General features: G+C 44.3%; 43 protein-coding genes and 2 pseudogenes (1 of these 45 running past the window's edge). 21 read left to right on the top strand and 24 right to left on the bottom strand.

Annotation, left to right across the window (positions count from 1 at the left end):
• Positions 1 to 115: 115 nt before the first annotated feature.
• The 3 genes from AB4154_RS14190 to AB4154_RS14200 all read left to right on the top strand — a co-directional run bounded on the left by AB4154_RS14190 (position 116) and on the right by AB4154_RS14200 (position 4,198).
• Positions 116 to 1,987, top strand: coding sequence for a PhnD/SsuA/transferrin family substrate-binding protein (locus AB4154_RS14190; RefSeq protein ID WP_372123341.1), 1,872 nt, complete (start codon positions 116 to 118; stop codon positions 1,985 to 1,987).
• A gap of 11 nt (positions 1,988 to 1,998) precedes the next feature.
• Complete coding sequence (locus tag AB4154_RS14195; RefSeq protein WP_048609831.1) at positions 1,999 to 2,601, top strand: response regulator transcription factor; 603 nt, start codon at positions 1,999 to 2,001, stop codon at positions 2,599 to 2,601.
• A gap of 352 nt (positions 2,602 to 2,953) precedes the next feature.
• Positions 2,954 to 4,198, top strand: coding sequence for a tetratricopeptide repeat protein (locus AB4154_RS14200; protein WP_017066614.1), 1,245 nt, complete (start codon positions 2,954 to 2,956; stop codon positions 4,196 to 4,198).
• Positions 4,199 to 4,435: 237 nt separating this feature from the next.
• Here the strand turns inward: AB4154_RS14200 and sstT are convergent, their stop codons facing one another.
• Positions 4,436 to 5,650 carry a serine/threonine transporter SstT gene (gene sstT, locus AB4154_RS14205; protein ID WP_017068938.1) on the bottom strand — a complete coding sequence of 405 codons (1,215 nt, stop codon included), beginning with the start codon at positions 5,648 to 5,650 and terminating at the stop codon, positions 4,436 to 4,438.
• Positions 5,651 to 6,285: 635 nt separating this feature from the next.
• Between sstT and AB4154_RS14210 the strand changes: the two genes are divergently transcribed.
• The 3 genes and pseudogenes from AB4154_RS14210 (at position 6,286) to AB4154_RS14220 (ending at position 8,680) form a co-directional block, all read left to right on the top strand.
• Complete coding sequence (locus AB4154_RS14210; protein WP_372123343.1) at positions 6,286 to 6,606, top strand: MFS transporter; 321 nt, start codon at positions 6,286 to 6,288, stop codon at positions 6,604 to 6,606.
• A complete protein-coding gene (locus tag AB4154_RS14215) occupies positions 6,607 to 7,830 on the top strand; it encodes an HlyD family secretion protein (RefSeq protein ID WP_372123344.1) in 1,224 nt (407 codons plus the stop codon).
• Between the two features lie 155 nt (positions 7,831 to 7,985).
• Positions 7,986 to 8,680: pseudogene (locus AB4154_RS14220) on the top strand (OmpA family protein).
• 56 nt (positions 8,681 to 8,736) lie between these two features.
• On the opposite strand, the gene AB4154_RS14225 reads toward AB4154_RS14220, so the two are convergent.
• Positions 8,737 to 9,744, bottom strand: a complete 1,008-nt coding sequence (locus AB4154_RS14225; RefSeq protein WP_017072401.1) for an AraC family transcriptional regulator — start codon at positions 9,742 to 9,744, stop codon at positions 8,737 to 8,739.
• 284 nt (positions 9,745 to 10,028) lie between these two features.
• Here AB4154_RS14225 and AB4154_RS14230 point away from each other — a divergent pair, with 284 nt between their 5' ends.
• Both AB4154_RS14230 and AB4154_RS14235 read left to right on the top strand, forming a co-directional pair.
• Entirely contained in the window at positions 10,029 to 10,997 is a 969-nt protein-coding gene (locus AB4154_RS14230) for an alpha/beta fold hydrolase (protein ID WP_017072402.1), read from the top strand.
• 148 nt (positions 10,998 to 11,145) lie between these two features.
• Complete coding sequence (locus AB4154_RS14235; protein ID WP_017072403.1) at positions 11,146 to 11,337, top strand: hypothetical protein; 192 nt, start codon at positions 11,146 to 11,148, stop codon at positions 11,335 to 11,337.
• A gap of 330 nt (positions 11,338 to 11,667) precedes the next feature.
• Here the strand turns inward: AB4154_RS14235 and AB4154_RS14240 are convergent, their stop codons facing one another.
• The 7 genes from AB4154_RS14240 to malT all read right to left on the bottom strand — a co-directional run bounded on the left by AB4154_RS14240 (position 11,668) and on the right by malT (position 20,130).
• Positions 11,668 to 12,201, bottom strand: a complete 534-nt coding sequence (locus tag AB4154_RS14240) for a DUF4136 domain-containing protein (protein ID WP_136973656.1) — start codon at positions 12,199 to 12,201, stop codon at positions 11,668 to 11,670.
• A 387-nt stretch (positions 12,202 to 12,588) separates the two neighbouring features.
• Entirely contained in the window at positions 12,589 to 13,653 is a 1,065-nt protein-coding gene (rsgA, locus tag AB4154_RS14245) for a ribosome small subunit-dependent GTPase A (protein WP_017072405.1), read from the bottom strand.
• A 507-nt stretch (positions 13,654 to 14,160) separates the two neighbouring features.
• Positions 14,161 to 14,619 (bottom strand): copper chaperone PCu(A)C, encoded by a 459-nt coding sequence (locus AB4154_RS14250; RefSeq protein WP_017068936.1) that lies wholly within the window; start codon positions 14,617 to 14,619, stop codon positions 14,161 to 14,163.
• 83 nt (positions 14,620 to 14,702) lie between these two features.
• Positions 14,703 to 15,299, bottom strand: a complete 597-nt coding sequence (locus AB4154_RS14255; RefSeq protein WP_004732104.1) for an SCO family protein — start codon at positions 15,297 to 15,299, stop codon at positions 14,703 to 14,705.
• Entirely contained in the window at positions 15,296 to 15,736 is a 441-nt protein-coding gene (locus AB4154_RS14260; protein ID WP_372123346.1) for a hypothetical protein, read from the bottom strand. The genes AB4154_RS14255 and AB4154_RS14260 overlap by 4 nt, the downstream gene beginning before the upstream one ends.
• 203 nt (positions 15,737 to 15,939) lie before the next feature.
• The gene (locus tag AB4154_RS14265) at positions 15,940 to 16,860 is read right to left on the bottom strand and encodes a DUF368 domain-containing protein (RefSeq protein WP_017064236.1); all 921 of its coding nucleotides are present in this window, start codon (positions 16,858 to 16,860) and stop codon (positions 15,940 to 15,942) included.
• A gap of 561 nt (positions 16,861 to 17,421) precedes the next feature.
• Complete coding sequence (gene malT, locus AB4154_RS14270) at positions 17,422 to 20,130, bottom strand: HTH-type transcriptional regulator MalT (protein WP_017061867.1); 2,709 nt, start codon at positions 20,128 to 20,130, stop codon at positions 17,422 to 17,424.
• A gap of 567 nt (positions 20,131 to 20,697) precedes the next feature.
• Here malT and AB4154_RS14275 point away from each other — a divergent pair.
• From AB4154_RS14275 to glgB, 3 genes are all read left to right on the top strand, one after another.
• On the top strand, positions 20,698 to 23,151 hold the full coding sequence (locus AB4154_RS14275; protein ID WP_136973658.1) for a glycogen/starch/alpha-glucan phosphorylase: 2,454 nt from the start codon (positions 20,698 to 20,700) through the stop codon (positions 23,149 to 23,151).
• 185 nt (positions 23,152 to 23,336) lie between these two features.
• A complete protein-coding gene (gene malQ / locus AB4154_RS14280; RefSeq protein WP_017067441.1) occupies positions 23,337 to 25,517 on the top strand; it encodes a 4-alpha-glucanotransferase in 2,181 nt (726 codons plus the stop codon).
• Between the two features lie 174 nt (positions 25,518 to 25,691).
• Positions 25,692 to 27,872: a 1,4-alpha-glucan branching protein GlgB gene (gene glgB, locus AB4154_RS14285; RefSeq protein WP_017064240.1), complete on the top strand. Its 2,181-nt coding sequence runs from the start codon at positions 25,692 to 25,694 to the stop codon at positions 27,870 to 27,872.
• 98 nt (positions 27,873 to 27,970) lie between these two features.
• Here glgB and AB4154_RS14290 read toward each other — a convergent pair whose 3' ends face one another.
• The 6 genes from AB4154_RS14290 to AB4154_RS14315 form a co-directional block, all read right to left on the bottom strand.
• Complete coding sequence (locus tag AB4154_RS14290; RefSeq protein WP_136973659.1) at positions 27,971 to 28,435, bottom strand: TetR/AcrR family transcriptional regulator; 465 nt, start codon at positions 28,433 to 28,435, stop codon at positions 27,971 to 27,973.
• Positions 28,436 to 28,658: 223 nt separating this feature from the next.
• A complete protein-coding gene (locus AB4154_RS14295; protein WP_017064241.1) occupies positions 28,659 to 29,498 on the bottom strand; it encodes an energy-coupling factor transporter transmembrane protein EcfT in 840 nt (279 codons plus the stop codon).
• Entirely contained in the window at positions 29,495 to 31,189 is a 1,695-nt protein-coding gene (locus AB4154_RS14300) for an ABC transporter ATP-binding protein (protein ID WP_017064242.1), read from the bottom strand. The genes AB4154_RS14295 and AB4154_RS14300 overlap by 4 nt, the downstream gene beginning before the upstream one ends.
• 6 nt (positions 31,190 to 31,195) lie before the next feature.
• Positions 31,196 to 31,744 carry an ECF-type riboflavin transporter substrate-binding protein gene (locus tag AB4154_RS14305; protein WP_017066579.1) on the bottom strand — a complete coding sequence of 183 codons (549 nt, stop codon included), beginning with the start codon at positions 31,742 to 31,744 and terminating at the stop codon, positions 31,196 to 31,198.
• A 302-nt stretch (positions 31,745 to 32,046) separates the two neighbouring features.
• Positions 32,047 to 33,177, bottom strand: coding sequence for an HlyD family secretion protein (locus AB4154_RS14310; protein WP_017061874.1), 1,131 nt, complete (start codon positions 33,175 to 33,177; stop codon positions 32,047 to 32,049).
• Positions 33,177 to 33,572, bottom strand: a complete 396-nt coding sequence (locus AB4154_RS14315) for a DUF3302 domain-containing protein (RefSeq protein WP_017061875.1) — start codon at positions 33,570 to 33,572, stop codon at positions 33,177 to 33,179. The genes AB4154_RS14310 and AB4154_RS14315 overlap by 1 nt, the downstream gene beginning before the upstream one ends.
• Positions 33,573 to 33,822: 250 nt before the next feature.
• Here AB4154_RS14315 and AB4154_RS14320 point away from each other — a divergent pair, with 250 nt between their 5' ends.
• Complete coding sequence (locus AB4154_RS14320; protein WP_372123348.1) at positions 33,823 to 34,725, top strand: DMT family transporter; 903 nt, start codon at positions 33,823 to 33,825, stop codon at positions 34,723 to 34,725.
• A gap of 32 nt (positions 34,726 to 34,757) precedes the next feature.
• Here AB4154_RS14320 and AB4154_RS14325 read toward each other — a convergent pair whose 3' ends face one another.
• From AB4154_RS14325 to deoD, 4 genes are all read right to left on the bottom strand, one after another.
• Entirely contained in the window at positions 34,758 to 36,338 is a 1,581-nt protein-coding gene (locus AB4154_RS14325) for a GGDEF domain-containing protein (RefSeq protein WP_017072413.1), read from the bottom strand.
• On the bottom strand, positions 36,338 to 37,807 hold the full coding sequence (locus AB4154_RS14330; protein ID WP_372123351.1) for a hypothetical protein: 1,470 nt from the start codon (positions 37,805 to 37,807) through the stop codon (positions 36,338 to 36,340). The genes AB4154_RS14325 and AB4154_RS14330 overlap by 1 nt, the downstream gene beginning before the upstream one ends.
• A gap of 186 nt (positions 37,808 to 37,993) precedes the next feature.
• The gene (locus AB4154_RS14335) at positions 37,994 to 39,463 is read right to left on the bottom strand and encodes a lactate dehydrogenase (protein WP_017061879.1); all 1,470 of its coding nucleotides are present in this window, start codon (positions 39,461 to 39,463) and stop codon (positions 37,994 to 37,996) included.
• Positions 39,464 to 39,545: 82 nt separating this feature from the next.
• On the bottom strand, positions 39,546 to 40,256 hold the full coding sequence (gene deoD, locus AB4154_RS14340; protein WP_017061880.1) for a purine-nucleoside phosphorylase: 711 nt from the start codon (positions 40,254 to 40,256) through the stop codon (positions 39,546 to 39,548).
• 346 nt (positions 40,257 to 40,602) lie between these two features.
• Between deoD and AB4154_RS14345 the strand changes: the two genes are divergently transcribed.
• Positions 40,603 to 41,577: a L,D-transpeptidase family protein gene (locus AB4154_RS14345; RefSeq protein WP_137001438.1), complete on the top strand. Its 975-nt coding sequence runs from the start codon at positions 40,603 to 40,605 to the stop codon at positions 41,575 to 41,577.
• Positions 41,578 to 41,734: 157 nt separating this feature from the next.
• Here the strand turns inward: AB4154_RS14345 and AB4154_RS14350 are convergent, their stop codons facing one another.
• Positions 41,735 to 42,001: an Lpp/OprI family alanine-zipper lipoprotein gene (locus AB4154_RS14350; RefSeq protein WP_017061882.1), complete on the bottom strand. Its 267-nt coding sequence runs from the start codon at positions 41,999 to 42,001 to the stop codon at positions 41,735 to 41,737.
• A gap of 361 nt (positions 42,002 to 42,362) precedes the next feature.
• Here AB4154_RS14350 and AB4154_RS14355 point away from each other — a divergent pair, with 361 nt between their 5' ends.
• Positions 42,363 to 43,694, top strand: a complete 1,332-nt coding sequence (locus AB4154_RS14355; protein WP_017061883.1) for a DEAD/DEAH box helicase — start codon at positions 42,363 to 42,365, stop codon at positions 43,692 to 43,694.
• Positions 43,695 to 43,809: 115 nt separating this feature from the next.
• On the opposite strand, the gene AB4154_RS14360 is transcribed toward AB4154_RS14355, so the two are convergent.
• The gene (locus tag AB4154_RS14360; protein WP_372123356.1) at positions 43,810 to 45,057 is read right to left on the bottom strand and encodes an SGNH/GDSL hydrolase family protein; all 1,248 of its coding nucleotides are present in this window, start codon (positions 45,055 to 45,057) and stop codon (positions 43,810 to 43,812) included.
• 478 nt (positions 45,058 to 45,535) lie between these two features.
• Here AB4154_RS14360 and AB4154_RS14365 point away from each other — a divergent pair, with 478 nt between their 5' ends.
• Together AB4154_RS14365 and AB4154_RS14370 are read left to right on the top strand one after the other, a co-directional pair.
• A complete protein-coding gene (locus AB4154_RS14365) occupies positions 45,536 to 46,477 on the top strand; it encodes a lipase family alpha/beta hydrolase (RefSeq protein WP_372123353.1) in 942 nt (313 codons plus the stop codon).
• Positions 46,478 to 46,515: 38 nt separating this feature from the next.
• Positions 46,516 to 47,403 carry a lipase secretion chaperone gene (locus tag AB4154_RS14370; RefSeq protein ID WP_065583797.1) on the top strand — a complete coding sequence of 296 codons (888 nt, stop codon included), beginning with the start codon at positions 46,516 to 46,518 and terminating at the stop codon, positions 47,401 to 47,403.
• Positions 47,404 to 47,510: 107 nt separating this feature from the next.
• Here the strand turns inward: AB4154_RS14370 and AB4154_RS14375 are convergent, their stop codons facing one another.
• The gene (locus tag AB4154_RS14375) at positions 47,511 to 49,154 is read right to left on the bottom strand and encodes a methyl-accepting chemotaxis protein (protein ID WP_017064253.1); all 1,644 of its coding nucleotides are present in this window, start codon (positions 49,152 to 49,154) and stop codon (positions 47,511 to 47,513) included.
• A 480-nt stretch (positions 49,155 to 49,634) separates the two neighbouring features.
• Here AB4154_RS14375 and AB4154_RS14380 point away from each other — a divergent pair, with 480 nt between their 5' ends.
• From AB4154_RS14380 to AB4154_RS14400, 5 genes are all read left to right on the top strand, one after another.
• On the top strand, positions 49,635 to 50,456 hold the full coding sequence (locus tag AB4154_RS14380) for a phosphate ABC transporter substrate-binding protein (RefSeq protein ID WP_017064254.1): 822 nt from the start codon (positions 49,635 to 49,637) through the stop codon (positions 50,454 to 50,456).
• A 111-nt stretch (positions 50,457 to 50,567) separates the two neighbouring features.
• A complete protein-coding gene (gene pstC / locus AB4154_RS14385) occupies positions 50,568 to 51,497 on the top strand; it encodes a phosphate ABC transporter permease subunit PstC (RefSeq protein ID WP_017064255.1) in 930 nt (309 codons plus the stop codon).
• Between the two features lie 15 nt (positions 51,498 to 51,512).
• Positions 51,513 to 52,376: a phosphate ABC transporter permease PstA gene (gene pstA / locus AB4154_RS14390; protein WP_017064256.1), complete on the top strand. Its 864-nt coding sequence runs from the start codon at positions 51,513 to 51,515 to the stop codon at positions 52,374 to 52,376.
• A gap of 90 nt (positions 52,377 to 52,466) precedes the next feature.
• Positions 52,467 to 53,216 carry a phosphate ABC transporter ATP-binding protein PstB gene (pstB, locus tag AB4154_RS14395; RefSeq protein ID WP_004737715.1) on the top strand — a complete coding sequence of 250 codons (750 nt, stop codon included), beginning with the start codon at positions 52,467 to 52,469 and terminating at the stop codon, positions 53,214 to 53,216.
• A gap of 336 nt (positions 53,217 to 53,552) precedes the next feature.
• A complete protein-coding gene (locus AB4154_RS14400) occupies positions 53,553 to 55,697 on the top strand; it encodes a GGDEF domain-containing protein (protein WP_372123354.1) in 2,145 nt (714 codons plus the stop codon).
• Positions 55,698 to 55,766: 69 nt separating this feature from the next.
• Here AB4154_RS14400 and AB4154_RS14405 read toward each other — a convergent pair whose 3' ends face one another.
• Complete coding sequence (locus tag AB4154_RS14405; protein ID WP_372074478.1) at positions 55,767 to 57,446, bottom strand: BatD family protein; 1,680 nt, start codon at positions 57,444 to 57,446, stop codon at positions 55,767 to 55,769.
• A 2-nt stretch (positions 57,447 to 57,448) separates the two neighbouring features.
• Positions 57,449 to 57,671 (bottom strand): annotated as a pseudogene (locus AB4154_RS14410) (hypothetical protein); its annotated part runs 240 nt beyond the window's last position; the annotation flags it as partial.

A 57,671-nucleotide genomic window follows, 5' to 3' on the forward strand; every position in this document is an offset into this window, starting at 1 on the left:
CGCGATGAACCTTATTTAAGGCGCTCAAGCATGAGCTAAGCGCGAAACACGCCGCTGACATAAAATGAATCGAGAATAAATTGAATAAACAGTCCGTTTGGAGAAAGAGATTTCAGTGACAGTCAGAAACCTAATGACAATCGTTGGCCTTTGTTGGTTGAGCCTAACCGCAGGCGCGTGTTTGGCGGCTCAATCGGAGCAAGAGATTGCAACGACAAGCACTGTTGAGTCTGAGCAAATCATAGAAGTTGGCGTGTTGGCGACTCGAGGTAAGCTTTCCGCTCAGCAGCGTTGGCAGCCGACAATGGATTGGCTGTCTGAGCGCATTCCCGGAAAACACTTTGTTCTCAAGCCTTTCAACTTGGAAGAGATGGCCGAAGCGGTAAAAGATGTCACTGTTGATTTTGTTATCACCAACCCCGGTCAGGCGGTTCGATTAGGACGTCAATACGCGCTCTCTTGGATGGCGACCATGACCAGTCACAATTACGACGATCAAGGTGTGAGCAGCACGCGCAGTATCGGTTCTGCATTAGTGGTCAGAAGAATGTCACCGTATATCTCGTTTGAGCAACTTAGTGGAAAGCCGATTGCTGCTGTCTCTGAAAATGCGTTTGGCGGTTACTTGACTATGCGTTACCAAGTAATGCAACAAGGGCTCAACCCTAATCACTTTTTCTCTAATACTCAGTTCTTGGGTTTCCCTATTGATGCCAGTTTGTACCAACTGCGAGAAGGACACATTGAGGCGGCAGTCGTCCCTGCTTGTTTGGTTGAAAACATGATCAGTGAAGGTTTGCTGGTGGCTGGGCAATATCGAATCATCGGTAATCAAGCGCCTGAAGGCTTCCGATGCCAAGTGTCTACACCTCTGTATTCTAATTGGTCGTTTGCCAAAACAGAACGAGCCTCTTCGGCACTGGCTAAACAAATGAGTCAGGTGCTGTTTTCGATGCCAAAGAGCAGTGCACCAGCCATTGCAGCGAATGCATCGGGCTGGACTTCACCGACAAGCTTGCTGTCGATCGACAAGCTATATCAACAACTCGACATGCATCCACTGCAACAACCTTGGTGGAAAGAAGCGTTAATCTGGCTCAAGTACAATCAACAGTGGGCATGGGCGTTCTTTATTCTCGTGGTGTCTCTGAATGCTTACCACTTCTGGCTAGAATACAAATTCAGTCGCAGCAAAAAGCAACTAGAAGCGACGCTGTACAAGCTGAAAAGTAAGAGTGAACAGCTAGAGCACTCACAACGTATCGCGGTAGTTGGTGAACTGGGAAGTAGCTTGGCACACGAGATTAATCAGCCTTTGGCAGCTATTCGGAATTATAGCGAAGGTGGTTTACTGCGGATTTCGAAGAACAAACCGCTGACTGACATAGAGCCTGTATTTGAGAAGATCCAGTCGCAAGTGGACCGTGCTGATGCGATCATCCAGCGCTTAAGAAACATGATCAAAAAACGCTCATCAGATAAATCTCAAACTGATATAGAAGCTCTTCTTACAGATACCATCGAGCTACTGCAATTTCGATTACAGAAACACAAGATAACCATTGAACGTTATGTCGTGGGTAAACCTATCACGCTACATGTTGACCCCGTCGGATTGCAGCAGGTGGTTGTAAATTTGATCAACAATGCGACTGATGCGTGTAATGCTCAGATGCATCGCGAACAAAGCGCTACGTCTGATATTGGTAACAAAAACAACGAACCATCGACAATTAAAGTGATTACCGAGTATCAACCGGATAAAATAATGTTGTCGATTATCGATAACGGCACCGGTTTAGATTTCACTGAACAAGAAGTGACTCAAGCCTTTGTGAGCAGCAAAGAAAATGGCTTGGGGCTTGGGCTCGCGATTTGCCAAGATGTTATTGAAGATCACAGTGGTCAAATGACGATCACGTCACTCACCCCACATGGATGTCATGTTGCGGTGACACTGCCTTTCTCTCTTTCAAATGATTCATAAGGAATCTTGTTATGTCTGAACTTCATCAAAGGCTTCCTGTCTATGTGGTTGATGACGATGAGTCGATGCGCGATTCGTTGGTGTTCTTATTAGAAGAGCATGATTTCACTGTGTCAGCTTTTGAAGATGGCCCCAGTTTTTTAGACTCAGTGGACTTGAGTGCGCCGGGTTGTGTGGTTTTAGACAGCCGAATGCCAGAGATGAGAGGGCAGCAAGTTCATGAGTTGATGGTAAAAGCGCAGAGCCCACTGTCGGTGATTTACCTGACGGGGCACGGTGATGTGCCAATGGCGGTTGAAGCCTTACAAGCCGGCGCGGTGAATTTCTTTCAAAAGCCAGTTAAAGGCAATGAGTTAGCTGAGGCGATCAAGCAAGGTTTGGACGCTTCAGAAAAGCACTTACACATGAATGTGTATCGCCAAGCGTACGCGTCGTTAACCGAGCGTGAGATAGACATCCTCAAACAAATTATCGACGGTAAGCGTAACCAGAAAATAGCCGATGAATTGTGCATTGCCATGAGAACAGTGGAAGTACACCGAGCAAGCTTGATGAAGAAATTCTCAGCGAAGACGGTTGCCGAGTTGGCTTACATATACGGTCAATTGACCTAGGTATAGAGCTATTCCTGTAAGAGAGTTGTACGGCAGTTGCACGAAATTGTTGATGGGAAAAACATCAATTTCGTCACCAAGCTTTAGGACTTTCCTGATGAAAGGCAGCCTTCATAATTTATCTATATTGAAGCAAGATCACATCGTCTATGGACTGCATACGGATTGAACCTCCTAGGCTTCTTATCGCAATGTAATCCTGAGATACTGAACTAAGTTCATTTTAAGGCGGAACGTGCCAGTAACTGCACTTTTCCCTGTAATTCGAAACATAACATTCACTATGGGTAGAACACACTCTCAACGTCGAGTCTTGTATCTGCCGAGTTAGGTTAAATATTTTATGAGTACAATGGGAATCGCAATTGGTGCGACGGCTCTTTCGTTAATACTTGTCGCCGTGTGGCTGATCTCTTTATCGCTAAGAAAGCAGCGCTTGGAACAAGAACGTAAGGCTCGTGCTGTCGCTTACCGAAAAGCGATTGAAAAAGCGCGCATACAAGAGCAAAAAGAGCGTCACTTCAAAGCCGAAACCGGTCATGTACCGTCGATTCTGTATTTGGCAAAAGAAGCTGAACGTAACAATATAAAGGAAGCTCTGTATTGGTACGACAAAGCGGCGCAACTCGATAATATCAATGGCATGTACGGCATTGTGCGCCTAAGCATGAAGCGTAAAGAAGACCTCATTTTAAGAGAGAAAGCCAACTTTTGGCAGCTAGCAATCTCTGCTTTAGACAATGACGTATCGGCGAAATTCGAGATGGGCAAAGCGCTCGTCTTTGGTCGTGGAACCGATAAGAACATCCCTAAGGGTTATACCTATATTGAAGAGTCTGCGGCTGGTGGTAATACTGAAGCGATGCTGTTCATTGGTGACTGGTGTCTAGATAAAGAAAACCCAGACTACTCTGCCGAAAGCTCTGTCGAGTGGTACCAAAAGGCCGCGGAAAAGAATAGCTTAGACGGCAAGATCAAACTTGGTATGAGTTATTTGAACGGTGTGGGTGTTGAGCCTAACCATGGCGAGGCTGTTTACTGGTTTGAGACGGCCGCAGAAAAGAACAGTGCAGAAGCGATGTTTAGAGCAGGTGAAGCTTGGATTGACCATGGTGAACACGGTAATGCCATTGCTTATATCTGGCTATTTCTATCGGCTCATTTTGGTTACTCAGAAGCCAAGCATTTGAGGGATAAAGTAGGCGGTGAACTCGGTGTGGATGCCGTCGTGGGCTTACAAGCTCTGACTAAACCGATAATGACCAAGCTGACACAAGAAGCAATCACTAAGCACTCAATCATTAAGGCGCTCAACAAGCTCTACAAACGCAATGTCCCTGTCCCTAAGAAGGTTAAAGAAGCGTCCGATGAAGAAGGTGAGGAGTTAAATGTCGATGGTAGTCATTTAGAGACCAAAGCGTCGAGTGAGCAAGGTTCTAACGTCGATTACAGCCAGCAGGCGACGCCAAACCATGATAGCGGTGCTGCGAATCAAGGGTCATCCAGCGATCAAGCAACGCATAACAAAGAAGCAAGCCCTAACTCTCTAGATTTCAGTCAGGCAGCCGTGGATCCAAGCTGGAAAAGCAACCACTAAAACGTGTTGGTTAGCTTTGATGAGTTAGACAAGAATGACTGAAGCTGTGAAGCTATAAATCTATAAAGCTATAAATCTATAAATCTATAAATCTATAAATCTTCTAACCGTAATCTAGAAAACCAAGACAACAAAAAAGGGAAGCGAATGCTTCCCTTTTTATTTGTGTGCTATTTGCTTTTAGAGCTTAGAGCTTAGAGCTTAGAGCTTAGAGCTAAAGCCTAATACCAAGAGCTGTTAAGCTTTGTTTTGCTCAGCTTTACATACAGCCGCAGTGAACACTACGTCAGTTGAGCTGTTAAGCGCTGTTTCAGCAGAATCTTGAATCACACCAATGATGAAACCAACCGCTACAACCTGCATCGCTACATCGTTTGAGATACCGAATAGGCCACAAGCTAGAGGAATCAGTAGCAGTGAACCACCGGCAACGCCTGATGCGCCACATGCTGAAATTGCAGCAACAAGGCTTAGTAGAATCGCAGTGAAGATATCAATCTCAATACCCATTGTGTGTACAGCTGCAAGCGTTAACACAGTAATGGTGATTGCAGCACCTGCCATGTTGATGGTTGCGCCTAGAGGGATTGATACAGAGTAAGTGTCTTCATCTAGCTCTAGCTTCTTACAAAGGTTCATGTTCACTGGGATGTTTGCAGCGCTTGAACGAGTGAAGAATGCCGTTACACCAGACTCACGAATACATTGCAGTACAAGTGGGTATGGGTTCTGTTTTGTCTTTACAAAGACAAGCAGTGGGTTAACGACAAGAGCAATGATAAGCATTGAGCTTAGTAGAACCGCTAGCAGTTGACCGTAGCTTGCTAGTGCATCGAAGCCCGTTGTTGCGAATGTAGCCGAAACAAGACCGAAGATACCGAATGGCGCAAGACGAATAATGAAGCGAACAATGTGTGAAACACTGTGGCTAAGGTCTTCGAAAACCGCTTTGGTTGTTGCAGATGCGTGGTGCAGTGCAAGACCAAGACCGATTGCCCAAGCAAGAATACCGATGTAGTTCGCGTTCATTAGTGCGCTAACTGGGTTATCTACAAGCTTGAATAGAAGCGTATGAAGAACTTCTGCAATACCTTGAGGAGGGTTAGCACCTTCAGCGCCAGCAACCAGTGTCAAAGTGGTTGGGAACATGAAGCTCAGTACTACAGCAGTCAGTGCTGCAGAGAACGTACCAATCAGGTAAAGCACAATGATTGGACGCATATGAGTATGCTGACCTTTCTTTTGGTTTGCGATAGAAGCTGCAACAAGAATGAATACTAAAATTGGGGCAACAGCTTTCAGAGCACCAACAAACAGACTACCTAATAGGCCTGCATCTTGAGCTGCTGAAGGAGAAACCATGGCGAGAACGACACCGAAAACAATACCAGCAAGGATCTGTAGAACGAGATTTCCACGAGCGATGCGGGCGAGCATGTTGTGATTTTGCATAAAATACCTGCAATTGTTAATTTATTATAGTGATGTATTTTTTATAAAGTTGTACCAAATCCAACTATACACTAGTGGAATGGGCGGTCATATTAGCGGGATCTAAGAGGGTGTCTAGGAATAGTTTACTTTTAGGGTGATTGTTTGCGCTGCGTGGTGTTTTTAGAGCTAAATGTTAAATTTTTGTGCTTTTGTTGAGGTATAAGTCTGCTGAATAATGTTCCATTGGCTTAATGTTCTAGTATTTATGGTGTGTAAACCATTACTGATAAAAACATTGTGTTCGGAAATAGCTGCCTAAACTTGTATAGGTAAAAAAGCCACTTCAACAGACATCATAGACATCACCTACTTTGCTTAATCTACGTTGGTGCATGACTTGCCATGTTTTGTCGTTATCTAATCTTTCTATCGGCATTCCCACCTACTTAAGCAGCGTTAGCTGTGAATCTCATCAGCTCTCCTTAATAGCGTCAGGCTACTGAACTTAATACCTTGCTACTTTGATATATCGCACACCTTATCTGGTGATTTATATCATCATGTTATTTGATATGACGTAATTTATCTAAAATTGCCGTTGTAAGTGGGTGGCATATATCCTGTGTTGGTCTTAATTTACAAGAGTATGAGCAATGAGTTTAATCAGTATCCCTTATGTAGAAACCTCTGCAGATACCGTTTTACATATAGCAGCCGCTATCGTGCTGATCAGCGCCATAGCGGCTGGCCTGTTCGGTTTTTGGAAGCTTCACGAGATCCCTATTCAAAAGGCTCATAAGACTGACCACCATCAGATAGGGTTGATTACCGCGCTCACTTGGATTGGCTTCATTTGGCACTGGGTGTGGGTGCTCGCCATTATCATTGCGTTTGTAGATTTTGAAAAAGCCATTATCCGACTGCGTGATTTATGGAATTCTCCGGCTCAAGTTAATCAATCAGAGGATGTCTAAATGTTAGAAGGTTTAGCGGTTTGGTGTTTGTTCATCTATTTATTAAGACTTGTTGGCATGCCTTGGAACACAGGGACTAAAGCATTCGCTTATCTAGGAGGCAGTGGTTGGTTGTTATTTGTGTGGGTAGGATTAATTAACTATACACCAATGGATTTGTTGGGAGGCTCTGTGGTGCAGTCTCCTCACATTCAGCTTCGCCCAACCTCAACCAATGTCTCGGGCAAGGTCGACCAGATTTATATCACCCCGAACCAACGCATTGAGAAAGGGCAGTTAATCTATGAGATTGAAAACGAGCCTTATCAAATTGCTTATGAACAAGCGAAGATTTCGCGCGACTCGGCAAACGTAGCGGTTAGCACTGCGGCTGAAGAAGTAAAAATCGCTGAATCCAGCTATCAGGCAGCGTTACATGATTTTGAAATGACACAAAGTGAGCTTTCAGCTGCTCAGTCAAATAGAGACTTACAGAAAAGAACGTTGAAGCGTTATCTTGAACAAAACCGAGTCGTGCGTAATACGATCACTGAAAGCATGATTGATAACCAGCAAACGGTCGCCGATTCTGCTGTGTACACTGTGGCCAAGCTTGAGTCACAGCTGAGCAAAAAGAAATCTGATGTAGAGAAAGCCAAGCTACAAATAACCAAAGCGGAACTCTCGGTTGAATCCCGTCAGTCAGACTTTAACGAAACAATTCAGAAGGTGAATAAAGCAAAATGGGATCTTGATAGCACCAAGATTTATGCACCCGCTGATGGCTTTGTGACTAACTTTATTCTTCGTGAAGGTCAGCTTGTTTCTAGAGTTCCACGATTGCAGATGTACACCAACGAGAAATACGTATTGATGAGAGTGAATCATCAAGCGATTAGAAATGTTAAACCGGGTCAATTGGCTGAATTTACAACGCCAGTTTATCCAGGGAAAGTATTCACGGCAGAGGTTGAAGGTATTATTGAAGCAACCGGCGAAGCGCAAAGTAACTTGCTTGGCTTTGACCAGAATGTTCGCTCTACGACAGGCAAGAACCTACAAAACAAACATCACTTTGTTAGGTTGAAAGTCTTTGAACCTGAAGGCTATAGCGTACCAGTCGGCTCGGTTGGTTTAGCTTGGATTAGCGGAGAAAAGCCAACAGAGCTTATGGCGTTTCTTGATGTAATACGTGGAATAATTTTACGTATGAAGTCGCAGCTCTACTACTTCTACTCTTTCTAGGTCTAGAACCAGAGTTAATTCGGTTATTTAATTCCGAATTATTCAAAATAAGATTATTAATGAAATTACGGGCCACAGTCGTGGTCTGTAATTTTAATATGTTTGCTATTCAGTGAATATTTAATCGAAAGTCTAAATTTAACTGGAATATATTTATGCTATTCATATCTTCTGAAATAAAAAGATGCATTAAACCTATTATCTCTCTGTTGCTATTAACGAGCTTGGTGGGCTGTCAGGCGACTCAACGTCAGGACGCAACGACTGGTGAGATGGAAACGAATTCCACAACAAAAGGGACTGCGATTGGTTCTTTGTCTGGTGCTGCGATTGGTCTCCTGTCTGGAGATAATTCAAAAGAACGGAAAAGAGAGCGTTAATTGGGGCAACGGCTGGCGGTCTCATCGGTGGAGGAGTCGGCTACTCACTGGATAAACAAGAGGAAGCTTTGCGTCAGGAGTTGCTAGATTCAGGCGTTCAAGTAAAGCGTGTTGGTGAAAATGAGTTAGTGTTGGTGATGGAAAACGGCATCGGTTTTCGCTCTGGTGAATACCTACTTGAAGCGACGGTATACAATTCATTGAATGGTGTTGCGAGAATATTGGTCGAGTACCCAGATTCGTATTTGCAGATCAAAGGCTATACCGACAGTACTGGCAATGATGCTTCTAATCAGCAGTTGTCTGAGAAACGTGCTGATTCAGTAAAAGCTTACTTAGTGAATCAAAAAGTGAAAGGTGGACGAATCAGTACCAGCGGCCTTGGTGAACGTTACCCTATTTGTGACAATGCAACCGAAGACGGAAGAGCCTGCAATCGCCGTGTCGAGATCAGTATCCAAGCCATCTAGCGAGGTGATGCAACCTTTCTCATCCGCAAGTAGAGACACTCTGCGGATGTTTTATTTTATTCCAATGATTTGAGATATTGCTTGGGTGTCATGCCTCGATGCTTCTTAAACATATGCGTAAAGCTATCGAGATGGTTATACCCTAAACTGCTTGCAACTTCTTCGACTGGTATTGATTGGCTTAGCATTTTGACCGCTTTGTTGCTTAAGACAAAACCACACATTTCGGTAAAGTTGTGGCCATATTTATGGAATCTACGTTGAAACTGCTGAATTGATAGGCCCAACAGGTTCGATACTCTTTCGAGTGTCGGTAAACCAAAATGACATGAGTAGTTGATGGCTTCATAAACTAACTTAGTGTCATCGCTAGGATCGGGCATGTCTAAACATCGGTCCAAATCCTCAAAATTCAGCGAAAAGGTTTGCTTGGTATCTTGATTATCAGCCAGGTTTGCCAAGCGTAAGCTGGAATGAAACCAGATCTCTGTTTGATGATGATTCCACGCGACATCACAGCCAAAATAATCTTGATATAGTTTCTCATCCGCACGCTCTCCTGAAAGTAGTACGCGCATCGGAGCAAAGTCTGCCCCAAGGTATTTTTTCAATATTTTTGACATCAAAACAGCGACTCTAATACTGTCATGAACGTCTAAGTGTTCTGCATCATACTGATTGTTGTAAGTCCACTTGATGATAGACCCCGCAGGTGCAGCAACCCAAAAAGCACCGGATTGAATACACCCCATGCCGTAATTTACCTTTCTTATCGTCGACATTAAGTCATGACCAGAGAACATCCATTGGCCTAATCCGCCCAAGTCTTCGACCCGGAAATGGCGCACAGCCTCGAGCATAAAGTTTGGATTTTTTGTATAGCATTCGAGTTCTTCATAAAGCTGAAATACCTCAGAAATGGGCAACAGGTTCATTGTGTGATTAAACGCGGATTGGGGAATTGTCTGTGGGGAGATTGGATCTGAATAATATTGATTACATACGTTGTAATACAAATTCATCAGGCTATTTACCCTTATAAAGTAAGTTGTGTTGATAGTCATTGATCCATCCAAACCTCTGTGAATTAGGTCATAAACATAGCATAAATGACGTAATTTAACGAGTTTTAACAGACCCCAACGATGTTAGTTAACATCAAATATATCGGTAAAGTAGTGGCGATAATATTAGTAATAATGGTGTTAACTACAATTATTGATAGCTGTAAATACTGAGTTGAGTAAACCCCAATACTATTTTTGAGAACCAGAAATAAATTGGATGGAAATTTTTAATCATGGTTTCAGCGTCTTTTAACTTCAGAGAATTAAATAGAGATTAATTAATGACACATACTCCTAAGATAGAAAAAATTAGCGTGTTTGATCGTATTAACGCATCGGCACTGATGTTATTGACTTCTGAATATAAAAGCTTGGAGCAGTTGCGAAGAAAAAACGACTATCCAATGTTCCCAACATTTGAAACGACACCATCCATGCCAATAAAGCGAACCAAGATAAATGGTGTCGATATTCGATACGCACATTCTGAAGCGATTGGTAAACCGACTCTTGTGATGCTTTCCCCTTTTCCTCAAAGCATTCTTGCGTATGCCCCTATTTGGAGTGGGTTGGCTGAACACTACAACCTATATGCTTACGATATGCCTGGGTTCGGCGGCAGTGCGGGCGGGATTGAATACATGTCTTTCAAGGCTCAAGGCGACTTTTTAAAAGAATTCTTAAATCATTTGGATATTCAAGAACCACATTTATTGGGGCCTGACGTTGGTATGCCCGCGATCGTTTACTATGTGGGCACATATGACAATGATGTCAAAAGTTTATTGATAGGCGATGGCCCAGCAATTAATCCTTCGTCAAATGCAAGCGCCATCCGAAAAATGGTCGACTCATCGTTTTGGCGCACTGTTTTTAAAGTGACAGGGGCTGGCTCTTTAGTTCAAGGCTGTATCAAGGTTTGCTATACGAACTATCGCCCCAATCAAGAAGAGATTTCCGACTATATTGCTTCTTATCGCAATCGAATTCCTGCCGTCATGCAATGGTTTAAAGATTACCCAAAAAGTCTAGCAACGGTTGATCCATTGCTCGATAAAATAGAGTTACCCACTCAGATATTTTGGGGAGAAAACGATGCAATTCTTTACGTCGATAATGGAGAACGTTTAGCTAAACGCATGTCGAATGCTGAGTTAACAGTATTCAAAGACAGTGGTCATTTTTGTTATCAAGATAGGTACCAAGAGTTTTCGCTAATGGTGAAATATTGGATTGATAAGACGCAATAACAGTTAAATGATTGAGTAAATATGATTGAAATGGAACTACGAGAAGGTTCATGCTCAATAAAAGTGAATGTCGATTTATTGAGCGCCTTTCGAGCTTTTTACCACTTCTATCCTCATCCCTTACCTAAAACTAATCAAGGCATTGTAAATGCAGAAGCTAACCCTTTTAGCGCTAAGTTGTATTCTATTATTAGGTTGTTCTATTAATAAGGCAGCCGAAGAAAAAGACCACTTCGTTGATGATTATATCGAAATTAATAAACAAAATATTAAAGACTTACCTCAGTTGTTAAATGCTATCGCGTTTGAATATTCTAGGTTTGCTAATCAAGCTGAATAGCCGCTTTTGCCCTCGCTGACAATTATGTTTCACGATCCTGTTTTAGAGTCGAGTCTGGTACATAAAGAGCATTTGAGTACGTTAGGCATCCCCTTAAACGTCTCGCTATATATAGACGAAAATGGAGCTCCTAACGTGATTGGAGTGAAACTCGTCACTCGGACGTGAGTTACAGCGTTAGCTTTAAGGTTGAGGGTATATAACAATATGATGCAGCTTTGATCTATTGCATTAGTGGCTTTGGTGCCTTCTTCCTCTAATGCCTAGGCTTCCTCTATCTGCACATTCAATGGCCGATATTTGAAGAAGTTATCACCTAGAAGTTTTCAATCATTTGTACGAAGGGTACTGTTGAAACATTTCAGCGATCTCCTCGTAAATCAGCTCTTCACGTTCCTTAGAACTCATTGAGCGAGTCAATTTTCGGCTTGAATTCGCTGTCCATACAACGATGTTGGTTCTATCATCGATCAGTTCTACAACCAATTGTCCGTACGTCTGTCGGTGATAATTTTGTGGAGTGGACATTCCCCCACGGAAATTGTTCCAACCATAGCCAATACCAACTGACGAGCCGGAAGACACAAGTTCAGATTCTTGCTGAAGTTGGTAGCGGACGTATAGGTCGCCTCCGTCCTCTACAAACGAAACCCCTGTGCGGCTCATTTCTTTAATGATCGCACTTTCAATCCTGATTGAGTCGATACTAATCGGTATTTTGTTCTTCTCTTCTGCCGCAGTCCCGGGCGAGCTGAAATCATAGGTTTTATACATTGAGAAATCGGTTTGCTTATCGAAGTCAGTATTTATTGTAGAGCAGGCAGCTAGAGGAAGCGTTAATAATATGGTGGTTAGACGAAGCATTTTCTATCTCCTTGGAAGGTGGTTTGAAATGAAATTTTCTTCTGAAGGTGATTATACTTGTCCGGTATTCGATACTTTATGTTCGTTATATTCAGTCAATCTGATAGTAAAAGTGACGCGATTAATCGTATTTTAACTTTATTGTTCAAGGGCGAATTATATTGAACTGGATAAAGAGAATCATTAACGTGATGATTAACTCGCTAAGAAAAATTCCAACTATTATAAATGGTGAATTTTTACTTTCGGAAGCAGACGATATCTTAATATCCCTTGTTGATGAGGAAGGGAATTTGTAGATAAAGCCCCACGCGATTGACACGTGGGGCTCGGTGTTTCAGCTCAGCGTTGAGCGATTAACTCAGATTACCGTCAATATCCAACTGCTTAAGCTGAGCCTTTCTTAATATTGCGGCTTTCTGACTGTACGTTTCGGTACATTTTGGAAAGCTGCTTATTGTTAGCGCGTTGCTCTGCAAGAGAAGCGCCGTTTCTTGCTTGCTCTCTCAGTAGCTTTTGATAGTTAGTAAATCGTCTTTCAGACAGTTCACCACTCTCAATGGCAGCCCTTATCTTGCATCCCGGCTCTGATTCATGATGACAATCAGAGAAGCGGCAGTGCATTGCTAACTCTTCGACGTCTGAAAAAGTTTCACTCACGCCTTCAGCGCAGTCTGCAAGTTGTAGCTCTCGCATTCCTGGAGTGTCGAGAAGCAAGCCACCTGATGCGAGCAAGTGGAGTGATCGTGATGTGGTTGTATGACGACCTTTACTGTCGTCTTCACGAATACCACCAGTTGCCTGCGATGCTTCACCTAGCAATGAGTTAACCAAAGTCGACTTACCCACACCAGAAGAGCCCATTAGCGCGACGGTCTTGCCGATTTTACACCAAGGTGAAAGTACTTGGGTTGAGTCTTGATCTAGGCTGTTGACCGCTTCGATCATCAGCATCGGGTCTAAGCTTTGTACCTGTTGTACTTTGTCTTCGTAGTCGTCACACAAGTCTTTCTTCGTCAGGACGATAACCGCTTCAACTTGTGCTTCATTTGCGAGTGCCAGGTAGCGTTCAATGCGACTCAGATTAAAGTCGTTGTTCAATGAAACCACGATAAACACTGTGTCGATATTGGCTGAAATATATTGTTCAGCCACACGACTGCCCGCAGCTTTTCGGCTAAAGAGCGATTGGCGTTCTAGTAAGCGATCGAATTGCAGTTCAGAGTTCAATATTACCCAGTCGCCAACGGTCATTGCCGGTTGGTTTTGGTGGATGGGTAGAACAATTTCACCTTGCTCTGACGCTAATGTATAGCCATTGCGGTGATGTGCGACGATACGAGCAATGACGGAGTGATCATAGTCTTCGAGTGTCAGTTGTTGTTGGAATACAGGTTGCCATCCAAGTTGTTGAAGTGACATTGGATGAGAAAATGCGTTTTGTGAATTCATGTCTATTTACCCAGACGTGCGAGCTTTCTTTTCTTGTGAGAGCATTAAAGTCTTATCAGTGCATTAAAGTCTGATGAGAGCATTAACGCCTTGTAAGATCTCAGGTTGTCGATGAGATCGAAAAGCGTTGGTCAGTTCAAAAAGCGTCGAGACGTCAAAAATGTTTGAGCTTGGGTCGAATTCAAAATCGATAGGACCCCGGATTTGAGTCATGCTTTACAGGCATGCAGATATTGATCACTTACGATCAACAGTAAACCGGGTAAAAGTGTGCGGTAGCCAGCTGATGGCTTAATGTTGGTAGTTCGAGATTAAAGTTTGATTAACCAAACAAATTAACGCGTTACTTTTACTGCCAGTTTTAGTGTTTTCATTACAATCATCTTCTATTCTCCTTGGTTTATTAATGTGTTCAGGCTTTGAATAAAAAGCGCGCTCAGTTTAACAAAAAGCCACGATGGCGAGAAGTCATCGTGGCTTAAATTATTTTATCAATTGTGAATACGATTAATGATGGTCGTGGTTCATCTTTTTCATGCCGCTCATCACTTTCTTCACTGGTGCGTCGAAGGTTTGCGTTTCACCGTTAGCGAAAGTCAGAGTCATCTCGATTTGCTCACCTTCTTTTAGGCTACTTTTTAGGTCGAACAACATGATGTGTAGGCTACCAGGTTTAAGTACCGCTTCACCGTTTGCAGGGATGGTGATCTCTTGAACTTGGCGCATTTTCATAACATCGCCATCCATGATTACATCATGAAGTTCTACTTTACCTGCTGCAGGTGTTGTTGCAGAAACAATAGCGCGATCTTTATCGCTGTGGTTCATCAGAGTCGTGAACACCGCGCTGTTCACTGCTGAAGGCGGGGTTGCACGAGCGTACGCGTCATGAACCATAATATCGCTACTAGCCTGAGCAAAAGGGGTGAGCAATAAGCCTGCTAGAGCAAGTGCTTTTAACTTCATGTTGTTGTCCTTAATTTTTATGTTTTTGGTCTGGGACCTGACTTTTTTTGAACTTTATTGAGTAAGTTCTTTGTTTTTACGTTTTACTGCGTCAGCTTGTTGATAGCCTCAACAATTGGCGCTGGCGTCAACGTGTGCGGTACTTTGGTAATCAAGGTACCGTCGGGCTTTAAAAAATAAAAATATGAGCTGTGGTCTAGGGTGTATTCCAACTCTGAACCTTCCAGCTTGGTCTTTCTGAAAATAACACCGTAGTTGTGTGCAAGCGTGGTTGTCACATCCAAAGGACCACTTAATCCTTCCATCATTGGGTGGAAGTATTGTGCGTATTCGTATGAGGCTTCTGCTGCATCACGCTCAGGGTCGAGAGAGACAAACATCGGGCGAATCTTGGCTTTTGCTTCATCAGAGACTTGGTTAAGTGCTCCGGCCAACATAGCCAAAGAAGTGGGGCACACATCTGGGCAGCGTGTGAAACCGAAGTAAACGATACGAATTCTGTCATCGGTTTGGTCAAAGATTTCCGTTGGTTGGTTGTCTTTGCCGAAAAGAGTCGTTGCGGAGAACTCTTGTTTTGCAGCGTGTTGTTCTTGAACTTCGTTTTGCCCATCAAGATAGCTTTTGACACCAAAGCCAAGTACAAAAGCGACAACCAATGCTAACGACCAATTTCTACTCATCTTGCCATCCTTATTGCAGGGTTTACAGTATCGACACCATCAGTGAGTTCACCGATCCATGTCATTTTATCTAAAGTACATACAGGTAAAATCACATTACCTTCATAGGTATTGTTGCCAATGCTCTTTAATTGAAAACGCGCTGATCCCATTTCCATTTCTAAACCTGTGAGCGATAACATCAGTGTCTCAGATGCAGCACCTTCCCAAACTACCTTTATCTTTGTGGGTAGAAGAGGTTGCGCGGTTTCTCGGTCAAGCGACATTGAAATGGATTCCTGCTCACACGATGTGGTTGAAAGCATGCAGTAATCATCCAAGTTGACGTCGGCAGTTGAGTGCTCCATCGCTGATTTAAACTGCTGAATTGCTTGCGGCCCATAAAAGCCTGCCACGAGAGCGATCCCAACAGCAGCAACCTTTAATGCAGAGTGCATGTCGTGTTCTCATTTAATTTTATAAGAGCGGCGATGTTATCACACCCCTCAATACGTGCTTGTATCAAAAAGCAATTTTGTGCGTATGGTAGAACTAAAAAAGCGAAGCCATTGGCTTCGCTTTTGTCTGTTTAATAGATATGTGAGCTTAGTATTTCTAAGTTCTATCCATTTTGAACATGTTCCAGAAATACGTTGAATGATTAGTCAGCGTTACGCTCTGCGAACTTCTCCAGGCCTAAAACCAATGCAATCGCAGCAAACATCATCACAATCGCCATGACCAACTGAGAAGGCTGAGAGGTTACCGCTTCAAAATCAAACGGTGATAGGTTTTCTTGAATCAGAGGAACTTGTTCACCTTTTGAGTTTGTGCGCCAGCTGATGGTCTCTTTCCAAGGCCAGATCTTAGGCAGCGTACCGATCATCAAACCGGTTAAGAATACCAATGTGAAGTCGCGGAATGAACGCAATAGCCAAGACAGTACATGTGAGAAAGTCAGCAGTCCGATCACACAGCCCGCAAGGAATAGCGCAAGTACATCGACTTGAAATGATTTAACGGCGCCAAGCACGGGGCCATACATGCCAATTAGGAGCAGAATAAAGCTGCCTGAAATACCGGGTAAAATCATCGCGCAGATAGCAATCGCACCCGCAATCAATACGTTGATGCTGGTTGGTTCCATTTGCAGCGGTTTAAGCACGGTAATGCTATAAGCGAAAGCAACGCCAAGCAGCAAAAACACGAAGCGAATCATATCGCGTTTCTCTACTTGCTTAAGAATATGGAAAACCGAGACCAAGATCAGGCCGAAGAAGAAAGACCACAGTGGAACAGGGTGGGTGACTAATAACCAAGAAATCAATTTTGCGAATGTCGCAATGCTCGTGAATACGCCCGCGAACAGTGAAATTAGGAAGAAACCATTGATGTGATTAAACGCGGCTTTGAAGCCTTCGCGTTTCCATAAGCCAAGTACGCTAGGGTTAATTCTGCGAATGCTTTCTAGCAGCGTATCGTAGATACCAGTGATGAATGCGATGGTTCCGCCCGACACGCCAGGAACAACGTCTGCTGCGCCCATAGCCATGCCTTTGAAAAAAGTACTTAAGTAGTTCATTGCTTCATAGAGTTGAGGATGATTTTGTGCAGTATACAAACTTTAGTGTAAAAAAAGTATGAATATGCTTTTGGGGAAGGGCTTTTATTACTCTCTTAACTGTAAGGCAATAAGTTGAAGTGAACATTTGCCTAACATTTAAAATACAACCACTTAGTAATTTGTCATTAACAGCAGAGATGAAACTGATCTCTTATCGATATTGCATCTTGGTTGCATTATGCAAATGCACTTTGCAATTCGCATGACAAATTCATGGTTTTTATGCGATGCAGGGCTTATAAAACGTCGAATAAAAGTTGGCACGCTAACTGCATTATGTATACTGACCCTTCTTAAGCCGAGGGTCACCTAGCCAACTGACGTTGTTAGTGAACTTATGATTTGTTCACAAATATATGAGCCAATCGCGATTATTGCGGTTGGCTATTTTTTTGCTTGTCATTTGGTGATTGTCTTTTTTCATTTCCCGTTCCTACACTTTTAGGCTCTAAACTTCAGATGAAAAAAAGCCAGCCACCGTCGGTGACCAGCTTATGTTTTCTCGAATTTCGAATCCGTTTAGTAACCCATTAACTGCAACAAATTCTCTGCTGTGCTTATCGCTTCTTTACGGTTAGCGATGTTGAGCTTCTGATAAAGATTTCGAATGTGAGTTTTGATCGTGGTGCCTGCTACATCCAGTTCTTGAGCGATTTGCTCGTTACTGAAGCCAGAGTAGATCAAGCCCAGTACCTGCCATTCACGTTGAGTTAGTGGGCTGGTACGTACAAGTTCAGGAATGTTTGGGTGATTAACCAAGTTTTCAACAAAGTCTTCATCAAAGTGAACTGAGCGGCTGCGTTGGGTCGCGGAAATATCTTTCATGATTTGTTGTGCGCGGTGACGTTCTAAATCACCTAAGCCTGGCTTGTTGCTCAACTTATCCAAGATATGCCCGATAGTCCCACCGTCTACCAAGAAGTTACCGACCATACCGGTTTGGTTAGTCATATGAAGCGCTTCTTCGAGTAGTATTCGTGCGCTGTCTTCATCGTTAATTTGTGTACGTAACACGGCTTCAACGATCAAGTTGCGGTTGGTGTCTGTAATCAGGTGCGAACGCTGGGCTTCACTCTTAAGGAAGGTCAGCGCTTCTTCTGCGTCTTCATACTGCTCAAGGATGATGTGAGCACGAACGATGTTTCGCCACTGAAGTTGGCAGAAGTGGTTACTTGCCGATTCAGGTCGAACAGCCACACTCAGCCAATCACGGATAGCTTCTTTATCGCCTTTTACTTGCCAGAACAGAATCAAAGAAAGAGAAGCATTTGCCGTCCAATCTACGTGGTAAGTCGATTGACGCAATAGGTGCTGAATCTGGTCGATAAATTTCGACGCTTTATCAATCTCACCACGGCTCAATGAAATACGAGCCAACATAGAATAGCTGTGCAGGTGTTTACTCGGAGAGTGGTGACCAAGGATATCTAAGCCTTTGTAGCAACACTCTTCCGCTTCATCTAGTCGGTTCCAACACCAGAAGATCTGAGCGCGAACACGCAGCAAGAATTCGTGCAGAGGTACGTATTGCAGCTGATGTTCTTCAATCAATTTGAATGCACTGTCTTGTAGCTCAAATGCAGCTTGAACATAACCTTGAGCAATCAAGATTTCGCTTTGTTGCAGAATCGCCCACAGGGCCTGATGGTAAACCTGATACTGACGTGCCAGTTTTTCTGTCTGTTGCATCATTGGTAGCGCACGGCTTAGGTTACCCATTACGTGATTCACTTCGCCCACAACCGAGGTTGCGACAATGCGGCTACGATAAACGGTGGTGTTCAACTGACTCAACGAAAGCTCAGCCAATTCCAATGCTTTCTCAGGCTCATTGCTGTTGATGGCAACTTGTGCGCGTAAGGCGTTGTATTGGCCTTGCTGCTGAGTATCGAGTTCAATGTTTCGCGCTTGATATTGAGTCTCAGCCTCTTCCAACAAAGTACCCACTTGGTCATAACGGTGCTGACTTTGTGCAAGCCAAGCGCGCAACATCGAAAGCTTTGGCTCACTGTATAGTTGATCTGTGGTTAGCTGTTTGATCGCCATTTCTAATGACGAAAGCTCACCTTGGTTGAACATCGGCCAACCGTGCTCAGTCAGGATTTGAATGATCAGTTCTGGATCTTCAGCGCGCTGTGCGTGACGTAGTGCTTGGTGTGGTGTGTTTTGCTTGATCCACGCTTTTGCAGCACTTCGATGCAGTTCAGCTTCTTGCTGAGGAATTCGAGCTTGGCGCTCATGTGCGAGGAATTCACCAAACAAGTTATGGAAGCGATACCAGTTCTTTTCACCTTCAAGCGGGTAGATGAACAAACCAAAACGGTTGAGTGATTCGATCATACCTAACGCATCTTCACGCTGTGTAAGTGCACACACAAGCTCATCGTTGAAGTGATCAAGCACAGAACATTGCATCAAGAACTGTCGGGTTTCTTTGTCTAGCAGGTCGAATACTTCTTCAACCAAGTAGTCCCAAAGATGGGCGTGGTTAAAGTGAGAGAATGACTCTGCGGACTGTGCAAGAGTGCGTTTTTGGTGTTGTGCTTGTAGCGCGATAAGTTGTAGTGCAGAAGGCCAACCTTCTACATAACTACAAATGCTATCTGCCGTGGTGTCATCAATGCCGTCGGCTACGCGTTGGTTGAAAAAGCGTGTGGTTTCTTCGGTATCAAACGCCAACGAGTCATTACCTAATTCGATCATTAAGTCACGAACGCGGAGGTTTGCTGTACCAAGTGGTGGCGTACCACGACTGGTGACAACCAACGTTAGGTTATCGGGCATGTGTTTGAGGAAGAAGCGCATGGCTTCGTGGATGTCGTCATTGTTGACCAAGTGATAGTCATCCAACACCAGAAAGCACTCGTGATGGAATTCCGACATCTCGGCAAATACTTCACTTAATAAAGAATGCAGCGATGAAAACTGTCGCTTTTCTGCCAGTTTTTGGGCATTCGGACAGGCATTTTGAGTCGCTTTATTAAGTGATTGAAGTAGGTAGTTGATAAAGCGGAAGGCATCATTGTCGCTATCATCAATGCTGTACCAACCCACATTAGGTTTATCTACCAACCATTGTGCAGCCATGGTGGTTTTGCCGTAGCCCGCTGGAGAGCGGAACAACACAAGCTTATAGCAATCTGCATTGTGAAGCAGATCGAGAACCCTAGGTCGTAGGATTGCATTATGTAAGCGGCCGGGACGAGTCAGTTTCGAAGGGATCCACATATCGAAGTTTTACACCTATTCCGTGGCTATGTTCTGGAATATCCCAATCTATCGTTGAGTGCACTCCAATGACATGAGCCTAATTACTTAAGTCTTTACTCATATTACGTGAAGCCAAACGTTACCGACTACGATCCTCCTCAGAAACCTTGCACTCCTGCATGTTTTTGGGTGTCTACGCCCTTTATTTGAGACTTTGCTCACGTTGCGGGTTGGTTTGTGAATGTGACTTCGTTCATCCCTACACGGGAATCAATGCAAAAGATGAGAGTTGGAAATTATTTTCGTGATCTGAAACTCAGATTTGGCAATGACTTTAAATGGGTTAAATAAAAGTCACATCAATTGAAGTTAAGTTATCGAACGGGAGCTTGTGATCTTAGTCACTCCAAGTTTTTGTTCGCAGTCAGAACATGAGAGTCAGATCACTAACCCTAAGTCGGTACGCCCCCTACGCCCTCCCATCTACTCCTAGTCAGTTGCATTAGCGGGAGGATGTTTAGTTTATGGTGACCATGCACGATATGTCACAGATGAATTAGAACTATTAAAAGCGAGATTTCTGAAATGAAACCAACTCAGCAAAAAACTTTCGATAAAGTGTCATTCCAAGAGAGTGTTAAGAAACATTTATCTGCAACCTACGCAACAACGATTGAAAACGCAGATAGCCGCGCATGGTACCTAGCAATGGGGCGTGCGCTAGCAGAACTCACAACATTTGATCTGTTAGAAACTGAAAATGACGAAAAAATTAAGAACGCGAAGAGCGTTAACTACCTATCACTTGAGTTTTTGATTGGCCGTCTAACAGGTAACAACCTGATCAGCATGGGTCTATACGAACAGATCACTCATGCAATGGAAGAGCTAGGTCAAAACCTAACTGACCTTCTAGAAGAAGAACGTGACCCATCACTAGGTAATGGTGGTCTTGGTCGTCTAGCCGCTTGTTTTATGGATTCTTGTGCCGCTCAAGAATACCCAACAGTAGGCTACGGTCTTCACTACGAATACGGTCTATTCAAACAGTCTTTCCAAGACGGTCGTCAGCAAGAAGCACCTGACGCATGGCGTGGTGTTGAAGGTTACCCATGGGAAGTAGCTCGTCCAGAACTAGCACAACACATTGGTTTTTACGGTCATGTAGACGTTGAATTCATCGACGGTAAAGAAGTACGTACTTGGGTTCCAGGTATGGAAGTAAAAGCAATGCCTTGGGATCTACCAATCGTAGGTTACGAGTCAAGCACGGTTTACCCGCTGCGTCTTTGGGAATGTCAGGCAATTGCACCATTCTCACTAGCAAGCTTCAACAACGGTGATTACTTCGAAGCGCAACACTCGCTAATCGATGCAGGTAACATCACTAAGGTTCTTTACCCGAACGATAACCACGAGAAAGGTAAGACACTGCGTCTAATGCAGCAGTACTTCCATTCAGCAGCATCGGTTCGCGATATTCTACGTCGTCACGAAGCAGCAGGTTTCTCTCTAGAAGATCTGCCTAAGCAAGAAACGATTCAGCTTAACGATACGCACCCAACGATTGCGATTCCTGAGCTAATGCGCATCTTGATTGACGAGAAAGGTCTATCTTGGGACCAAGCATGGGAAATCAGTGCTCATACGTTCGCATACACGAACCACACACTACTTCCTGAAGCACTAGAGACTTGGTCTGAATCACTGATCAACCGTCTTCTTCCACGTCACATGGAAATCATTTTTGAAATCAACCACCGCTTCATGCAAGAAGTTCGCAAGATGTGGCCTGGTGACGGTGAGAAGCAAGCGAAGCTTTCTATCATCCAAGAAGGTTTCCACCGCATGGTTCGCATGGCAAACCTATGTGTGATTGGTTCTTACAAAGTAAACGGTGTAGCTGCGCTTCACTCACAACTGGTTAAGAAAGACTTGTTCCCTGAGTTCAACGAAATCTTCCCAGGTAAACTGACTAACGTAACGAACGGCATCACGCCACGTCGTTGGTTGAAGTTCTGTAACCCAGGTCTATCTACGCTAATCACGGGTAAGATCGGCACTGAATGGCCAGCAAAACTTGAGCAGCTAGAAGGCATCGCTAAGTTTGCAACAGACGCGAAATTCCAAAAAGAATTCATGGCTGTTAAGAAAGAAAACAAACAGCGCCTAGCTGATTGGGTTCAAGAGAACATGGGTATCGAGCTAGATACTAACGCTATCTTTGACGTTCAAATCAAACGTCTTCACGAATACAAGCGTCAGCACCTAGATTTGCTACACATTCTATCTCTGTACCACCGTATTCTTAACGAACCTGGTTTCGAGTGTGAGCCACGCGTATGTTTCTTCGCAGCGAAAGCAGCACCGGGTTACCACCTAGCGAAAGAGATCATCTTCGCGGTTAACAAGATTGCAGAGAAGATCAACAACGACCCTCGCATCGGTAACAAACTGAAAGTGGTATTCATTCCTGACTACCGTGTAAGCATGGCTGAAATCATCATCCCTGCAGCAGACGTTTCTCAGCAAATCTCACTAGCGGGTAAAGAAGCATCTGGTACGGGCAACATGAAGATGGCTCTAAACGGCGCGCTAACTATCGGTACGATGGATGGTGCAAACGTTGAGATTCGTGAAGAAGTGGGTGATGAAAACATCTACATCTTCGGCCTAGACGTTGATGGTGTTCAAGCTCTGAAAGCTCAAGGCTACAACCCATACGACTACTACAATGCAGACCCACTACTGAAAGCATCTCTAGACCTACTGACTGGCGATGAGTTCACTCCAGGTCAACCAGGCCTTCTACGTGCAACGTTTGATAGCCTGCTAGACGGTGGTGACCCTTACCTATGTCTTGCTGACTTCGCGTCTTACGTGAAAGCGCACGAAGACATGGGCACGCAATACAAAGACCAAGCAGGTTGGGCTAAGAAAGCAATTCTTAACACAGCATTGGTTGGTAAGTTCACATCAGACCGCTCTATCCGCGACTACGTGAACAACATCTGGAAACTTGAAGCGGTTAACCGTTAATACTTCCAAAGTAGCCAAGGCAGTTTCTGCCTTGGCTCAATTAGCTTGTGAGCAAACGAAAGGCTTAAAGGTTTCGTTTATAAACAAGCTGCTTACAAACCGATTGTCACAAGCTAATTGATTAGTAAAAATTAAATTAACAACCCTACAAAATAGAAAGCGTCAGAACGTTTTCGGAGAGAGCGATGAAAGAACAGACCGTATTAAAACAAGTCGCAGAAATGGCAAACATTGCCGACAGTTACGTTAGTGCGTGGGGCGATGAAGCACAAGTATCAGACGAGACGATCACGTCTCTATTGGCTTCGTTGGGCTACGATACAAGCAGCGATGATGCACTGCTTAAGTCAGCAGAAAGAAAACACAAAAAAGATGTACTAGACCCAGTTCTTGTCTTGCGTGACGGTGAGCCAGTAGAAGTGGCGCTTAATCTAGGTGTAAGTGCTCGTGAAAGTGAGTTCAGCTGGCGCTTAGAAACCGAGCAAGGAGAGGTACTTGAAGGCTATCTTCAATCTCAAGTCATTCGTGACGAGCGTGCCGAGGGTGGCCCTTTAGTGTTTGCATTGCCAAGTGATTTGGCATGGGGTTATCACAAGCTCATTGTGAGCCGTAAGCGCCGTAAGAAGCCTTACGAGATGACACTGATTATTACGCCAAAAGCGTGTTTCAAGCAGTCACCAATCGAGCAAGGCAAAAAGCTTTGGGGACCCAGTGTTCAACTTTATACCCTAAGAACTCAGCATAACTGGGGTATTGGTGATTTCGGAGACCTAAAACAGCTTGTTGCGGATATCGCTTCTCGTGGTGGTGACTTCGTTGGTCTAAACCCAATTCACTCATTGTTCCCTGCGAACCCTGAAGGTGCGAGCCCATATAGCCCATCTTCTCGTCGCTGGTTGAACATCTTATACATTGATGTGAGTTCAGTTCCTGAATTTGCACTAAGTGCAGAAGCACAACAAACAGTCGGCAGCGCAGAGTTCCAACAGCGTCTACAAAAAGCGCGTGAAGCACACTGGGTAAACTACACCGAAGTGTCTGAGCTTAAGATGAGCATCTTGCCTCTGCTATTCGCAGAATTTAAGACTCGTCATCTAGACAAAAACAGCGACCGTGCACAAGCGTTCTTAGCCTTCGTAGAAGAGGGTGGCGATAGCCTGATGCATCAAGCGGCGTTTGATGCTCTACATGGTGAACTGCATGCAGAAGATTCTGGCATGTGGGGATGGCCGGTATTCCCTGAGAAGTACCGTACATTCGACAGCCCAGCGACACAGAAATACATCAAAGAGAACTTAGAAAACGTTCATCTGTACATGTACCTGCAATGGCTAGCAGATTGCCAGATCAACGATGCACAGTCTCTTGCAGAAGAGAAGGGCATGGCTGTTGGCCTGTACCGTGACTTAGCGGTAGGTGTTGCAGATTCAGGCAGCGAGACTTGGGCTGACGAAGGCAACCTAGTGATGGATGCGAGCATTGGTGCTCCACCTGATATTCTTGGTCCTTTGGGTCAGAACTGGGGTCTACCTCCGTTAAACCCAGAAGTGCTTCAAGAAACAAGCTACGACGCTTACATCAAGCTACTTCGTGCGAACATGAAGCACTGTGGTGCACTGCGTATCGACCACGTTTTAGGTCTACTGCGCTTGTGGTGGATTCCAAAGGGTGAGAACGCAACTAAGGGCGCGTACATCTACTACCCAGTACAAGATATGCTGTCTATTCTGGCGCTTGAATCTCACCGTTACCAATGTAGCGTTATCGGTGAAGATTTAGGAACGGTACCGGATGAGATTGTCGACATCCTTGCAGATGCTGGCGTGCACTCTTACAAAGTGTTCTTCTTCGAAACATCAGAAGATGACGGTGGTTTCATCTCACCAAAACACTACGCATCACAATCGATGGCGGCACTGTGTACTCACGATATGCCAACGCTTCGTGGCTTCTGGCACTGTGATGACCTGAAAATGGGCCAAGAGATTGGCTTATACCCAGATGCAGAACAATTAGAAACCTTGTTCGATGACCGCCTAGAGTGCAAGCAAGGTATCTTAGATTCAGTAGCATGGCATGGTTTCCTACCAGAAGGTGTGGGCCGCGATGCGAGCCAAGTACCGATGGACTCTTACCTTGCTGAGGCACTTCAACTGCACGTAGCGGCTGGTGGTTCAACACTACTGAGCGTTCAGCTAGAAGATTGGCTAGAGATGGACAAGCCAGTAAACATTCCTGGCACGGTTGATGAATACCCTAACTGGCGTCGTAAACTATCAATGAACTTGGACGAAATATTTGCTCACGAAGGCGTTAATCGTATCGCTTCTAAGCTGACTGACGTTCGAGAAAAAGCCGGTAAGTAATGACGTGAGTGACTTGAAATTAGGTGGTTTTTTGCTTACGCCGTACGAAACTACAACCTCGGTCACTCAATAATGAATGCTCATCTGGTAGAATAAACCGTCGTTATATTGCCCGCACTAATAGCGGGCATTTTTGTATTATGTTTTTTGGATGTTTGGTTAGGGAGAAACGTTTTGGAACTAAGTTCGATTTCAAAGCAAAAACAAATATATACCCAACTATCACAGGCTTGTTTCACAGACCCATTCGCGTTTTTAGGGCCATACCTACCTTCTGAGCAAGGTGCATTACGTGTGTGGATTCCTGGGGCAGATAAAGTCGAGTTGATTGTTGGAAAGGAACCTCGTATTGAGTTAGCGCGAGAGGGTGAAAGTGGTTTCATTCTTAAGCAAGAGAGAGACTTACGTTTTACTCACTATAAGCTTGCGGTTGATTGGGCTGGCGTAGAACAGATCATCGATGATCCTTACCAGTACCACGATCTGTACGCGAGTTATGAAGATCTTCATACACCGAAAGATATGTATCATCATATGGGGGCTCAGTTTATTACGCTAGAGCGTGATGGACAGACGATTTCAGGTACGCGTTTCTTGGTGTACGCACCGCATGCAACTGCGGTAAGCTTGGTGGGTAACTTCAACGCTTGGGATGGTCGCCGCCACCCAATGCAACGCCTAGATTACGGTATGTGGGGCTTATTCATTCCTGAACTGGAAGAAGGCGCTCAATACAAGTTTGAATTAAAAGGACCAAATGGCGAAGGCTTACCACACAAAGCTGACCCATGGGGTTTCTACTCTGAGCAATACCCATCGTTCTCATCTGTAACTTACGATCACGCTCGTTACCAGTGGCAAGATACTCAATGGCAAAATCGCCCGGTAACGCAAAAGCGCAAAGAAGCGCTTTCGTTCTATGAATTGCATGCAGGTTCTTGGAAGCGTAACGCTGAAGGTGAATTCTTAAATTATCGCGAGCTTGCGGCAGAGCTGATCCCATATCTAACGGATCTTGGCTACACGCACGTTGAACTAATGCCAGTTTCAGAACATCCATTCTACGGTTCTTGGGGCTATCAGCCTGTAGGTCTATTTGCACCGACTAGCCGTTTTGGCTCTCCAGATGATTTCAAATACTTCGTCGATCAATGTCACCAAGCGGGTCTTGGCGTTGTTCTGGACTGGGTTCCTGCTCACTTCCCAAGTGATGATCACGGCCTAGCAAACTTCGATGGTACGCCATTATTCCATGATCCAGATCCACGTCGTGGTTGGCATCAAGATTGGAACTCGTACATTTACGATTTAGGCAAAGAGCATGTTCGTCGTTTCTTAGTTTCTAATGCACTGTACTGGTTCGAGCAATTCCACATTGATGGCATCCGTGTTGATGCGGTTGCTTCGATGTTGTACCTCGACTATTCGCGTAGCCATGACCAATGGATCCCGAATGCGGATGGCGGCAACGAAAACTACGACGCTATCGCAACCCTTAAGTGGATGAACGAAGAAGTGTATAAACACTTTCCGAATGCGATGACGATTGCTGAAGAATCAACGGCTTTCCCTGGTGTTTCAGCACCGACTTTTATGGGCGGCTTAGGCTTTGGCTTTAAGTGGAACATGGGTTGGATGCACGACAGCTTGTCTTACATTCAAGAAGACCCAATCAACCGTAAATATCACCACGATACGATTACCTTCCCACTGGTTTACGCACACAGTGAGAATTATGTATTGTCTCTGTCTCACGATGAGGTGGTTTACGGTAAAGGTTCTATCCACAACAAGATGCCTGGTGATGAATGGCAGCAAACGGCAAACCTACGTGCTTATATGGGTTACATGTATGCGCAACCAGGTAAGAAGCTGAACTTCATGGGTGCAGAATTTGGTCAGACGGCTGAATGGAACCATGACGACCAGCTACAATGGTTTTTGCTGGATTACGAGCGTCATCAAGGTGTTCAGCGTTTAACGAAAGACCTGAACAATCTGTACCGCTCTGAAGCTGCAATGCACGATCTTGATTTTGATCCGAAAGGCTTTGAATGGCGTCTACAGGACTCTGCTGAAGCGAGCATTCTTGCGCACGAGCGCATCAGTGAATCTGGTGAGCGAGTATTGATAGTGTCTAACTTTACGCCAGTGCCTCACGAGCATTTCCGCTTAGGTGTTCCTGCAAAAGGTGAATACGCATTGTTGTTGAATACAGACTCTGTCGACTATGCAGGCAGCGGTTTTGAAGTGAAGCAGACTGCTGAGATTGAATCTGTAGAGAGCGAAGGGCTAGACACATCGATTGAGCTGCGTTTGCCGCCGTTATCGACCGTTTTTTACAAGCTAAATTAGGTCTATAAGTTGAGCAGGTCATCGCTGCTCACTTTTCTGAAAGTCTAAAAAAGGGAACCCTAGGGTTCCCTTTTTCTATTTCAGTAAGCTGGTTAGCGTTACTTGAAGTTGGTGAGATAGAACATTGAGCGTCCGACTACCATTTCAAGGATTCGAACTGAGTCGTTGCCTAAACTGTCCAACATCTTTTCACGAAATTCGCCGTTCGAGCTGAGGTTAAATTGCTCAGGGTTCTTTATTTGCGAAGCATGGAAAAACATCAATTTAATCACGTATCGAAACTGCTCATTATCTAGAGCGGCTTGCCAAGATTGGATAAAAAGCGCTTCCGATGAAAAGTCTAGACTGTCTATAACGATCGATAGCATGTGTTCGTGAAGTACTGAACGAATAGCGCGGGTCGACGGATAATAGCCCTGAAGCGTCGTTAAACTAATGCCAATCTCTTGAGCAATCCTTGCATAAGTTAGTGCTTCATGTCCTTCAGCCAGAAAAAGGTTTAGTACGATCTCATCGTAGTTTTTTTGATTTTCTAGTTTCTGTACTTGAGTAATTCGAGCCATTACAAATCTCTATTGATTGTAACATTCTGTAAAAGAGTATATTAAGAGCTTATGAATTAAATCTCAAACTCCAAGGGTAAATAACAGGTCAATTTATCGTTAAATATAGTCAGTATTGTGTCATTGGTTCAATTATCAATCAGATTTTGGCATAAACAAAAATACCGCCCTATTGAGCGGTGTGTTATTTAAAGTCTTTGTTTATCTATGCTAATTCAGATGACTAGAACGGATACCAAAATAACTGCGGCTCTAGAATGCGTTTCGCAATGGCTAACACCACGATAAAAGCGATGACACCTAAACAAACAAAGTCGATACGTTTCAAAGGTGCATAGCTATACCAAGTGCGAGCTTTGTGTCGGCCAAAACCTCGTAACGTCATTGCGTTAGAGATCTCGTCTGCTCGGTCCAAGCTAGAGAAAATGAGCGGGCCTAGAACCTTAGCCACATTTTTGATTCGAGTAATTAGAGGCGCTTTCTTTGAGAGCTCTACACCACGAGCCTGTTGAGCATGCATGATATTGATGAAGTCTTTCTTAACTTCTGGCAAGTAACGCAGTGTTAAGCTGACCGCATAGGCGATCTTGTAAGGAACACCGATACGGTTGAGGCTAGCTGCAAACTCAGTCGGATGCGTTGTGAAGACAAAAATCAACGCTATCGGGAACATGCTCATGTATTTGAGCGTCACAGTAACCAAGTAAAACAGAGTCTCTTGGCTCAACGAGTAGTTACCCGGCAATGTCAGCAATAAGGTTTTGCTGCCGATGAGCTCAGTACCTTGCTGTGGAGCCAGCAGATACATGAACAAAGCATTTAGGCTCAATACACTCGCCGTACCCAATAACAGAGGCTTATATACGCGTACAGGCACATTGGTCAGCTTTAGCAGGTATAAACCAGTCACAATAAGCAGTGCAATCAATCTTAGGTCGAACGTAGTTAAGACCACGGTTACCCAAGCTAAGAAGAGCGCAAATTTGGTGATGCCGTTAAGTGCATGAAGCGGTGATTTTGTATCAATGTAATTGATGCCGAATTTTACTTTTGATACGTTCATTGAGCGCTTCTCTCGTAGTCGATGAAGTACTGCATGAATGCGTTGGTGTCGTCGATTTTCATCATAGTCGCGAGTTCATAAATGCTGGTGGTACAAAGATTTGCGCGTTCTAACAGCGATGGCTGACTGAATACTTCCGTCATCGCGGCATTGGCAATCAGCTTGCTGTCAGCAATGACAATTGAGCGTGTGGTGTACTCTAGAACAAGGTGCATGTCGTGTGAAATGATCACGACGGTGATACCTAACTCGCGGTTAAGCTTTTGGATAAACGCCAGCATTGAGGTGTAGTTGCGGTAATCTTGACCCGCTGTTGGTTCATCCAAGATCAGAAGCTCTGGCTCCAATACTAAGATAGAAGCGATCGTTACGCGTTTTTTCTGACCGTAGCTTAGCGCTTCGATTGGCCAGTGGCGGAACTTGCTCAAGCCACACAGCTCAAGAACGTTTTCCACCTTCTCTTTGATTTCCTGCTCTGCAACCCCACGATTACGCAGACCGAATGCAACTTCATCAAAAATCATATGATGAGAGATCATATGATTTGGGTTCTGCATCACGACACCGACTTTCTGGCTTCTTTCAAAGATAGAAAGCTCAGATAGGTCTTCACCATTTAGATAGGAAGAGCCTGAATCGGCATCGATCACACCCATGATGAGTTTAGTGATGGTAGATTTGCCTGAACCGTTTTTGCCTAAGATTGAAACGAACTCACCCTTACCAATCTTAAAGCTGACATCTTCGAGAGCGTTCTTTTCACCATCGTAAGAGTAAGTCAGGCCGTGGACCTCAAGCAAAGGTTGGTACTGCTTCTCGGCAACTGGAGTCGGGCGCTCTGCAAACCAAGCCTGAACCGCAGGGCGGAATCTTTTGTAATCGAGAGCTTTGAGGTTTGATAGCTTATCTTCACTGGTCAAAGGTGCTTTCGCTGCCTTCAGAGCAGATAAATAAAGTGGTTCACGAATACCGTGTGTTTCAAGCAGTTCAGAAGCTAAGATTTCATCGGGTGTCATGTCCGCGACAATTTCACCGCGCTCCATCAAGATCACTCGATCGATATCGCGATGTAGTACATCTTCAAGGCGATGCTCGATGATGACTATAGTCTTGTTGGTTTCTTTATGAAGTTGGTCGATGATTTCGATAGTCGCTTTACCCGTTTTCGGGTCAAGGCTAGCCAAAGGTTCATCAAACAACAGGATGTCAACGTCATCAACTAAGATGCCCGCTAATGACACGCGTTGTTTCTGGCCGCCGGATAAATCATGTGGCGAGCGATCAAGCATATCTGCTAAGTCGACCATTTTTGCTGTCGACTTAACCAGAGGGTACATATCAATGTTCGACACTAACTGATTTTCCAGTGCGAATGCGATGTCTTCGCCAATACTCAAACCGACAAATTGGCTATCAGTATCTTGTAATACTGTGCCAACCTGCTCGGTATAGTCGTGCATAGAAAAATCAGAAATGTTCTTACCGTTGATCTCTAGAGAGCCAGTCACCTCACCTTTGATAGCATGAGGAATCAGACCGTTAAGGCATTGACCTAGGGTAGATTTACCACTACCGCTTGGTCCAATAATGACGATTTTCTCTCCTTTCTCTATCCTTAGATTGATATTTTTTAGCGTCGGTTTATCCAGCGACTCATATCTAAAAGAGAAGTTCGAAAATGCTATAGTCATTATCGCTTATGCCTCAGTCAGGTTACGGCTTTGTTTGTTGCGTTTAGCGACTGATTTTAGGATCAGTAAGCCAACAACAGCGATCAGAACGGTGTTACCCGCAGCAATGATAGAGAGTTGAGTGAAGACTTTAGTAAACGGTTCTGCATAAAGGATGGTATCTAGGAATGCAGAGCAGCCGTAACCAACCACATTACCGGCAAGGGCAAGTACCACAAACAGCGCGAAGTCCTTCATAGGCAACTCACCTTGCTGAAGGCGGTTCTTGGTCAACATCGGGAATAAGCCGATAACCATGCCTACGATACCTGAGCCTAAAACCCAAGTTAACCACACACCCCAGCCTGCGAACAGATCCGTTACCCAGTGACCGATAAAGCCAACTAAGAAGCCAACAATAGGGCCGAACAAAACAGAAAACAGTGCTAGAACTGCCATTGCTGGTTTCAATGTCGTGTTAGCAAACACTGGGACACCAAACATAGGTAAACCACCAATGCCGTACAGTGCCGCGCCAATGGCGATAACGACCACTGTTTTAGCTGAAAAGTTCATAGATAACCTCGAATTCTGAAAAATAAAGCAAAATAAAGAATAAATATTCGCCATTATTAATATGCGTCTCAATGAGAACGTTTTTTGGGCAAATATAAAAAATAAGGCGCGCATTATACAGTAGAACCCTTCCATAAGGGAAGGTAAGTGTCTAGATGTCTAAAATTCCATCTGAACACCTAAATATCGTGTAAAAAGCGTAATTTTACGGTTAATCCAGCAACAAAAAAGCCAGAGCGAGTCTGACTTTTTCATTCGTCTTAACAATGTGTTAAGCGGGTTCGTCACGTACCTTTGACCGTTTAGTGGTCTAGGTATAGATAGTTTTGCCAACTCTTCATGCGAATAAGGACCTTGCGCATGATTGAAACGTGGGTGAAGCTGTCAGAATAAACGGCAACTTCAACCGCGGTACCCATAGGTAAATGGTAGTCAGACAGGTCATCAGTGATGGTCATTTTAGCAAATACGCGTCCATTAGTACGAAGTGCATTGGTACCAATAAGTGTCCCGCGCGCTTGAATTTGACTCTCACCAATAGCTGGGATTATTTCATCAATGCGTCCTTTGAAAATCTTGCCTGGTAGTGCTCTGAATAAAAATTCAGCTTCGAAACCAGGATGCAGTCGTTGCAATGAGTTTTGTCTGAATGCTGCGATGTAGTATTTTTCTTCCGTATGGACAAATGTCATGACAGGAGCAAGAGGTAGCGGTACAGCCATTACGCCTGGACGCAGTGCTAGTTGTGTAACATATCCATCCGTTGGTGCTCTCACGACCGTTTGGTCAAGGTTGAATTGAGCCTTACGTAAGTCTGCAAGTAATCCTGCCACTGCGGTGTTCTCGCCACCAATTTCAGAATTTAGAGCGATCTGAGCTTGTTGTTGACTTGCTTCTGCTACTTTTACTGCTGCTTCCGATGCCTTATAAGCTTGTCTACGAGTATCCAATTGTTGTTCGGTAAACGCACCACTTTCAAAGCCACGCTTATAACGAGAAAATTCGCGTTGCGCTTTGTCTCTTTCTGCAATCGCTTTGATTTTAGCAGCTTCAGCTTCAGCAACTTGAGATTCAAGCCCAAGTGCTCCTTGGCTTGCTTCTTTTACTTTCGCTTCGAGCTTGGCGACTTCTGCTTCAAAAGGGATAGGGTCAATTTTAAAGAGGATGTCTCCTTTCTTTAAAGGAGAATTCGCCTCAACAGGAACCTCAATGACTTTACCTCTAACGCCTGAAACAATTGGAGTCGTTGAGTAAACTTGGTTGCCAAGTTGTGTGAAAGGATGGTTGTAGTTCATTAATAGGATCAATGTTCCTACGATGACCACACCACCGAGCACTGCGGTAGGCACTGTCCATTTGTTTAGTGGGATATTAAATACTTTGAAAATAGTGATACAAAGTGCCGCGTAGGTCATTATCAGTAGTAAATCCATTACTTAGCCTCCTGATCTTGAACGTTGTTTGACTCTTTTTTTGTGCTGCTTTGTTTAGTATTTGCTTGTTTGAGCTGTGCGATCTCTTCTTGAAGGGTGCTAACTTGATCGATTAAAACATCCACTCGGTGATGAATATCGTGCTGCTCTTCTTCGAGTTTTTCGAAGCCCCAGCCTCGGTCTTTCCGCCATAATGTTGCCCAAATCCATAGAAAGGGCCAAATTGTGTGCAAAGTGAATAGGCTAACCCAGCCTGAGACGTGAATTGCGTCTTGGTGAGGATGATTACGTTCTTTGGCTATTTCATAAGGGATATCGTGAATAACGATGATGCCGTAAAAGATGACTAGAGCAACGAAAATGAGTAAGCCGAGTGCAAAGTAGTCTAAAAACATAACAGATCCTTGTAATGTTAGATGTTAGTTATAAATATAGTACGTTATCATCCAAGTAATTGTTATAAAAATGATTTGCTGAGTTATAAATAATGAGTGTTCGCTTCTAATGTGAGCAAAACTATTGACGAATCTTATAAAATCTCATCGCGTTTGAAGAGGCTATTTCGGCTTTCTGGTTGGTATTTTAGCTGAAATGATGACAGCTACGATTCTAAATGACGTGCACAACCACAAAGGATAAACACGGATGTATATAGGTGAATTGGCGGCTATTGGTGCTGCGATTGTGTGGGCGTGTGCGACATGGATTTATGGACAGTTTGGTCATCGCTTCTCTGCGATGCAATTGAACATTGTTAAGGGTATAGTGGCGTCAGGGATGATGTTGCTGGTGATGCCTCTTATTCCGATGCCGGAGTTTGAACTGAGTACCAACCATTTTCTGATATTGGCAATTTCAGGTGTGATTGGCATTGCGATTGGAGATAGCGCCTATTTTGCGGCGTTGAAAAGAATCGGTGCCAATAAGACGCTGTTACTGGAATCTTTAGCCCCGCCTCTTTCTGGTGTGCTGGCATTAATGTTCCTGGGCGCTGTATTGACAGTGCAAAGTTGGCTCGGTGTCGTGATTACAACACTAGCGGTGACCTTCGTTGTCTTCCAGCCATCAAAATCGGCGAGCGGTGAATCGAATAACAAAGCGCAGTGGGGTGGCATTGGTTATGGGCTTGTGGCGAGTGTCTGTCAGGCATCTGGTGTGGTTATTTCTCATTACGCGTTAGTGGCGGGTGATATCCCACCATTGTTAGGTGCTTTGATTCGCCTGACGATTGGCGTGTTTGCTGTGATGCTGATTATCCCTTTCGTTGAAAAGAAGCCGTATTCATCGATAAAAAGAGGTTTATGGGAAATGACCAAGCTCGATAAACTGTGGTTACTAGGAGCAATCTTTGTCGGGACGTTTCTCGCTCTATGGCTTCAACAAGTGGCGTTGAAGAATGCTAACCCTGCGATTGCACAAACGTTGATAGCGACCAGCCCGGTCTTTATTTTGGTGATTTATGCGCTGAAAGGGGAGAAGGTGTCAAAGCAAAGTATCATAGGCACACTTGCCGCCCTTGCTGGTATTTCTCTGTTCTTTTATCAATAAGCAGTTGGCCTAAGCTACAGAGCTATATGCCACTACTCTGTACACACTTGATTACGGCCGTTGGCTTTAGCTCGGTATAGCGCTTTATCCGCACGGTAGAAGGTGCGTTGAGTATTCTCTCCGTCACGATGCAAAGTGATACCAATACTCACGGTCAAACCACGCTCCCCAAGTATTTCATGCCATCCAAATTGGAAGATGCGCTCTCGATAATTTTCAGAGTGCATTTCTGCCTTCGGAAGATCAGTGTTCTCTAGAATGACGAGGAACTCTTCTCCACCAAATCTGACACATGACGCGCCTCTAAACTTAAAGTATGAACGTAGCTCTTGAGACACACTAACAATCGCTTTATCGCCCACTAAGTGACTCAGTTCATCATTGATAGACTTGAAGTGGTCAATATCAATAACCATCAGTGCGAAAGAGGTATCGTGCAGCAGCATGTCTTTCAATTTCACATCTAACCAGCGACGGTTGTGTAACCCTGTCAATGGATCGGTGAATACGTCTTGTTGAAGCTGAGCAACCGCATTCTTGTGTTGTTCCGTTGTCTCTTTCAGCTCTTTGTTTTCTTGTTCAGAGAGAATGAGTTTGAGTTGTAATTCAAAACGGGACAGGCGGCGTAGTTGGCTTGCACCGAGTTCACTGATCGGGATCTGCTTCATCAGATCGGTTTCAATTCGGTAGCCTTTTTTCTCATAGCTTAGCGCTTCTTGAAAACGCCCTTGATTCATACACACATCACTCAGCGAATCGTAGAATCGTTTTGCAAGTACTGGCGACGAGTAGGCTTTCACGCGTTTGTCTGTGCTCGACAAAATCATGCTCGCGTAGTCTTGCTTGCCGGTTGCACTTAGGCAATGTGCGAGCTCTAGACGAGTCATGGTTGCAAGCCAGCTTGCTTGAGTGCTGTTGGCTGGGTATTGAACCTTAGACAGACAGCGTAGCGCTTCATGGTGTTTTTTCTTAGCGCGCAGCACCTTTGCTTGGTAAAGCAGTATTTGAGCTGTGAGCAACTTGTCACTGACCAAAATACTCAGTTCTTCGCACTCATTCAGTAAATCGCTGGCTGCTGTAATGCGATTGAGTAGAAGTAGGCTTGCTACCATATGCAGCTTGAATTTGAGGCGAAGTGAGCGACTGCTTATCGCATGGTCTATGCTGCTGATTTTTTGGTAGTAACGAAGTGCTCTGTTGTGATCGCCATAGGAATCACACAGGTTGCCCATGCCTAAAATAGCTAATACATACTCATCGATATGACCGTGTTCAACCGCGATAGTCGATGAACTGACGAATTCATTGAGTGCTGAGGTGTAATCACCAGTTTCAACTAAGCGGTCACTTAAACTGGTTTTGACTGTCAGAATATCTTCGATATCGGCAGGAAGGTGGAGCAGATCGAGTGCTCGTCTCAACTCTTCGATACTGGTTTGATTTTGTTGTAACTCGGCACGGTATTCAGAGCTAATGATATAGCAGTGCGCTTGCTCTGTTTGCGTTGTCGAAACGTGCTGACGAATGTGGTTCCAGAAGATGATCGCTTCTTCACCTGATACTGATGAAGGGTCTAAACCGGCGTCTGTGATCTTGCTTAATAGAGTTTCCATTATTCTATTACCTCAGCATCGTCTTCTTCGAGTTGTTCAAGCGTGAACGGGAACGTCAAAATATCATTGAGGCTGACGCTTGGTTTCGAACCTTTTAATCCTTTTCTATGCCATGGATAGATATCGAGCATGGTGCTGAGAGTTTGGAAGGTTTTCTCTGCGGCTTCGCCTTTTTCGGAAAGCATAAGGGCCACACGTTCAGAACTTAGCCTTGCGATGAAGTCATTCTGGTTACATAAAGCATGAGCAATCTCGGTACAGACATCTAAGTAATCAGTATCGACATGATGGAACATAATGATGCTGTGGTTTGAACGTTTAAGCTCTGTCTTGAACAGCACCAACTTTTCCCACCAAAAGGTTTCAGAGACAACGTAAGAGAGGTGCTTTTCAGGATCGTACTCGTGCTGACCGCGAATACGATTAATCAGTTTTCGTGCTCTCTGTTCAAGTTGGCGTTTTGAACTGCGTGCTTTGTCCAAACCGACACGTGTCGTTTGCTCTTTGAGCATGCCGATAGAATATTGACGGTACTTTTTAAAGGCGACGAGCGCGGCTTGGAAGTCTTGGTTTTCTTCCGCCACCAAGGATTGTTGGTAACAGATTTGGCTCAGCAACTCGCCATTATCGAACTCGTTTGCGGATTGTTCTGCGAGCCTCAGTAATTCCGCCGCTTGTTCTGGTCTTTTTCTCAGGATCTCCAATCTAGCTCGGCTGATGTATGAGTGCGCCTTCATCCAAACTAGGTTGTGTTCAACTGCCAGATTGTGCGCTTTGGCCGTGGCGCGCTCCGCGTCATCTAAGCGTTCAAGACCAAGTAGGGCAAGGCCTCGAAAGTCCCATACCTCTGCATGCCAAGTGTTATCTTTATGGTCTTTTAATGCTTCTTCTGCACCGTCCAATACCGACAGCATTTCAACATAGTTGTTGAGCAGGTAGTAATCCCACGCAAGCAGTATTCTGGCTTTACCCTCTAACCAACCAATGCGGCTGTTGTTAGCAACTTTAACGGCAAGCTGGTGGGTAGAACGTGCAAGTTTATATTCGTGGGTCATCCGCCAAATATTGCCAAGGCCAATGAGGCATTCAATTTGAATTTCGACTTCATCAACCAACGCGGACTGCTCTAAAGCATTGATCCAGAACTGTTGGGCGGAATAGTACTTGGCTTGTCCCCAGAACTGGAGCGCGTGTAAATGGAGGATTTCAGGGAGAAAAAGGTCGGTATCTAATCGGCTTTGGCGCTTGTAGGCTTCCTTGATGTATTTTAAACCTTTTTGGTAATCCATCAGGTTCCAGCTACATCTTGCCATTAACATTAATGACTGGATGGCACCCTCTTCAAACAGAACTTGCTCTGATCGGACTAGGCACTGTTGGGCAATCTCTAGGATCACCGATGGCTCAGAGTCGACACGAGTTTTGAGTTTTTCTAATTCTGTTTCAAGAAGGTACTGATTTTTGTCCAAGACTTACATCCATGATTATCGAACATATTGATAACACAATCATTATAAGAGTGTAATTTGAGATAAGCACCAATTATCTTTCGTAGAGCGTCAAAGGAACATCGATCTTTTCTAATTATGGGTGTTACCTCATGTTGTCGCTTTAAAATCAATGAGTTCCCGAATAATTACCTAGAGGCTTTGTTGCTATGAAAGTAGTTGCTTTAGAGTTAATGGCAGCTCCCCTACGCCTAAGCGTTGTGCTGCCGTGAGCCCTTGCTTATCTTGGTAGCACAGATTGTGCCAAGCTCTAAATATGTCGAGCAATGGAAGAATGCCCCCAGGACGAAGCTTACGTCTGGGCTCATTAATAAAGCTATCAAATAACAACTGAAAGCGCTGTTGATAGAACTTAGTTTGTTGAATTGAGGCTGTGTTAAACCACTGTTTTGGTTCTGGATTGTTACCGGTTAGGTAGCAGATACCTTTCTGGTTATCACCCTGATTGGCAATAGCCCAGCGATCTCGCCACCAACTCATGTGAACGATGTCGATCTTTTCAAAACTTTGGTCGTCTTGCCAACCTGAATCTTCTTCGACATACATGAGGTCAATATTTTGACTCTGAATGCGCGGCAAACATACACTTAAAGCGGCAGATCTTAGTAATGGATCTTGTGGCATATAGATGGCGACATGCTTGTCTTCGTTACACATATCCAACACATGTAAGAAGTGAGCATAAGAGGTATAAGGCGGTCGAATGAGAGCGCCTTTTGAAGGGTAACTAAATGTGGTGAGGTTACCCATAGGGTCCTCAACGTTACCTCTCGCAAGAATCACTTGGTACTGCTGTTCAATGCGCTCTTTTAGTTTGTCAGAGGGCTGAGGCAGTTCGAGATTTGCTTCTGAAGAGTGCTCTTTGGATACAAATCGTGCCACATCATCATAAGGGTTATGGTCGACGTTTCCTGATGGTTCTTCATTTTGAGAGTAGTTAACGTGTTGGCAAAGTATATAGCCAGAATGCGCCTCGCCCGTCGCTATCCACACCACACCGTTGTTACTTTGTGGTTGCAGACGCTGGTAGTGAGATGCGAACTCGTAATCTTTCGCATGGTTAACCCATCGTGCATCGATCATCGCTAATTTACGACGACAACGGCTCGCGATATGGTCAACATGATCATAGAAAGTCTTTGGGTTGATCTCTAATTTTCGGCAGATTTCACGTACGGAATAGCCCATGAACAGTAAGCCCATGAGGTTCTCTTGAAATTGGAGTTTTTTATTGGATCCAGACCATTTATCAACGAAGGTTGTTTGGCAGTCTTTGCATCGATAACGCTGCCTGTCGCCACTGTAGCCGAAGGCATGATAAAGATGTTTATGGGTATGAACCGATAAGCCGAAGTTATCGCAATCATCATTACGACAAGCAGGGAGCCCGTCGCTGTGAAGTTGTCTTAGGCGATGAAGTTCGCTTAACACTTCACGATTGTTAAGTAAGGGGGGGAAAGCTCCACATTCACGACAAACCATCGCTGGACGCTTAGGGTTCGCGTGTTGCAAAACATACCGTTTTGCATCGCTCAAGCCAAAGTTGTCACACGCCAATGTTTTACAAAAGTTGAGTTGCAAACCATCCGCATCTTTTGGCAGCTTGTCGTTAGACACGATCTCCCCCTCGGGATTATTTGAGCAGCCAAGCGAGCCTGGCTGCGGGGTAACGCTTTTCAATGTATCTTTTATCAAATCGTTAGATGTTGATTGCTGTCTCTAGAGCAACTTTCATCATGTCGTTGAAAGACTTTTGACGCTCTTCAGAACTTAGTTTTTCACCACGGATGATGTGGTCAGATACTGTTAGGATAGTTAGTGCTTTAGCACCAAGGTCTGCAGCAACGCCGTAGATACCAGCCGCTTCCATATCAACACCTAGGATGCCTAGCTTTTCCATTTTTTCGAAAAGGTCAGCTTCTGGAGTGTAGAAAAGGTCTGCAGAGAATACGTTACCAACTTTAACTGGAACTTCTTGTGCACGAGCTTGGTTTACTGCTTCTTCTAGAAGACCGAAATCAGCGATAGCAGCGAAGTCGTGGTTGTTGAAACGAATGCGGTTTACTTTTGAGTCAGTAGATGCACCCATGCCGATAACAACGTCCATTAGTTTAACGTCGTCACGTACCGCGCCACAGCTACCTACACGAATAACGTTTTTCACGCCGAACTCAGCGATTAGCTCGTGTACGTAGATGCAGCATGATGGGATACCCATACCGTGGCCCATTACAGAAACTTTCTTACCTTTGTAAGTGCCTGTGTAGCCAAACATGTTGCGAACGTCACAAACTTGCTTCACGTCATCAAGGAATGTTTCTGCAATGTATTTTGCGCGAAGCGGGTCGCCCGGCATAAGTACTGTTTCTGCGAAATCACCAGCTTGAGCATTAATATGAGGTGTAGCCATGGTCGTTCTCCAAAGTTTAAACGGTAATTATAGGAACAGGATTTAATCAATTACCGATTCTGTTGAATTGAATTCGTTTTGTTGAGGCAATATTAGCGAGTTAGAACGTGGCTCCATGAGACTTTAGTCACAAAATAGGTCTGCCATTATAGTTTTATTAATATTGATAACCAAATATGTTGAAAGCGTAAAGGCAATCGATTTTGTATGGGTAAATTGCAAGTGAATGAGAAGAAAAGGCTTACATATAAACTTGTTGCCTATTAGTTTCGAGACAACAATACGTTGTAGAGACGTTTGATCAGAGATAATCTAAACTTTGATAAAAGACAAACCAAGGATTTGTATGTCGTATTGCGTTAACTCGACGCCTTTTCAGTCAATGAAAACACGACTCCACAGGGCGGCGTCGCTTGTTGTAAGAACTACTTTGCTTGCCAGCGGGATAGCTTCATCGTGGGTGTCTGCTGCAACCTTTGAATTGCCACCAACGGAAAGCCGCATTGTGGGCAGAATCCAGCAGCATGAAGTGGCGGCGGGCGAAACCTTGGCCATCATTGCCAAGCAATACGATATTGGTTTTCTCTCTTTAATGGCAGCCAACAAAGGGGTGGATCCTTTTCTTCCCGCGGAAGGCTATGTGTTAAGCATTCCAAGCCGCTTGATTTTGCCTGACACCCCAAGAAAGGGGATTGTCATCAATCTTGCTGAGTTAAGGTTGTATTACTTTGAGCCTGAGAAAAATCAGGTGCATGTTTTCCCTGTCGGCATCGGTCGAGTGGGGCGTGATACTCCCGAGATGATCACCAAGATAAGCCAAAAAAGACCGAATCCAACATGGACGCCACCAAATTCAATCCGCAACGAGTATCTTGAAAAGGGCATTGAATTACCGAGAGTGGTTCCTGCCGGGCCGGAAAATCCATTGGGAGAGTACGCTTTGAGGCTTGCTTATGGCGCTGGCGACTATTTGATCCATGGTACAAACAAAGATTTCGGGATAGGTTTACGAGTTAGCTCTGGTTGTATCCGAATGGAACCTAAAGACATTGAGTGGCTGTTTGAGCAAGTGAACCGTGGTGAACAGGTCACCATTATCAATGAGCCGATTAAGGTGTCATTAGAGCCTGATAGAAGTGTGTTTGTAGAAGCGCACGAGCCATTAACTCGAAGTGATGGTTCAAAGAAATCATTACAGATCCCTGTGGAACTAAAATGGTGGCTTGAAGACGCAGAACTGCCAAATTCAAAGGCGAAAGCGGTTATCTTTGCTCAAAACGGCGTACCTGTAGAGATAGCACCACCTGTGATTGAGTTTTAATTCGATTGCCTCTTCTGCAACAAGGGGCGGTTTTATCTTGTTTACTCGCATTAGTGTCACCCAAAAAAAGCACCACATCCGATAAGAAGTGGTGCTGTCTATATACTGCTTTTTGCGACTTATTTAATCTACAGCTTAATCGCGATTAGATCTCAAACTACTTAGTGTAAGACTCAGCGATGTTGTCGATGCGTTCGTTAGCACGATCCGCTTCTTCTTTCGCTGCCATAGCGGCTGCTTCTGCTTCTTGAGCCTTCATTTCTGCGGCTGCTTTGTCACTCTTAAGTGCTTCAACTTCGCTTGTAAGTTGAGCCACTTGGTTAGTTAGTTGATCCATTTCTGACACTGCAGCTTCTTCTGGTTCTGAAGAACAACCGGCTAAAATGAAAACTGATGCTGCAGCTGCGATTAACGTCTTATTCATAAGAACTCCTTGCTTATTTATCATCAAAAGATGCGCTATACATTCTTTATCATATAGTCGCTTCATTAATGATTGTAGCGACTAATTTTTTAACTGCAAAAACAATAACTAAAGAAATTGCTAAATTTTTGAGGTAATTAGCTAAGTATCACGTTGTGTCTCATTTATGAGATGAAGGATTTAGAGACGACTTGAAGGTGTTTTTGGAGAGCTATCCCTTTGCTAGCAATGCATACGTTGTTCTAGCTAAAGATAGATAAAGGGATAAATTTACTGTGATCTCTATCCTTATAAAGTACTTTCGCGGTATCATGTCACGTTAAATTAATTTTATTCAATACCATCATGACTGGAGAGTCCTTTGCACTTTAAAGATTTAGGCTTAGATAACCGCTTACTGAAGAACTTAAAACATTACGACTTCAAGAAGGCGACAGAGATCCAATCAAAAGCGATCCCTGTTGCTATTGCTGGTAAGGATCTATTGGCTTCATCAAAAACGGGATCAGGAAAAACATTGGCGTTTGTGTTGCCAATGATACATAAAGCATTAAAAACAAAAGCGTTTTCTGCTAAAGATCCTCGTGGTGTAATTTTGGCTCCTACTCGTGAGCTAGCGAAGCAAGTTTACGGCGAACTGCGTAGCATGCTTGGTGGTCTGTCTTATGAAGCGGCGCTTATCTTAGGTGGTGAGAACTTTAACGACCAAGTTAAAGCACTGCGTAAGTACCCTCGTTTTATCGTTGCGACTCCAGGCCGTCTTGCTGACCACCTAGAACATCGTTCATTGTTCCTAGATGGTGTTGAAACGCTAATCCTTGATGAAGCGGACCGTATGCTTGATCTGGGTTTCGCTCCAGAACTTCGTCGCATTGCCAATGCAGCTAAACACCGTCGTCGTCAAACGTTGATGTTCTCTGCAACGTTAGATCACGCTGAAGTAAATGGCATTGCAAATGAAATGCTAGACGCACCTAAGCGTATCTCTGTTGGTGTTTCTAACGAGCAACACTTAGATATCACACAGAAATTCTACTTATGTGATCACCTAGATCACAAAGAAGCGATTTTAGACCGTGTACTGGAAGAAGCTGAATACCGTCAGGTAATGATCTTCACAGCAACACGCGCTGATACTGACCGTTTAACAGATAAGTTGAACGAGAAGAAGCTTAAAGCGGTAGCACTGAGTGGTAACCTAAACCAAACGCAACGTAATGCTATTATGAGCCAGTTCGAGCGTGCGGTTTACAAGATCTTGGTAACTACCGATGTTGCTTCACGTGGTATTGATATTCCAAACGTGAGCCACGTTATCAACTTTGATATGCCTAAGCATACGGAAGAGTACGTGCACCGTGTAGGTCGTACTGGCCGTGCGGGTAACAAAGGCGATGCGATTTCTTTGGTTGGTCCAAAAGACTGGGACAGCTTCAAGCGTGTTGAACTTTACCTTCAACAAGATTTGACCTTCTCTGTACTTGAAGGCCTAAAAGGTAAATTCAAAGGCATTAAGCCACGTAAACCTGCGTTTGCTAAAGGCGGTCCTGCTAAGAAGAAGACCAACACTCAAGCGAAGAAAACGCCGAAGAAACCAGTTAAGCGCGATAAGAGCTTCCACCAAAATGTGGCCGTGGGTGATACCGTGTTTATCCCTAAGAAGAAAGTCGCACCAAAAGTGGACGACGAGTAATCACCAGCCAGTTTTAAAGCGTTTGCTAGTAAAACTGACATAAATAAAAACCGCCAATATTAGGCGGTTTTTTTGTATCTCGACCTTGGCTCAGCCATTACTTTTCGATATTTAGTTAGAAATTGAACGTCGAGAACGAATACGCCAAGATGTGGTCGGCAATGTATTTATGAGTAGCTGTAGTTGGGTGTGTCACGCCCCAAAATACATAACTGTCTGAACCATAGGTGGCACAGTCATTGGTTAAGCTGTGGCTTCGCAAGTAGTCCGCGGCTGAGCTTCGATTGATATTAAGACAAGCATCACTCGCGTTTCGAAAGCCATGTTGTTCTGGGTTATCGGTAATGCTGGCGAACAACGCACTTGCATCGAACAACACCACGTTTTTCCCCATACCTTGGTAATACTCGGCTTGAGCTTTGATGAACTGGTTGAATTCTAAGATCTTGCCACGAACTTTTATTATCTCTTGTTCGGTAGAGTATTTGAATTGAGGGGCTTTGGTTGCATCGGGTAAGGTGAACAGCAGGATATTGTTCGCACCAGATTCTGTTAAGCGGATCAGCGCGCTGCTAAAGTCAGCCTTTACATCGGCGACTTCTCGGTTGTAATTCATGAAGTCATTGAGGCCAAACTCTAAAGTAAACAGTGAGTTTTTCGGACGATAGTTTTTGGCGACTTTCATGTAGGTCAGATAAGAGGTGACTTGATCATAAACACCAGTCAATGCCACGTATTGGTTGGTACCTGCGGCGCCACCCACAGCCCAGTTATACAGAGGGACATCTTTCGCTTTTGCTAAATACTCCGTCCAGACTAAACCATTCGAAAAGTGCCCTAAAAACCACGAATCTGCGTTCGGAAAAACCCATTGTGAGCCATTAAATAGATTACCAGTGTCGGACAGGCTATCACCAAAGGTGACAATACGATTGATGCTACTGGCTTGAAAAGCGTTGTCGTTGGTCCAGATTGAGTGGTTGTAAGAGAAGCGATTATCTGCGGCAAAGTAGGTGATGTCAGCGGCGTCATGTTGGATGTCGAGCGTCTGTTCGCAACGTTGTTTAATTTCCGATTGCGGGGCATCGCTGTAGAACATGTTTTTGAATGAAACGGAAGACCACCAATATCCGTTGATCGTGTAGTAATCACCATTCTCTTTCTTTGCCCACTTCCAGTCGGTGGCTGGGGAGTCATGAGAGGCATCGGTTCGATACCAACATCTAACATATGAATAGGTCTCTGAGCCTTGTGCACTGAGTACTTGTGCAGATGTAATCGATTCAGGTGTTGGTATTGAGTCTTCAGCGGCATAAGCGCCAAAAGGCAGGGCTAACGTGAGTATTAAAGCCGTATTTTTCATCACTGTATTCTCTTTTATATTTAGATGAGCCAAACAGAAACGCTGTTGCTTGATAAGTGGATAAGTGGATAAGTAAATAACTGGTACGACCTATATCTAAAATCAATAATTAGCGTCAATACATTCAGGGTTGTGGTGTGTCGTTAATGGAATAAGCATCAAGTTATCAACGAGTTTTGGTTGAAAAATACCTGTTTCCAAACGGTTATTTGTCGAATAATTTTGGTTTATTGAGAATGTTGAATTGATATTTGAGTCGGGATATTGAAAGAACAATCTCATCAACCTTAGTTAAATGTTAATTTAATCAATTGCTTATATTTTTGTTTTTCTCTTGATTCTGTTTGCCTGATGTTCATCGCACCTGTTTAATTCAAGTTCGCCATCACAAATATGAAGTCGTTACTTTCTGTTTTATAAAATCATCATCTACGGTCCTTTTACTCATCAGAGGTCTAATCTGTTTAAGGAAAGAGCATTGAAAAAGATATTAATTTGGACGATAGCCTGCCTATCCAGTTTTGGCGTATATGCCGGAACGAGCGCATCAGCATTAGAAGCCAGCGGATACACTGAAACGAAATACCCCATTATGTTGGTACATGGTCTGTTTGGTTTCGATACATTAGCGGGCGTTGACTATTTCTATGGCGTACCTGAATCCCTAACCAAAGATGGCGCGAACGTATATGTCGCTCAGGTCTCTGCAACCAACAGTTCAGAGGTCCGTGGTGAACAGTTACTCAGCCAAGTTGAAACGCTGTTAGCTGCAACAGGAACAAGTAAGGTGAATCTGGTTGGTCATAGCCACGGTGGGCCTACGGCTCGTTATGTTGCGTCAGTTCGACCTGATCTTGTTGCTTCAGTGACCAGTATTGGCGGTGTGCATAAAGGTTCTAAGGTCGCTGATCTCGTTCGAGGGAACGTATCTGAAGGCTCTGTCACAGAAGGTATCGCGGTTAAATTAGCAGGTGGATTAACGACACTGATTAACCTTTTATCTGGTGGAACGGATCTCGACCAAGACGGCCTCGCTTCTGTTGAAGCATTGACCACAGAAGGCTCGCTAGCCTTCAACCAGTTTTACCCTGAGGGCGTTCCGACGTCTGAGTGTGGCGATGGTGAGTGGCAAGCAAGTAACGGCGTTTATTACTATTCATGGACAGGGTCTTCCACTTTTACCAACCTTCTTGATCCTACCGACGGAGCGATGACAATCCTAGGCTTAGCCTTCAACGAACCTAATGATGGCTTAGTAGGAGCATGCAGCGCGCATTTGGGCAAAGTGATTGGTGATGATTACAAAATGAACCACCTAGATGAGATCAATGGGTTATTGGGAATTCACCACTTGTTTGAGACAGATCCTGTAACTCTATATCGTCAGCATGCCAATCGATTGAAGTTGGCTGGCTTGTAGTCTGCAAAGCCGTTTAACAAGAAAACAAGGGAAGTATGATGAAAAAGACCGCCATTTTGTCGATAACCACGATAGCCCTGATGAGCACAGCGGCGGTCTTTTTATATCTAAATAATCAAGATACACATACTGACGACGAACAACGCGTCTCCTCATTGAAAGTCACCTCTCAGCAAGATACCGACATCGATAACGCATCAGCAAAAGACATGATGGAATATTTCGTGTCAGGTAATACAGAATTAACCCTTGAAGATATTCGAGACAACGTGGCGAAACACCACGAACAATCATCAACAACCGTGGTTGATGAAGCACTGTTTGCCAAATATCTTGAGTATAAGTCGGCACTGACATCGTTGGACGTGCAGTTCGGTACCACATCCATTTCCGCTGATGATCTACGTGCACTCAATCAAGCGCTCCTTGACCTCCAAGCTCAGTTTTTCAGTGAGAGCGAGATAAGTATTCTGTTTACGCACGACAACAGAATGAGAGAAATCGCCTTAGAAAAGTTACTTCTGAAACAGGAGGGATTAGAGGATGAAGAATACCAACAAAGACTCGAATCCTATCTATCTGAGCAACCTGATTATGTTCAGTCGAGTCACCAGAATCAGGTGTTACTCCAACAGCTCTCTAGCTCTGAAGGTCTCGATGAACAGGGTAAATACTTAAAGAGAAGCGAACTTGTCGGTGAAGAAGCAACCCAGAGACTTGAAGCACTTGATAAACAAAGAGCGGCCTTTGAAGACTCGTTAGAGGTCTACTTCGCAGAACGAAATGATGTCTTGAAAGATTCATTCCTATCAAAAACCGAACAACAAGAGAAGATTGCGCAACTTAGGACTGAACATTTCCTACCAGAACAGCTTAGAAGGGTAGAAGCGATTGAAAGAATTCGAGCGGCTGAATCTCGTCAGTAGTGTCTAAAAGCGAAAAACCAGCCATGATGGCTGGCTTTTTGTTTATCGGCGAGTTCTAAAGAGCATACAGCCTGAATCTGTTTGCCTTGAACTTCGTACCTTGAAGCCTATACCTTAAAGTAATCCAACTGCTGCTTCTGTTGTTCTGCTAGGTTAGAAAGCTCGTGGCTTGCTGCAGCGGCTTGAGTAATGCCGGTAACGTTTTGGCTTACTAGGCTGTAGATGTTTGAGATGTTACGGTTGATGTCTGAGGTTACTTGGCTTTGCTCTTCGGCGGCAGAGGCAACCTGAGTGTTAATCTCAGTCATGTCCGTTACCGAGTTAGCAATGCCTGAAAGCGCCGCGCTTACTTCACCTGCAAGAGTTTGGTTGTGTTCCAGCATAGATAATGAGCTGCTCATGCTTTCATTCGCGTTACCGGATTGAACCTGCAAACCTTCTATGATGGTTTGGATCTCTTTGGTTGAATCTTGTGTACGTGCCGCTAGCATTCGAACTTCATCAGCAACCACTGCGAAACCACGACCGCTTTCACCTGCACGAGCGGCTTCGATTGCTGCGTTAAGCGCCAGCAGGTTAGTTTGTTCAGAGATACTTTGAATTACCTCAATCACTTTACCAATCTGTTCAGAGTGCTCTTTTAGCGTGCCCACAACATTTGCGGCTTCGCTTAGCTGAATCGCCATCTGTTCGTTAGCTTTGTTGCTTTCATTAAACAAGCTCATGCTGTGTGTCGCCATTTCGTCAGCTTGCTTAGACGCTGAGTCGGCTTGTACTGCGTTCTCATTAACGTGTGCTGCTGTGCTTTCCAATTGGTTCACAGCAGAAGCAACTTGCTCCACCTCTTGCTTCTCTTGGTCTGAGTTAACGCTGGACTGTGTCATTACAGCCGCTAGCTCTGTCGACGCAGAAGCCACTTCGATACTGATTCGAGACAGCGAGCTTACCGTGTCACGCAGCTGTTCAACAGACTGGTTTACGTCTTGCGCTAGGCGTGAGATTTCGTTGTCGCCATACTCTTCTGCTTTAACTAACAAGTTACCTTTTGCTACTTCCCGCATCGTTTCTTGAATGTTGCTGATCGGCTTAACAATGATACCAGCCAGCGTCCAACTGATAATTAGAGCTACAGACAGGATCACCAACAGTGCAATGGTCGCAGTAGTCAGCGTGCTAGCGTGTTGCTGGCCGTTGATGTCGACCTCTTGAGTGGCAAGCAAGTTCAGCTTTTTAGACAGAGTATTGATCGCTTGCACCATTTCATTACCCGCATGTCGGTATTGGTCGATTGCGATCTGGTAGCGGTTTTCAAAATCTGAAGATAGTGATGCATCGCCGTGTTTCGCTCTTAATAGCGGAAGCATGGTGGTACGAGAAAAATCGACATAGTGATTCATCGCTTTGTTCATCGCGGCCACTTCATCTTGCATGCCTGGCACTGTGTCTAATGAATTCAGTAGGCGAGTATTCTGATCGCGTTTTTGGTTTAGTGTTTCAACCAATGTTTTTACGTCATCAGCATTGAATAGACTGTAAATCGCTTTGATGCGCATGCCATAGCTGTTGTCGACGATTTCGCTAAGTTCTTCTTTATGTAAGATTAACTGGTCGGTTGCTACTGACACATCTTTGAATGCACTTTCTAGTTTTTCACCACCGATAATGACACCGGCTAAAAGTAAGACAACGGAAAATAGTACGGGTATAAGAATTTGTATTTTGATTGATAAGCCACTGAGAAGTTGGCGCATGTAATGTCCTTCTTTGAATAAAATAAAAAGATGAGAATTATTATTATTAGAATTAGTTGGCGATTCTAACTAATGAGACTGACAATTCAATCAGTAAAGGCTTTGATTTCGTTATATGCGATAGGTATTTGATATAGATGGTTGTTTATTGTTCTAAATGGCGATAAAGGTGGATCTTTTTATCCATCGTGTTAGGGCTACTTGATTGATAAATAGAGAAATATATTGGTTAGTATTCGATATAAATAGGGAAGGAAATCTAGCTTTTTGGTGCTCAAACGATGGTGAGACCTGCATTCACTAACTGCATCTGATGGGGGCGCGACTATCAATTCATCGAGTAGGAGAGAAATTAGCCATTAATTTGTAGTTGTCATATAGGCTTCAATTAAGTGAAACACAACTGTCACATTCGGATTCTAAAGTAGGCCTCGTTCAAGCAAAACATTACGGCAATAACGCCACTAAAGGAAATTTGTGATGAAAAAGACAGTTATCGGTGCAATCGCACTACTAGGCGCTCTAACAGTGAATACAGCTTCAGCTAAAGAAACTATCTCTGTAGTTGGCTCTAACAGTGCTTCTCCACTGGTTGAAGTTTTTGCAGAAACCTACATGAATAAAGGCGAACCAGTGTTCATCGAAATTCAAGCACCAGGTTCTTCTGCAGGCATCAAAGCAGCAAAAAATGGAAGTGCTGACCTTGGTATCTCTTCTCGTGACCTAAAAGAAGAAGAGAAAACAGCTGACCTGAAAGAGCTAGTTATCGCTCGTGACGGTATCGCAGTTGTTGTTAACCCGAACAACGAAGTATCTGCTCTTACTGCTGAGCAAATCACTTCAATCTACAAAGGCGACATCACTAACTGGAAAGATGTTGGCGGTGCTGACAAGCCAATCGTAGCAATCACTCGTGATACTGCATCAGGTACACGTGGTGCATTCGAAGACATCATGAAGCTTAAGAAGAAGATTGGCGATAAGAAAGTATCGGCTATCTCTCAACGTGCACAAGTTGCAAACGGTAACGGCGCACTTAAAGTTTCTGTAGCAAGCAACCCATACGCTATCGGCTTTATCTCTCTAGGTACAGTTGACGAATCTGTTCAAGCTCTAACTATCGACGGCGCTGCTGCGACTGTAGACAACGTTAAGAACGGTTCTTACAAAGTTGCTCGTCCATTCCTAGTTCTTTACAAAGCAGGCGCTCCAACAGCTGAAACTCAACAATTCCTAGATTGGATGGTTGCAGATGAAGCTCAAGCTATCGCTGGTAAGAAAGGCTACATCACAGTTAACTAATCTTAACTGACTCAATCTTAATTATTGCTCAGCCTGCTTTAGGCTGAGCCTTTTCTTTCAACTTTGTTTATTTCGAGCTCTTATTGAGCCACAAAGTTTGAGATTTTATATATGACCATCGCAAATAGTGAAAAGCTTATGAATACTGAAGCGACTCAAATCAACAAGCCAAGTCTACGTGCTAAGAAGCGCATCGACTGGAGAGAAAGAATCTTCCACGGCTTGTTCTTATCGAGTGCTGTAATCGGCATCGTATCACTAGCCGTTATCGCTTACTTTATCGTTGCAGAGAGTATCCCTGCATTCCAAGAGGCCGGTGTTTCTGGCATCGTTCTGGGTGTTGACTGGTTACCTCCAGCTCTATTCGGTGTTGCAACCATGATTGTTGCATCGATTGTTTCGACACTTGGAGCTGTAGTTGTTGGTGTGCCAGTTGGTGTATTAACCGCTATTTTTATTGCTGAGATTGCTCCAAAGCGTCTTGCAGATATTATTCGACCAGCAGTTGAGCTTCTAGCGGGTATCCCGTCGGTAGTTTACGGCTTCTTCGGTCTAGTAATTATCGTTCCAATGATTCAAAACGTTTTCCAAGTACCAGCGGGTAACACTATCCTGGCGGGTATCATTGTTCTGGGTATCATGATTCTTCCTACCGTTATCACGGTTTCTGAAACTTCGATTCGTGCGGTACCTCGTACATACAAAGAAGGTTCACTTGCACTGGGTGCTTCGAAAATCTACACGATTTTTAAGCTACTCGTTCCTGCTGCACGTTCAGGCATTATGACTGGTGTGATTTTGGGTATCGGCCGCGCACTTGGCGAAACGATGGCAATCATCATGGTTATGGGTAACGCGCCAGCAATGCCAGAAGGCATTTTGGACTCTGCTCGTACGCTAACAGCAAACATTGCAATTGAAATGTCTTACGCAAGTGGCGTTCACGCTAACGCACTGTACGCAACAGGTGTTGTACTTCTAGTGTTCATCATGATGTTAAATGGTGCTCTACTTTATCTTAACCGTGAAAAAGCGAAGTAGGCGAGGATAAGTAATATGGATCGCGTAAAACTAAAACAAGCACGTCAAACCAAAGATAACATCCTAAAAGGTTTTATCTGGGCAGCTGCAGCTGTAACCGTTGGTTTCTTATTCTGGATTATTTGGTACATCCTATCGAACGGTCTGCAATACGTAGATTGGAACTTCATCACTGACGATTACACTCGTACTGGTGAAGAACGTGGTATTTTCCCAATGATCATTGCCACGATCTACATGGTAATCGCATCGATTGCGGTAGCCGCGCCACTGGGCATCATGACGGCGATATACTTAACTGAATATGCGAAAGTAGGTAGCCGATTGGTGAAAGTGATTCGATTCTGTACTGAGTCGTTAGCTGGTATCCCATCGATCATCTTTGGTCTGTTCGGTATGACCTTCTTTGTTTCGATTCTTGGTCTTGGCTTCTCGATTCTGTCGGGTGCACTAACGCTAAGTATCCTGATTCTTCCTGTAATCATTCGTACTACAGAAGAAGCATTGATGGCAGTGCCACAAACTTACCGCGAAGGCTCATACGGCCTTGGCGCTTCAAAAATCTACACTATCTGGCGTTTGATCTTACCAAGCGCAATGCCAGGTATCTTAACTTCGGTCATTCTTAGTATTGGTCGTGTAATTGGCGAATCAGCACCTGTATTTTTAACAGCAGGTATGGTGGCACGTGTTCCTGAGTCGGTATTCGATTCTGGCCGTACACTAACGGTTCACCTATATAAGCTGACAACAGAGCTATTTACTATCGATGAGTGGAACCAAGCCTACGGCACGGCGACAGTCCTAATCGTACTGGTTCTCTTGATCAACATGGTTACAAAACTGATTGCGAGACGCTTCAACACGGCAACTTACTAAGCTCATTAGCTGGCTCATAAATAAAGCGAGCCCCCGTGATAAAGAAAGCATCAAGTTAGACACGAATTTAAGAATTTAGAGATTACGAACATGAATAAATTTGATATTGAGAACCTAGATCTGTTTTACGGCGACAACCAAGCGCTTAAATCTATCAACCTGCCAATTCCAACTCGCCAGGTTACTGCTCTGATTGGCCCGTCTGGCTGTGGTAAATCAACACTATTGCGTTGTTTGAACCGCATGAATGACCTAATTGAAGGCGTTACGATTAAGGGTAAGCTGGATATGGATGGCACTGACATCTACGGTAATATCGATGTCGCTGACCTACGTATCCGCGTAGGCATGGTATTCCAAAAGCCAAACCCGTTCCCAATGAGCATCTACGAGAACGTGGCATACGGCCTACGTGCTCAAGGTATCAAAGACAAAAAACACATCGATGAAGTGGTTGAGCGCTCGCTACGCAGTGCTGCACTGTGGGATGAAGTAAAAGACCGTCTTAAAGCGCATGCATTTGGTCTGTCTGGTGGTCAACAACAGCGTCTATGTATTGCACGTACCATTGCAATGGAACCAGATGTAATCCTGATGGATGAACCAACATCGGCTCTAGATCCAATCGCGACACACAAGATTGAAGAATTGATGGAAGATCTGAAGAAAGACTTCACTATCGTTATCGTAACGCACTCAATGCAGCAAGCGCGTCGTATCTCAGACCGTACTGCTTTCTTCCTAATGGGAGAGCTTGTAGAGCATAACGAAACCAGTGTTATCTTTAGTGAACCAAAAGATGATCGTACTAAAGGTTACGTAAACGGTGACTTCGGTTAATCGATTATTTACGTGCGGTGTTTAAGCGATTAGATACCTGTGCACACTAACTGAAACGCAGGTTAGATAATCGAATAGAACAACAGAATTATCACTATAACTATAAGCGATGGAAGTTTTGCCCCACTATAGGTGGGGCTTTTTTATGTGTCTAAAAAATCCCCAATGTCGATGTGATTTTGGGCAGAGAATCCCATTTTTGTCGTCCTTCTCATGCTTGTGATAATGTTAAAGGTGAAACTGCGACCCGCTTAACATCTCATTTTTACTTACATTGATTGCATATCAAGCCTTCTGTATTTTTGCTTTATTCTTAATCGCCAATGGAAGGAAGCTGTGCCTGTTAAAGCCTTTGCAAAACAAATATCTGCGACACGCGACCATCGTCTGTTGGCTGAGTCTCTTTTTGACTATCTGGTTAAGGTACTTACTCCAAAAGGGATAGGAATATTTGCTGAACCGACGCCGGAGAGCGACGCATTACCGCTTTTTTCTTATGGCGACCTAACCTCATTGGCGAGCTACCCCTCTACATTTTGGCCGTGGGTCTCACAGTTTGATACCGCAGACGGGGTTTTGCCAATGGCTATCAACACCTGCAAGTGGGAACACATGAAAGTGCTTGGTGGGGAGTCGTTTATCATGATGCTCGACAACGCACCTGCCTCCAGAACTTATTTAATTGTTCAAAATTGCAATGCTGAGAAGGTTAATCAAACCTTTGACCAAGATCTTGATGTGTTACAGCTCGCGGCTGCCCGTTGGCAATGTATTCGTGCCGAAAAGAACGCGGCGCTAGAAATCAAACACAGAGACACACGTGAAGCTCAATACTTAGATGAGATAAAGTTACGTGAGCTGTTTGTAGAGAACATGAAGCTGGTTCATCAGGTCGCGCTTGAGCTTTCTAACCCTGAGTCACTCGATGCTTTGTATAAAGCATCGGTTGAGGCTGTGCGAGACAGGTTAGGGTTTGATCGTGCGATCTTCATGTTGCTTGATATGAAAAAGCGTTGTTTCAGCGGAACTTATGGCACTGACGAAGCGGGTAAAACCAACAGTGAACACCACACTCAATACGATTTGCACCAACTTGAAGCGGAATACATTGAAGCGCTGTCTGATAACCATACTAATCTAGTCATCATCGATAATGCGCCCCTGTATACAGAAGGTAAGGTGGTCGGGCAGGGGTGGAATGGCATGCTTATCTTGCGTGAAGGCGACAAACCTGTCGGCTGGATCGCCATGGATAACTACATTCATCGCTCACCGATTACTAACTATCAAAAGCAGATGCTTGAGTCTTTTGGCTCTTTGCTTTCTCAAATCTATATTCGCAAGCGCCAAGAGCAGAACATACGTATGTTGCACTCGAGTATGGTTGAGCTGTCTCGATGCGATAGCGTCAGTGAAGTCTGTAAGTCCGCGGTTAGTTTTGCGATTCAACATCTAGGTATCGATCGACTGGCTGTTTTCCTAACAGACAAAAAGTGCAGTTACATGCAAGGTACTTGGGGCACTGACATCAAAGGCGATATTGTCGATGAGTCCTATTATCGCTCTGAGCTGGTGGAACGTGACATTGTAGCCGCAGCTCGTGCTTGCCCTAATCAAGTTGCCTTTGAAGAATCAGTTCCTATCTATCACGATTTCAATATTGTGGGAGTCGGTTGGACGGCAATGACCATGCTCACCACCAATACGGGTGAGCCGATTGCGTTTATCGCTGCTGATAACTTGTTAACACGCAGCCCTTTAACTTCCCAGCTTCGCGAAGTAATTCGTATCTTTGCCTCTAGCCTCGCAGAGGTGTTGCAAAGAACCATGGCGCAAGAGGAACTGAAAAAGCTCAATGAAACATTGGAGCAAGAAGTCAGTAAGCGTACCCAAGAGCTAGAGTTGGCGAATGAGCAATTGGATATCATTTCTAAATTAGACCCACTGACGCGCCTTGGAAACCGCCGTATGTTGTCGCAGGTTCTAGAAGACTTGAACGGTGACGATCAAGGTGCCTTTGCCTTACAGAACGAAATTACATTTGGCTTGATTCTTGTCGACCTCGACCACTTTGGTTTGTACAACAGTGTCTATGGTCATACTGAAGGGGATGCGGCTCTGAGGACGGTAGGTGAGATACTGAATGCCCATGTTCACAATGATAAAGAAACCTTCTGCCGGATTGGCGGAGAGGAGTTTATGTTGTTGATGATCGGCACCCATCACTCTGAGACCAAGCGGCGAGCAGAGTCGATCAGAAAATGCATTGAAGAGGCGAAGATCCTCCATTGTGAAAGCAGTACTAGTCAGTATTTAACTGCGTCTGTCGGGTATGCATCGATAACTTCTGATCAGCATCAGTTCGATTTTGATTTGTTGTATGGCAAGGCAGATAAAGCCTTGTATCAAGCCAAAGACTCGGGGCGAAATCGAATTGTTTCTGCCTTAAAACGTAAAAAAGTCACAGCCTCTCTTTCTTAAAATAAAGGCCGTTGATCTCAAGATGATCAACGGCCTTTGTGTTTTACTGTTCTTGATGAACAACGTCGACTAAAGATTTTCTAGCGAACTATTATGCTTTTTACTCGCAACTCTCTTGGGCTTCTTCACCGTTTTGATTGCCAGCTCAGGGCTCCATGTTTGGGCTGGTGAACCGGCTTCACCATAAAGGCTTTGGTTTAGCTTGGTGAGTTCGGCTTCAACGGTTTGTAACGTCTCATCACTTAGATCTGTATTTTCAGATTTCCATTGCTCAAATAAGGTTCTGGTCATCACGCCATCTTTCGTTCTTAGAGCTTCAATAAGCGCTTCTGCGGTATCTGATTGACGTTCAACAGTGTGTGTTGGTTTTGTCGTTACACCGCGGCGTGACCAGAAGTAGAATGCCAATGCTGAGCTGATTAGCCACAAAGCTGCAAATAGGGCGGTGAGATAAGGCCAGAATCCTGGGCTATCGACGTTAATCACTGTTGGTGCTGTTTGTTGGAGCGGCGCGCTAGCAACAGGAGGTGTGCTTGATACAACACGATCACTTGCTGTTACTGTTAGCTCTAGGCCCTGAGCTTTACTGGTTTGTTCTGATTGGGCATCAGTATTGAACCAAGCTTGGGAAACATCCGGAAGTGAGATGTTTCCTGCCTCTTTTGGGATTAGAACCTGTTTATGCACCACCACCGCATCGCCGGACTGTGTTGTGCCAAATTGCGGTTTTTCTTCATAAACACGAACCGATTTAGGGTAGGTGATATTCAGTTTTGGTAGTTGGTGCTGCGTTAAGTTACTCGCCGTCATGGTAATAGTACGAGTTAAAGAATCCCCCGCTTCTATTTCGATGGCTTGCTTGTCGCCTTCTAATCCATTGGTACTGGTTAATTCGTTACCTTGGCTATCCGACCATTGCTGTATCAATTTGAAGTTTGATGTTGGTAACCACTCACCCTTGTAGCCTTTTGGCACATCCTTTACGGTGACATCTAAGGTTTCAACGGGTGTGTCGAGTTGGAACAAACGTGTTGTACTAGAGTTATTGGTTGAGTAGACAACAGCTCCTGTTAGCTTCGGCCCGTTCAGCTTAAATTGACCTGCTTTTTGTGACGAGATACGGAATGACTGTTGAACTACCGTCACCTCCTTTCCATTGAGAACGTCTTGAAATTGCTTCGATTCCCCAATAGGTTCCACATCTAAGCCTGAAGAGCTCGGTGGCGCGATTTTCGGATCTTGAAGCCTTCTTGGATCCGCTTTAATGATCAGCTTTACATCAAGCTCTGCGGTCTCTTGTGGGTATAGTGAGTTCTTACTTAGATTAAGTTGAAACTCAGCCATGTCATGTTGAGTTGGCGCCGCTTTATTAACGGCGACATTGATGGTGATAGGCTTGGTTTTAGCCCCTTCAATGTCAAAGCTAGGGATCTGTATCCGGCCTAAGCGCAGTGGAGCAAGGGTGATGTTCCACTCGCTTGACACCGAACGGCTGCCATTGACGATTCGCATCGACGACCCAAAGTTTGGTGTGCCAACATAGAAATCCTGCTGGAGCGCTGTTAGATCTAGAGCATCAGAGGAGACCTTTTCATCGGTTGCAACTCTAAGAAGGAACACTTCATCTTTGGTGACACTGTTATGTGAAACGCTCGCCACGGCGTTTGCAGCCAATACTGAGAAGGACGAGAAAGCTCCCAACAACAATGTTAGGAGTACGGATAAAAATGGCTTGTTTAAAAATCGCATGGTTACCACTTTTTGTTCTGGTTGTTAGGAGCACTTTTTTGTCGTGCTTGTAAAATCATTTGCGCTTTAAGCAGTTGGCTCGGGTCACGGGCGCTTTCTACTTGCTCAAGTTTTCGCATGTCAGGGTCGCTCGACAGAGGTTGATCTGAGGTTTGTGCTACAGCTTGCTGACTACTTTGCTCACCATCTTCTTTTGAAGCTTGTTGTGCGCTAGCACTTTGAGGT

The sequence above is a fragment of the Vibrio sp. 10N.286.51.B11 genome (assembly GCF_041469245.1).
GTDB lineage: Bacteria > Pseudomonadota > Gammaproteobacteria > Enterobacterales > Vibrionaceae > Vibrio > Vibrio crassostreae_C.

Bases quoted from the DNA above. Each gene is read 5' to 3' on its own strand.
- AB4154_RS14195 (WP_048609831.1), top strand. From the start codon at position 1,999: ATGTCTGAACTTCATCAAAGGCTTCCTGTCTATGTGGTTGATGACGAT.
- AB4154_RS14200 (WP_017066614.1), top strand. From the start codon at position 2,954: ATGGGAATCGCAATTGGTGCGACGGCTCTTTCGTTAATACTTGTCGCC.
- sstT (WP_017068938.1), bottom strand. From the start codon at position 5,650: ATGCAAAATCACAACATGCTCGCCCGCATCGCTCGTGGAAATCTCGTT.
- AB4154_RS14210 (WP_372123343.1), top strand. From the start codon at position 6,286: ATGAGTTTAATCAGTATCCCTTATGTAGAAACCTCTGCAGATACCGTT.
- AB4154_RS14215 (WP_372123344.1), top strand. From the start codon at position 6,607: ATGTTAGAAGGTTTAGCGGTTTGGTGTTTGTTCATCTATTTATTAAGA.
- AB4154_RS14225 (WP_017072401.1), bottom strand. From the start codon at position 9,744: ATGACTATCAACACAACTTACTTTATAAGGGTAAATAGCCTGATGAAT.
- AB4154_RS14230 (WP_017072402.1), top strand. From the start codon at position 10,029: ATGACACATACTCCTAAGATAGAAAAAATTAGCGTGTTTGATCGTATT.
- AB4154_RS14235 (WP_017072403.1), top strand. From the start codon at position 11,146: ATGCAGAAGCTAACCCTTTTAGCGCTAAGTTGTATTCTATTATTAGGT.
- AB4154_RS14240 (WP_136973656.1), bottom strand. From the start codon at position 12,201: ATGCTTCGTCTAACCACCATATTATTAACGCTTCCTCTAGCTGCCTGC.
- rsgA (WP_017072405.1), bottom strand. From the start codon at position 13,653: ATGAATTCACAAAACGCATTTTCTCATCCAATGTCACTTCAACAACTT.
- AB4154_RS14250 (WP_017068936.1), bottom strand. From the start codon at position 14,619: ATGAAGTTAAAAGCACTTGCTCTAGCAGGCTTATTGCTCACCCCTTTT.
- AB4154_RS14255 (WP_004732104.1), bottom strand. From the start codon at position 15,299: ATGAGTAGAAATTGGTCGTTAGCATTGGTTGTCGCTTTTGTACTTGGC.
- AB4154_RS14260 (WP_372123346.1), bottom strand. From the start codon at position 15,736: ATGCACTCTGCATTAAAGGTTGCTGCTGTTGGGATCGCTCTCGTGGCA.
- AB4154_RS14265 (WP_017064236.1), bottom strand. From the start codon at position 16,860: ATGAACTACTTAAGTACTTTTTTCAAAGGCATGGCTATGGGCGCAGCA.
- malT (WP_017061867.1), bottom strand. From the start codon at position 20,130: ATGTGGATCCCTTCGAAACTGACTCGTCCCGGCCGCTTACATAATGCA.
- AB4154_RS14275 (WP_136973658.1), top strand. From the start codon at position 20,698: ATGAAACCAACTCAGCAAAAAACTTTCGATAAAGTGTCATTCCAAGAG.
- malQ (WP_017067441.1), top strand. From the start codon at position 23,337: ATGAAAGAACAGACCGTATTAAAACAAGTCGCAGAAATGGCAAACATT.
- AB4154_RS14290 (WP_136973659.1), bottom strand. From the start codon at position 28,435: ATGGCTCGAATTACTCAAGTACAGAAACTAGAAAATCAAAAAAACTAC.
- AB4154_RS14295 (WP_017064241.1), bottom strand. From the start codon at position 29,498: ATGAACGTATCAAAAGTAAAATTCGGCATCAATTACATTGATACAAAA.
- AB4154_RS14300 (WP_017064242.1), bottom strand. From the start codon at position 31,189: ATGACTATAGCATTTTCGAACTTCTCTTTTAGATATGAGTCGCTGGAT.
- AB4154_RS14305 (WP_017066579.1), bottom strand. From the start codon at position 31,744: ATGAACTTTTCAGCTAAAACAGTGGTCGTTATCGCCATTGGCGCGGCA.
- AB4154_RS14310 (WP_017061874.1), bottom strand. From the start codon at position 33,177: ATGGATTTACTACTGATAATGACCTACGCGGCACTTTGTATCACTATT.
- AB4154_RS14315 (WP_017061875.1), bottom strand. From the start codon at position 33,572: ATGTTTTTAGACTACTTTGCACTCGGCTTACTCATTTTCGTTGCTCTA.
- AB4154_RS14320 (WP_372123348.1), top strand. From the start codon at position 33,823: ATGTATATAGGTGAATTGGCGGCTATTGGTGCTGCGATTGTGTGGGCG.
- AB4154_RS14325 (WP_017072413.1), bottom strand. From the start codon at position 36,338: ATGGAAACTCTATTAAGCAAGATCACAGACGCCGGTTTAGACCCTTCA.
- deoD (WP_017061880.1), bottom strand. From the start codon at position 40,256: ATGGCTACACCTCATATTAATGCTCAAGCTGGTGATTTCGCAGAAACA.
- AB4154_RS14345 (WP_137001438.1), top strand. From the start codon at position 40,603: ATGTCGTATTGCGTTAACTCGACGCCTTTTCAGTCAATGAAAACACGA.
- AB4154_RS14350 (WP_017061882.1), bottom strand. From the start codon at position 42,001: ATGAATAAGACGTTAATCGCAGCTGCAGCATCAGTTTTCATTTTAGCC.
- AB4154_RS14360 (WP_372123356.1), bottom strand. From the start codon at position 45,057: ATGAAAAATACGGCTTTAATACTCACGTTAGCCCTGCCTTTTGGCGCT.
- AB4154_RS14370 (WP_065583797.1), top strand. From the start codon at position 46,516: ATGAAAAAGACCGCCATTTTGTCGATAACCACGATAGCCCTGATGAGC.
- AB4154_RS14375 (WP_017064253.1), bottom strand. From the start codon at position 49,154: ATGCGCCAACTTCTCAGTGGCTTATCAATCAAAATACAAATTCTTATA.
- AB4154_RS14380 (WP_017064254.1), top strand. From the start codon at position 49,635: ATGAAAAAGACAGTTATCGGTGCAATCGCACTACTAGGCGCTCTAACA.
- pstC (WP_017064255.1), top strand. From the start codon at position 50,568: ATGACCATCGCAAATAGTGAAAAGCTTATGAATACTGAAGCGACTCAA.
- pstA (WP_017064256.1), top strand. From the start codon at position 51,513: ATGGATCGCGTAAAACTAAAACAAGCACGTCAAACCAAAGATAACATC.
- pstB (WP_004737715.1), top strand. From the start codon at position 52,467: ATGAATAAATTTGATATTGAGAACCTAGATCTGTTTTACGGCGACAAC.
- AB4154_RS14405 (WP_372074478.1), bottom strand. From the start codon at position 57,446: ATGCGATTTTTAAACAAGCCATTTTTATCCGTACTCCTAACATTGTTG.